This window comes from Streptomyces sp. NPDC050560, assembly GCF_044457285.1.
Classification (GTDB): domain Bacteria; phylum Actinomycetota; class Actinomycetes; order Streptomycetales; family Streptomycetaceae; genus Streptomyces.
The window spans coordinates 56,894-111,747 of sequence record NZ_JBITGT010000009.1; the positions used below are offsets into that span (position 1 = coordinate 56,894).

Consider the following 54,854-nt stretch of genomic DNA (forward strand, 5'->3'; position numbering starts at 1 on the left):
CGTGCACGCGACCGTTCCGCTGGACGAGGCCGCGAGGGCACACGAATGGATCGAGACCCGGAGCAACCGGGGGAAGGTGGTGCTTGTCATCTGACGCGCGCTCATATCCTCACCACGGCCGGGCCGTCCCGGCGGCACGATGGCGGACGGGCCGTCAATTCCTACCAATGCCCGGCGCACGCTTCTTGTGGGGTGCGGCCGGGCGGACGTAGCGTCTGAGGTCTGTACATAGGACGTGGGATGTCCGGATGTTCTGACGTTCCACCTTGACAGGACAGGTCTCCTTCATGCCGTCACCCCTCCGCGCCCGGCTGAGAGCCCTGGGCGCAGTCAGACCCTTGGGCGCTCTCGGCACGGCGTTCGCCGCCCTGGTCGCCGTGGTCGCGCTGCCCGCCACGGGCGGTGCCGCGCCGTCGGCGCCCGACTCCGGGTTCCACCAGCAGGTGCTGTTCCGGGCGGACCAGGACCCGGGGTACACCTGCTTCCGGATTCCGACCGTGGTGAAGACGAAGGCGGGCACGCTCCTCGCCTTCGCCGAGGGCCGCGTCCACGACTGCGGCGACGCGGGCGACATAGACATCGTCGTCAAGCGCTCCGACGACGACGGCCGCACCTGGAGCGGCCTCTCCGTCGTCAACGACGGCGGCGGCGACACCCACGGCAACCCGGTGCCCCTTGTGGACCGCGACACCGGGCGCGTCCTGGTCGCCGAGACCTACAACACCGGCCGCACCGACGGCGCCTCCTGCCCCGTCCCGTGCGACCGCTCCCCGCACCTCCAGTACAGCGACGACGACGGCAGAAGCTGGTCGAAGCCCCGCGACCTCAGCTCCGAGATCATGCCCGCCGCCTGGAACTCCTGGTACGCCACCGGGCCCGTGCACGGCCTCCAGCTCGAACACGGCGACCACAAGGGCCGGCTGGTCTTCGGCGTCAACACCGAGACCTGGGCCGGGGACCGGGTGAGCGCCAACCACGCCGCGCTCATCGTCAGCGACGACGGCGGCGACCACTGGCGCATCGGCGCCTCGGACACCTATCCCATCAGCCCCGACGGAACCTTTCCGCAGAAGCCCTCCGAGATGGCGCTCGCCGAGCGCGCCGACGGCAGCGTCTACGTCAGCGGCCGCGAGCAGGACGGCACCGACCTCGGCCACCGCACGGTCGCGGTCTCGGCCGACGGCGGCGACACCTTCTCGTCCCGCTTCACCGCGGTGCCCGACCTGTACGCGCCGCAGGTCCAGGGCTCCCTGCTGCGCACCGGCAACCGCATGCTGCTGGCCTGCCCCGGCGACCCCGACCGGCGCAGGACCATGATGATCCGCTCCTCCTACGACGGCGGCAGGACCTGGGACAGCGTGGACCGCGGCCGCGTCGTCACCACCGACTGGTCCGGCTACTCCGACATGGTGCAGGCCGACGCGCACACCGTCGGCCTCGTCTACGAGGGCGGCGCGGTGGACGCGCGCGACGAGATCCGCTTCGTGCGCTTCGGCGAGAACTGGCCCGCCGCCCGCCGCGGCCCCGATCCCACCACCGACGACCTCGCCCCCGGCGAGCCCGCGGCGTCCGTACTCGGCGGCGCCGGCACCACCCGCGGCAAGCACGGCAACGCGCTCGCGTTCGACGGGGTCGACGACGCGGTACGGCTGCCGTTCCGCAGGGAACAGGCCCTCGGCGACGAGGACTTCACCGCGTCCCTGTGGTTCCGCTACTCCGCCACGAGCGGGGAGCAGCCCCTGCTGTGGATGGGCGGGGTCGGCACCACCCAGCCCCAGGTCTGGCTGCGCGCCGAACCCGAGAACAACCGGGTGACCGGGCTCATCACGACCAAGGAGGGCGCCTCCGACCCGGCCACCGTCTCGGTGAACAGCACCGGCGCGTACAACGACGGCACGTGGCACCACGCGGCGCTGCGGCGCAGCGGCGGCGCCCTGACCCTGTTCCTCGACAACACCTCGTACAGCGTTCCCGACGTGCCGGGCTCGGTGAGCCGCAACTCCCCGTTCGGGGTGCACATCGGGCAGCGCATGGACAGCCGGGCGTTCTTCAAGGGCGCCATCGACGACGTCCGGGTCTACTCCCGGGGCCTGAGCACCGACGAGGTGCAGGGCCTGAAGGGGAACGGGCCCGCCACGGCCGCCGAGCGGCGGCTCGGGACCCCGGTGATCTGGCTGCCGATGGACGACGTCGACACGCGCGACTGACCGCAGGACACGGCGGCCACCGGTGGTGGACGGCGGCGGGGCGGGGCCGCAGGACGGCTCCCGCCCCGCCGCCGCCTCACGGGCCGGTGCCGACCCCCGGGGCCCCAGCGCCGGGCGTCAACGGGCCGGGGACGAGGCGGTCCTGGCGGCGGTGCCGGCGGGGGACGCCTCCCCGGGCGCCGCCCGGGCCTCCTCCACCGCCTCCGGGTCGCGGGAGCGCCGCTTGGCGATCCAGGCGCACACCATGAGCTGCATCTGGTGGAAGAGCATCAGCGGCAGCGCCGCGAGCGACGCCTGCGCGCCGAACAGCACGCTCGCCATCGGAAGGCCCGACGCGAGCGACTTCTTGGACCCGGCGAACTGGATCGCGATCCGGTCGGCGCGGTCGAAGCCGAGCCGCCGCGATCCGTACCAGGTCAGGGTCAGCATCGCGGCCAGCAGCACCGCCTCGACGGCCAGCAGGAGCAGCAGCCTGGCGACCGTGACCCGGTGCCAGACGCCCTGCACCATGCCCTCGCTGAAGGCCGTGTAGACCACCAGCAGGATCGAGCCCCGGTCCACGAGGCCGAGCACCCTCCGGTTGCGCTGGATGAACGGGCCGACCCAGCGGCGCAGCAACTGCCCCGCCACGAAGGGCACCAGCAGTTGCAGCACGATGTCCAGTACGGCGTCCGCGGAGAACCCGGCGCCGTTCTTGCCCAGCAGCAGCGCCGCGAGCACCGGCGTCAGCACGATCCCGGCGAGCGAGGAGAAGGAGCCCGCGCAGATCGCCGCGGGGACGTTGCCCCTGGCGATGGACGTGAACGCGATCGAGGACTGGATCGTCGAGGGCACGAGCGTCAGGAACAGGAAGCCGTTGTAGAGGTCCGGGGTGAGCACGTGCGGCACCAGCGCCCGGCCCGCCAGGCCGAGCAGCGGGAACACCACGAAGGTGCAGACCAGGACCACCGTATGCAGCCGCCAGTGGGCGAGCCCGGTCAGCGCCTCACGGGTCGAGAGCCGGGCCCCGTAGAGGAAGAAGAGGAGCCCGACGGCCGCGTTGGAGACCCAGGAGGCCACGTCGGCGGCGTCGCCCCGGGCCGGCAGCAGGGCCGCTGTCAGGACCGTGGCCAGGATCGCCACGATGTAGGGGTCGACGGGCATCCAGGACGGCCACGCCAGGCGTTTCGACATCGTTGCAGGTACTCACTGTTCTTGCGGAGGTGCCAGGGGTCTCGGTGGTGCGGGGTCCGGCGGTTCCTCCCCGCACGCGCAAGGCCCGGAACGTCCCCTCTCCATGCTCCTCCACCCCTTCTTGATCGGGAATCCGGCATACGGGACTGACTGCCATCACGAACCGCGATAAGCTCGTTCACATGTACGACCTGGCGCAGCTCCGCACCTTCCTGGCGGTGGCCGGAACGCTCAGCTTCACCCGCGCGGCCCGGCGCCTCGGGCTGCGCCAGTCCACCGTCAGCCAGCATGTGCGCCGTCTCGAAGCGGCGGCGGGGCGGCAGTTGTTCACCCGGGACACCCACTCCGTGGAGCTGACGGAGGACGGCGAGGCGATGCTCGGCTTCGCCCGCCGCATCCTCGACGTTCAGGAGCAGGCCACGGCCTTCTTCACCGGCACCCGGCTGCGCGGCAGGCTGCGGTTCGGGGCGTCGGAGGACTTTGTGCAGACCCGGCTGACGGACATCCTGGAGGCGTTCCGCCACCACCACCCCGAGGTGGACCTCGAACTGACGGTGGAGCTGTCCGGCACGCTCCACGAGCGGCTGGCGGCGGGGCGGCTCGACCTGGTGCTGGCGAAGCGCCGGCCGCGCGACCCCCGGGGCTCCACGGTGTGGCACGACCGGCTCGTGTGGATCGGCGCGGAGCGGCTGCGGCTCGACCCCGCACGCCCGGTGCCGCTGATCGTGTACCCGCCGCCCGGCATCACCAGGGCGCTCGCGCTCGAAGCGCTGGAGCGGCAGGGCAGGACCTGGCGCGTCGCCTGTACGAGCGGCAGCCTGAGCGGCCTGGTCGCGGCGGCCCGCGCCGGGCTCGGTGTGATGGCGCACTCGCGCGGGCTGATCCCGCAGGGCCTGGTGCGGGTGCCGGAGCGCGCGGGTCTTCCGGAGCTGGGCGAGGTGGACTTCGTCCTGCTGCACGACCGGCGCAGGGCGTCCGCCCAGGGCGCGGCCGACGCCCTGGCGTCCGCCATCCTGGCGGCGGGCGACCGGCTCCACGCCGTCCGCTGAACCGCCGGGCAGCGGCGCGGCGCGAAGACGCCCCTCCCCCGGCGCGCCCGCACGCCGCCCCCGCACCCGTAACAGGAAGCTCCGTTTCCGCCCCGTACGGTTACGAACGGTATGGACCATTTCACAGGGCGGCGCCGCACCCCTCCGCCCGCCGCCGCGCGCGGCGGGCGCGGCGCCGGGTGGGAAAGCCGTAGGGATTCCGTGGAGGGCTCGGCGCAATACTTACTCAAGCGTCAGAATTCTGTCCCCGCTCCTCCCTCTTGGCCCCATTTACGCCGCTGACCAGTGTGTTCAGGCCACCTCACGGCATCTGCCGCGCCCCTTATCGGACGGCAACCGGTGGGGTACCGTCACCGCGCCTGAGCAAGCGCCGAGGGAGCACCGTTGCACGAATCGACCAACGCCGACGTGGCCGTGACACCGCCCACGGGCGGCCTCGCCGATGTCGTGTTCGAGCATGCCGAGGACGATCCCCAGCGGGTCGCCTTCGGCCGCAAGGACGCACGGGGCCAGTGGCAGGATGTGACGGCGGGGCAGTTCCGCGACGATGTGCTGGCCCTGGCGAAGGGGCTGCTCGCCGACGGTGTCCGGTTCGGCGACCGGGTCGCGATCATGTCCCGCACCCGCTACGAGTGGACCCTCTTCGACTTCGCGCTGTGGACACTCGGCGCCCAGGTGGTGCCGCTGTACCCGACGTCGTCGGCCGAGCAGGTGCTGTGGATGCTGCACGACGCCGAGGTCACCGCGGTGATGGTGGAGCACGAGGACCACGCCATGACGGTCGGCTCCGTCATCGACAGGCTGCCGCTGCTGCGCCGCCTTTGGCAACTGGACGCGGGCGTCATGGAGGAGCTGCACAAGGCGGGCGCCCGTATCGACGACGAGACGGTGCACCACTACCGCGCCTCGGTCACCCCTGACACGGTGGCGACGGTCATCTACACCTCGGGCACCACGGGCCGCCCCAAGGGCTGTGTCCTCAGCCACGCCAACTTCGCCTTCGAGGCCGACACCATCACCAGCCGCTGGGAGCCGGTGTTCCACACCCGCCGCGGCGACCAGGCCGCGACCCTGCTCTTCCTGCCGCTGTCCCACGTCTTCGGCCGCATGGTGGAGGTCGCGGCGGTGCGCGGCCGGGTCAAGCTCGGACACCAGCCGCAGCTCAGCGCGGCGGCGCTGCTGCCCGACCTGGCCACGTTCAGGCCGACGTTCATCACCGCGGTGCCGTACATCTTCGAGAAGGTGTTCAACGCCGCCCGCCGCACCGCGGAACGCGAGGGCAGGACAGGACCGTTCGACAAGGCCGTGGAGACCGCGGTGCGCTACGCGGACGCGATGGAGGCGAAGGCGTTCGGCACCGGGCCAGGGCCCTCGGCGGCGCTGCGCCTCCAGCACCAGGTCTTCGACAAGCTGGTGTACGCCAAGGTGCGGGCCGCGATGGGCGGCAGGGTGCGGCACTCGATGTCGGGCGGCTCGGGCATGGACCGGCGCCTCGGCCTCTTCTTCGCCGGGGCCGGCATCACCATCTACGAGGGGTACGGCCTGACGGAGTCCACCGCGGCGGCCACCGCCAACCCCCCGGAGCGCACCCGTTTCGGCACGGTGGGCAGGGCGCTGCCCGGCACCGACGTGCGTATCGCCGAGGACGGCGAGGTGTGGCTGCGCGGCGGCCATGTCTTCCAGGGCTACCTGGGCGCCCCGGACGCGACGGCGGGCGCGCTGCGCGGGGACTGGCTGGCCACCGGGGACCTGGGCGCGCTCGACGAGGACGGCTACCTCACCATCACCGGGCGGAAGAAGGAGATCCTGGTGACCTCGGGCGGCAAGAGCGTGTCCCCCGGGCCACTGGAGGAGCGGGTGCGGGAGCATCCGCTGGTCGCGCAGTGCATCGTGGTCGGCAACGACCGCCCGTACGTCGCGGGCCTGGTGACGCTGGACGCGGAGGCGGTGGAGCACTGGCTGATGATGCGCGGCAGGGTGGTGCCGAGCCCGGAGGAGCTGGTGCGCGACCCGGATCTGGAGACCGAGGTGCGGCGCGCGGTGGTGGCCGCGAACACGCTGGTGTCGCAGTCGGAGTCGATACGGACGTTCCGCATCCTGGCGCACCAGTTCACCGAGGAGCACGGGCTGCTGACGCCGTCGCTGAAGCTGAAGCGGCGGGCGATCGAGCACGCGTACGCGCGCGAGGTCGAGGCGCTGTACGGGGCCTGACGCACCGTACGGGGCCCGGCGGGCGCGCCGCCGCCGGACCGCGGGGCAGGGGTGGGCGCGGTCCGGCGGTGGGGGTGTGTCAGTTCACGTCGCGGGGGTGGCCGCCGATCCTGCGGTCCTCGTTGAGGGCGCGGATCGCGGCCATGTCCTCCTCGTCCAGCTCGAAGCCGAAGACGTCGACGTTCTCCCTGATCCTGGACGGGGTCACGGACTTCGGGATGGCGATCTGGCCGAGCTGGACGTGCCAGCGCAGCACGACCTGCGCGGGCGTCCTGCCGTGCTTGTGCGCGATGGCCATGATCGCCGGGACTTCGAGCAGGCCCTTGCCCTGGCCGAGCGGTGACCACGCCTCGGTGGCGATGCCCTGGCGCGCGTGGAACTCGCGGGCCTCGCGCTGCTGGAGGTGGGGGTGCAGCTCGATCTGGTTGACGGCCGGGATCACCGAGGTCTCGTCGAGCAGCCGCTCGATGTGCTCGGGCAGGAAGTTGGAGAGGCCGATGGACTTGGCGCGGCCGTCGGCGTGGATCTTCTCCAGGGCCTTGTAGGTGGCCACGTAGTCGTCGTGCTCCGGCATCGGCCAGTGGATCAGATAGAGGTCGACGTAGTCGAGGCCGAGCTTGGCGAGCGAGGTGTCGAAGGCGCGCAGTGCGGCGTCGTGGCCGTGGTCGGAGTTGGCCAGCTTGGTGGTGACGAAGAGCTGGTCGCGGGGGACGCCCGAGGCGGCGACGGCCCGGCCCGTGCCCTCCTCGTTGGCGTAGGCGGCGGCCGTGTCGATGCTGCGGTAGCCGGCCTCCAGCGCGGTCGCGACCGCGGTCTCGACCTCGTCTTCCGCCATCTGCCACACGCCGAGACCGAGCTGGGGCATCTCGATGCCGTTGTTGAGGATGATCGGGGGGACCTTGCTCACGGGGGCTGTGTCCTTCGTTCGTCGGATCTGATCCTGTCATCCTCAACGATCACCGCCCGGGACGCATTCCATTCGCCCCATCCGGTCACGATCGGGACGCCTCGGGCAGGCTCGGGCGGCCGCGGACGGCGCGCGGGCGGCAGGGGGCGGCGCGGGCGGTCGGTCGGTCGGTCGGTCGGTCGGTCGGTCGGTCGGAAAACACGGTGCGCGCGGCGGGGTCCTGGGGCCAGGATGGCGGGGTGATCGACGACGCGCTGGTGGAGCGCTTCATGGCGGACGGGTTCGTGGCGCTGCGGGGCGCCGTCCCCGCGGACACCGCCGCGCAGTGCGCGGAGCTGCTGTGGCGGGAGACCGGCTGCGCTCCCGACGACCCGGGCACCTGGACGCGGCCGGTGCACTGGGTGGGCGGGATGGCGCAGCCCCCGTTCGCCGCCGCCGTGAACGCGCCCGTGCTGCACGAGGCGTTCGACGCCCTGGTCGGCCGGGGCCGCTGGGTCCCGCGCGACTCGCTCGGCAGCTTTCCGCTGCGCTTCCCGCACCCCGAGGAGCCGGACGACGCGGGCTGGCACATCGAGGGCAGCTTCCTGCCCCCGGGCGCCTCGCGGTACCGCGCGAACGTGAAGACCTCGGGGCGGGCGCTGCTGATGCTGTTCCTCTTCAGCGAGGTCCACGAGGAGGACGCGCCCACCCGTGTCAGGGTCGGCTCCCATCTGGACATACCGCCGGTGCTCGCGCCGAGCGGGGACGCCGGGGTCTCGGTGCTGAAGGCGCACCGCGAGATCGAGGAGGCGTCGCGGGAGCGGCCCGTGGTGTACGCGACGGGCGCGCCTGGCGACGTCTTCCTCTGCCATCCGTTCCTGGTGCACGCGGCGCAGCCGCACCACGGCAGCCGCCCCCGTTTCATGGCGCAGCCCCCGCTCCACCCGGCCGTCCCCTGCGAACTCGACAGGGCGGACGGGGACTACTCGCCGGTGGAGCGCGCGATCAGGCGGGGGCTCGGCAGCGGGGGCTGAGGCCGCGTCCGCGGCCGACGCCCCGGCGGCGGCTCAGCCGCGGGGGCCCTCGCGGCCGGTGTCGCCGTCCGGGCGGTCCTCGTCCACGATCTCCGCATCCACCACGTCCTCCTGGGCGCCTTCGCCTTCCTGCCCCTCGGCGCCCGGCTCCCCCGCCGCGCCGCCCTGCCCTTCGCCCGCGCCGGTGTCCTGGGAGCGCTTGGCGTACATGGCCTGGCCCATCTTCTGGCTGACGGTGGCCAGCTTCTCCACGGAGGTGCGCAGCCGCTCCGTGTCGGGCTCGCCCTCGCCCGCGAGCTGCTGCTTCACCTCGTCGACGGCGCCCTGGACCTCGGCGCGCGTGTCCTCGGGCAGGCCCGAGGTGTCGGCGGGGTTGTCGGCGAGGAACTTCTCGGTCTGGTAGACGAGCTGTTCCGCCTGGTTGCGGGTCTCGGCGGCCTCGCGGCGCCTGCGGTCGTCCTCCGCGTACCGCTCGGCGTCGCGGACCATGCGGTCGATGTCGTCCTTGGGCAGCGCGGAGCCGCCGGTGACGGTCATCTTCTGCTCGCTGCCCGTGGCCAGGTCCTTGGCGTAGACGTGCATGATGCCGTTGGCGTCGATGTCGAAGGTGACCTCGATCTGCGGCACCCCGCGCGGGGACGGCGGCAGTCCCGTGAGGTCGAAGACGCCGAGCTTCTTGTTGTAGGCGGCGATCTCGCGCTCGCCCTGGAAGACCTGGATGCCGACGGAGGGCTGGTTGTCGTCGGCGGTGGTGAAGATCTCGGAGCGCTTGGTGGGGATGGTGGTGTTGCGCTCGATGAGCTTGGTCATGATGCCGCCCTTGGTCTCGATGCCGAGGGACAGCGGGGTGACGTCGAGCAGCAGCACGTCCTTGACGTCGCCGCGGATCACCCCGGCCTGGAGGGCGGCGCCGACGGCGACGACCTCGTCGGGGTTGACGCCCTTGTGCGGGTCCTTGCCGGTCAGCTCCCGTACGAGGGCGGTCACGGCGGGCATCCGGGTGGAGCCGCCGACGAGGATGACGTGGTCGACGGCGGACAGCTCCACCCCGGCGTCCTCGACGGCCTGGTGGAAGGGCTTCTTGCAACGGTCGAGCAGGTCGGAGGTGAGGTCCTGGAACTGGGCGCGGGTGAGCTTCTCGTCCAGGTGCAGCGGACCCTCGGCCGAGGCGGTGATGTAGGGCAGGTTGACGGTGGTCTCGGTGGACGAGGACAGCTCGATCTTGGCCTTCTCGGCCGCCTCACGGAGGCGCTGGACCGCCATCTTGTCCTGGCCGAGGTCGATGCCGTGTGCGTTCTTGAACTGCCTGGTCAGATACTCGACGATGCGCTGGTCCCAGTCGTCGCCGCCGAGCTGGGTGTCGCCGTTGGTGGCCTTCACCTCGATCACACCGTCGCCGATCTCCAGCAGCGACACGTCGAAGGTGCCGCCGCCGAGGTCGAAGACGAGCACGGTCTGCTCGTCGCCGCGTTCGAGGCCGTACGCGAGGGCCGCGGCGGTGGGCTCGTTGATGATCCGCAGCACCTTGAGGCCCGCGATCTCCCCGGCCTCCTTGGTGGCCTGCCGCTGGTGGTCGTCGAAGTAGGCGGGGACGGTGATCACCGCGTCGGTGACGTCCTCGCCGAGATACGCCTCGGTGTCCCTGCGCAGCTTCTGGAGCACCCGGGCCGACAGTTCCTGGGCGGTGTAGCGGGTGCCGTCGACCGAGCCCTCCGCGGGGAAGCGCCAGTCGGCCTCGCCCATGTGGCGCTTCATGGAGCGGGCGGTGCGGTCCACGTTGGTGACGGCCTGCCGCTTGGCGACCTCGCCGACGAGTACGTCGCCGTTCTTGCCGAAGGCGATCACGGACGGGGTGGTCCTGGCACCCTCCGCGTTGGCCACGACGGTGGGCTCACCGCCTTCGAGGACCGCGACCACCGAGTTTGTCGTGCCGAGATCGATCCCGACCGCGCGTGCCATGTCGAACCCCTTTCCGCCGCCCCCGGAACTCCCGATTCACGCGGCGGGTACCCCGTGCGTGGGTGGGCATACGGGGCGAGGGGGGCGCGGTGGCGCCCCCCTCGCGGCACCCGGGACCGGTGCCTGCCGTGACCGCGGCGGGGCCGGGGTCAGGCGAGCTTGGCGGTGAGGGTGATGGTGGTGCCGGTCAGGGCCTGGCTGACCGGGCAGTTCTTCTTGGCGTCCTCGGCGGCGGCGGTGAAGCCGGCCGCGTCGAGGCCGGGGACCTGGCCCTCGACGGTGAGGTGGATGCCGGTGATGCCGGTGCCGGGCTGGAAGGTCACGTCGGCGGAGGTGGTGAGCCTGGCCGGCGGGTTGCCCGCCTTGGTGAGGCCGTTGGACAGGGCCATCGAGAAGCAGCTCGAGTGGGCCGCGGCGATCAGTTCCTCGGGGCTGGTCTTCCCGTTCGCCTGCTCGGCGCGGGAGGGCCAGGACACGGCCTGCTCGCCGATGCCGGAGGAGTCGAAGGTCACCACACCCGTGCCCTCGGTGAGGTTGCCTTCCCAGACGGTGTGTGCGGTGCGTGTCGTTGCCACGGTGTATGCCCTTTCGGCTGTTCGGCTGTTCGGCTGAGGACGGCGGGCCGTCGGGGACATCCGATCACATCGAGGGGCCGGGGGTCGACGCGTGCCCCCGCGATCCGCGCGCGCGGACGGTGTGATCCCCCACAGGGCGTCAGGACACCCGGAACACCGGCCCCTTCGGGGTGAACGGCAGCCTGCCGCCGGGTGGCAGCAGGTAGGCGTGCTCGGTGCGCACGCGCAGCGCGTCGCAGTAGCCGTCGGTGATGATCAGCAGCGGGGCGGTGGCCGGGAAGTCCTCGGCGCGGCGCAGCAGGTCGACCGCGGGCTGGAGCACCGTACCGCCGCGTCCGCGGACCCTGACCCGGCCCGCGATCTCGGTCACCGGGACGTATCCGGCGTCGTAGGGCGCGGCGTCGCAGAACACCACGCGGGCGGCCGGGACCTCGCGCGCGGTGGCGTACGAGGCGATGGCGCCGAGGGCCTTGCCGAGCAGGACGCGGCCCATGGAGCCCGAGGTGTCGAGGACCACGCCGAAGGTGCAGCGAGCGGCCTCCTCGGGCGGGTGGTAGCGCCCGGCGCGCGGGATGTCGGGGGTGGCCGCCTGGCGCCGCGCGGGGCGGGAGTAGCTGCGTACCGGCTCGGGGCGGGGCACGAACTCCTCGAACCAGCGGGCGAGCCTGGCGTCCCAGGGCAGCGGCGGGTGGCTGAGGGCGCGGATCTCGTCGACGAGTCCTGAGGGCAGCAGACCGCGCTCCTGGCGGCCGTGCATCTCGAAGCCGTTCACCAGGGCGCGCCGGTAGAAGTCGTCGAGGTCGACGTAGTCGCGGGGAGCGCGGGCGAGGGGCGCTCCGAGCACGTCGCCGAGGCCCTTGCCGCGCAGGGTGGCCAGGCGGCGCATCCGGCGCAGGTCGGAGGTGATGCGGTCGTAGACCTCCTCGGCGGAGAGGTCGGCGAGGCCGGGGTCGTGCAGCAGGCCCTCCGGCATGTCGCCGACGTCCATCTGCCGCAGCCAGCCGTTGATGACGTAGTCGGCGGCGACATTGAAGAGGTAGGGGTCGCGGGCGCCGCAGCGGTCGCCGTGGCGCAGGGCGGCGTGCAGCATCTCGTGGGCGAGGATGAAGCGCCACTCCTCGCGGCTGAAGCGCTTGAGGGGGTTGACGTAGATCTCGCCCGCGTCGGGGCTGACCGCGGCGATGGAGATGTCGCTCCGCCTGGCGAGTTCCGCGTCGGCGACCAGGGTCATGCCCGCGGCGATGCCGCCGAGCAGCGGGTAGGAGGAGACGAACCAGCTCAGCGCCTCCTGCCAGGGCCGCTGCTCCAGGGGCGCCGCGGTGAGGCTGAGGCGGCGCCCGCCGGCCATGTCCATGGCGGCGGAGACGGTCCTGGTCAGCTCCCGGGCGAAGGCGAGCTGCCAGTCGGGGGGCTTGTGGCCCGTCAAGACCTGCCAGGGCACGAGGACCTGGTCGGGTGCGCCGCCCCCGGTGCCGCAGTGCGCGTAGGCGCCGGGGATGCCGTCCCTGCGCCACTGCCCGGCGATCTTCTCCTCGTCGCCGTCGGGGTAGGTGGCGGGCAGGTCCTCGGGGGTGTCGCCGACGGCGAAGCCGGTCAGGAAGCGGTTGACGACGGCGCAGCGGGCGGCGGTGTCGAAGGCGTCGGGCTGGGCGCGGGCGCCCGTGGCGGCGCGTACGTGGCCGAAGCCGAGGTGGATCACGCAGTGGGCGAGCGCCCAGGCCCAGGCGGCGGGGGTGGCGTAGCGGGTGGGGTGGGCGTGCAGGACGCCGTTGGAGTCGACGACGACCAGGCCGCGCTCTGGGGCGTGGGCGCAGTCCGGTGAGCGGCAGGTGCGTACGTCGAGGGCGCCGAGCGCCGGGTTCGACGCCATGATGCGGAAGCCGGCCTCGAACGCCTCCTTGGCGGGGTCCTTCTTCTCCTTCTTGCCGTCCCTGCCCTTGCCGCCCTTGCCGCCCTTGCCGCCCCTGCCGCCGCCGCTCATTTGCGGGCCTCGACGAGCCGGGGCATGTCGCGGGCGGCCTCCACCAGGAACCAGGCGGGGAGCACCGGGTTGCCGTCGGCGTCGTCGGCGATGACGGTCTGGGCGACCTCGACGGAGATCTCGGCGAGCTGCACGAGGAGCGCCTTGGCCCGGTACACGGACTGCCGTGCGCTCGCCGACACGTGCTCCTTGCTGGCGGGCAGCGTCTTCATGAGGCGTCCGCGGAAGGCGTCGGCGAGGTAGTACAGCAGGTCGCGGTCCTCCAGGCGGCGGGGCCACGAGGCGTCGCCCTTGACGATGGCCTCCAGGCCGTGGGCGTGGCGGACGATCTTGACATAGCCGCAGAAGGCGACGGCGTGCGCGGGGGTGAGGGTGCCGTGCGCGACGACCGAGAGGGTGTCCTCGTCGAGGGCGGGCCCGAAGGAGTGCAGGGCGTCGGAGAGCATGTGCCAGGAGCGGGGCGTGGAGAAGGGCTCCTCGGTCTTGGGGGCCTTGGACCAGAGGTGGTCGGGCCGGTCGGTGAGGTGGTCCACGATCCAGGGGTGGATGCCGTGCTCGCCCGCCCACACCAGCCAGTCCGCGGACGAGGCCCGCAGGTGGACGTGGGTGAGCCTGTTGATGAGCGCGGACGCCAGCGGGCGCGCGAGGGCGTTGTCGGTGGCCCTGTTGCCCGCGCCGATGACGATGGAGCCCTTCGGCAGCTCGTAGTTGCCGATGCGGCGGTCGAGGATCAGCGAGTAGAACGCCTTCTGCACGTCGGGCGTCGCGGCGTTCAGCTCGTCGAGGAAGAGGCAGTACGGCTCGTCGCGGGCGATGGCCTCGGGCGGGCAGAAGACCGATCTGCCGTCCCTGATCTGCGGCACCCCGATCAGGTCCTCGGGGGCGAGCTGCGTGCCGAGGAGGCTGACGCACTCCAGGCCGAGCGACTCCGCGAAGTCCCGCACCAGCGAGGACTTCCCGATGCCGGGGGCGCCCCAGAGGAAGACGGGGCGGACGGTGGCGAGGCCGAGGAGAAGCTCGGGTACCCGGGACGGGGTGACGGTGACGGCCGCCTCCAACGGTGCTCCTTCCGGTTGCCCGGCGCCCCGGCGTGCCCGCGGCGCCGCACCCAGTGTCCGGTGCGGGCGTTCCTTGCGCACCGGGTTTTCCGTGGAGACGGCCCGGCGGGGGGAGCCGGTTCCGGTGGGCGCCGGATCAGGGGGCGGTGCGCCCCGGGCGTTCGGACAGCGGGCGGCGCGGGGCAGGGGCCGCGGCGGCGGGGGCGAGCCAGGAGGCGAGGACGGTGTGGAGTTCCGCGGCGCCCACGGGCTCGGCGCCGTCGACGAGGGGCGGCGGGAGGGTGTGCGGGGAGATCACGAAGGGGTGGGACTGGGCGCCGCCGAGGCCGCCGTGGGAGCCGATCTGCTCCTCGAAGGCCAGCACCTCGTCCTCCTCGGGCCCGTACCAGGAGTTGACCATGATGTCGGGAGTGTTGCGGTAGCCGTGGGTGCGGCGCACCGCGTCGGCGGCCCCGGGCCCGAAGTCGGCGAGCGGGCCCTCGCCGTCGGTGAGGCGGCCCACCGGTACGGCGGCGCCGTGCGCGCCGAGCACCACGCCGCCGTGCTCCTCGTCGGCGACGAGGAGGAACCCGATGCCGGGGTGGTTGGCGAGGGTGGACAGCAGTGCGGGGTGGCGGTCGTCGATCTCCTGGCGGGTCATGCGGTGCGGCACGTCGGGGAACGACACAAGGCCGAGGTTGCCCGAGGCCAGCACCACGGGGTCGCTGTGCCGGTGGCGCCGGGCGGCGTGCTCCTCGACGGGGCGGCCGAGGGCGGCGCGTGCGGCGTTGCGGGCCTCGGCGCCGCTGTGGGTGCGCTGGGCGCGGCGCGGCACCGGCAGGCCGGCGCCCGCGCGCACCAGGTCGGTGAGGGTGAGCCCGTAGCGGCCGTGGAAGGTCTCGCCGTGGCTCTGGCCGTGGTCGGAGAGGACGACGATGCGGTACGGGCGCTCGGCGTGCTCGGCGACCCGGGCGATCAGCGCGAGGGAGCGGTCGAGGCGGGCGAGCACCCGCGCGGCGTCGCGGCTGCGCGGCCCGGAGTGGTGGGCCACCTCGTCGTAGCCGACGAGGTCGGCGTAGATGGCGGTGCGCCCTGTGAGCATGTCGCCGAGGACGGCGGCGACCACGACGTCGCGCTCGACGACGGTGGCGAAGGCGCGGATCAGCGGGTAGAGCCCGCCCCTGCCGACCCGGGGCCGCTCGCGGCGCAGTCGTGCCCGGGTGCCCTGGCCCAGCTCCCTGCCGACCTCGGCGACGAAGGAGAGGGCGGTGCGCACCGCGTTCGCGGGGTCGGCGAAGTAGGCGAAGTAGCCCGCGCGCGAGCGGTTGCCGCGGCCCCTGCGGGCGGCGACGGAGAGCACGAGGGCGAGCTGGTCGGCGCCGCCGCTGAAGAGGTTGCCGCGGCTCGCGCCGTCCCGTGCGAGCAGGCCGCCGTGCCCGGTGCGGGCGATGGCGCGGCGCTGGAGTTCCTGGGCGCTGCTGGGCCGGTTGCAGACCATGACGACGCCGGTGTCCTTCTCGTACCAGCGGAAGGCGGGGATGTCGTCGGTGCTGCCGTGCAGGATGCCGAGCTGGCTGGCGCCTGTCTGGCTCGACCAGCCGGTGCGCCAGCGGGTGACGCGGTGGCTGCCGCCGGGCGCGAGCCAGCCCGCGACGGTCGGCATCCGGCCCGCGCCGACGGCGTCGAGGAGCACGTCGTGGCCGACGCCGTCGAGCTGGATGAACACCGTGCCCGCCGCCTTGGGCGCGGGCCGCGCGCCGCGGGTGCGGCGGCGGGTGAGCCGGTGCAGGCGTCTGCGGTACGCCTCGTCGTCGCGGACGGCGAGGGTGCCGCCGGTGGCGGAGGCGACCGCGGACATCACCGCGGCCACCACCACCGCGGTCTCCCAGGCGGCGTCGCCGCGGCCCGAGGGGTTGAGTCTGAGGGCGAGCAGCAGCAGGGAGCCGTTGAGGAAGAAGACGAGGGCACCGAGCACCAGCGCGGGCACCAGCAGGAGGGCGCGCACCAGCAGCGGCCACACCAGCGCGGACAGCAGTCCGAAGCCCCCGGCGCCGAGCGCGGCGGTGACGGCGACGCGGGTGGCGCTGTCGCCGTCGGCGGACTCGATACGGAAGTCGGGCAGCACTCCCGCGAGGACGAGCATGGTGACGGTGGACACCGCCCACACGACGATCACCCGTAGCAGCGCGCGCCCCGTGCTGCGCCACCCTCCCCTGCTCACGCCGTGCTCACCTCGCGTCGGGCCCGCCGTCGTGCGGGCGGGCGCGGCTCAAGCGTAACGGGGGCGGGACAGGGGTGGCATCTGACGGCGTCCGCGGGTGCCGTGCGCCGCGGCCCGCCCCGGGCGGGTTCCGGAGAGTGCCGGATCGGGGCCGTCTGTGGCTGCCGCGCGGCGGTGTTCGCCTCAGGTGCCGTCGTATCCGGCGGTGGGCATGGAGAGCCTGCGGTGCACCACGGCCTTGGCGCCCGGCGAGTAGCGCGGCTCGGGGAGGTCGGCCGTCGCGAGCGCGATGCCGCGCCGGTCGCACTCGGCGGCGAAGACGGCCACGGACGCCAGGGCGCGTTCGAGCACGCGGGGTCCTGCGGCGAGGAAGAGGTCGACGCGGCCCGCGTCCGCGTCCTCCCAGAGGGCGCGGTGGTCGCAGCGCAGCGCGTTGACCACGAGGACGCTCGTGATGACGTGGCCGCGCCCCGCGGCCCAGTGCCGGCACATCGCGAGCTGGTTGCGGGTGTCCACGAGGAAGGGGTCGGCGTCCAGTTCCTCCAGGGGGGTCAGGCTGGTGATCGCGGTGACCCGTAACCCCCCGGGGCCTTCCGCGCCCGGCGCGCCGCCGTCCTCGTCCCCGGCCGCGTCCCTGGCCCTGTCGGGCATGTCCCGCTCACCTCGCTCACCGCGCCCCGCCTGAGAGTTCTCCGGGCACGAAGCGTAGCGCTGCCCGTAGGCTCGTGTGCAGTCGAGAACCCGGCGGTGCCGGGGCGGAGGGCGTGGGAGAGGCGTTGGAGATCACCTGGTGGGGGCATGCCACCTGTACGGTCGAGGACGCGGGGGTGCGGGTGCTGACCGATCCGCTGTTCACCCGGCGCCTTGCGCATCTGCGGCGGCGCGGGGGCGCGCTGCCGCCGCCGGAGGCCGCGGTGGCCGACCTCGCCGTGATCTCGCATCTGCACGCGGACCATCTGCATCTGGCGTCCCTCGCCCGGCTGGCGCCCGGTACCCGGGTGCTGGTGCCGCGCGGGGCGCCCGGCATCGTACGGGGGCTGCGGCGGCTCGCGGTCACGGAGATGGCGCCGGGCGACGAGACCGAGGTGGGCGACCTGCGGGTGCGGGCGGTGCCGGCGCGGCACGACGGGCGGCGGCTGCCGGTGGGCTCGCGCGGCGCCCCGGCGCTCGGCTATGTGCTGACCGGTGCTGCGCGCACCTACTTCGCCGGGGACACTGGGCTTTTCGACGGGATGGCGGAGGCGGTGGGGCCGGTGGACGTGGCGCTGCTCCCGGTCGGCGGCTGGGGTCCCCATCTGGGCGCGGAGCACCTCGATCCGGTACGGGCCGCGGAGGCGCTGGCGCGGCTCGGCGCGGGCAGCGCGGTGCCGGTGCACTACGGCACGTACTGGCCGATCGGGATGGACGCGGTGCGGCCGCACGAGTTCCACGCGCCGGGGCGCGAATTCGCCAGGATCGCCGGGGTGCGCGCCCCCGGGGCCACCGTGCACCTGCTGGCGCACGGGGAGAGCGTGCGGCCGCGGGTGGCGCGGTGATGTCCGCGGTGGCGGCGGCGCTGTCGGCGAACGTGGCGCCGGAGTCGGCCCAGCAGGCGGTGGGCTACCCCTCGCTGTTCCTGCTGGTGCTGATCGGGGCGCTGGTGCCGGTGGTGCCGACGGGGGCGCTGGTGTCGTCGGCGGCGGTGGTGGCATGGCACAGGACGCCGTCGTCGCCCTTCGGGCTGCTGCTGGTGTTCGCGACGGCCGCCGCCGCGGCGTTCTCCGGGGATGTGGCGCTGTACTGGCTGGGGCGGCGCGGCATGGGCTCGAAGAACGGCTCGCGCTGGCTGGAGGCGATACGGCGGCGGGCGCCGGAGGAGCGTCTTGCGCAGGCCCAGCGGCGCCTTGCGGAGCACGAGGTGACGGTGCTGGTGCTGTCGCGACTGGTCCCGGCGGGGCGGATACCGGTGATGCTGGCGTGTCTGCTGGCCAGGATGCCGCTGCGGGGCTTCGTGCGGGGGAATGTGCCCGCGTGTGTGGCGTGGGCGGTGACGTACCAGCTCATCGGGGTGCTGGGGGGCGCGGTGTTCGCCGAGCCCTGGCAGGGGGTGGCGCTCGCGGTGGCGCTGACGGTGCTGGTGAGCGCCGCGCCCTCGGTGTGGCGGAGGGTGTCGGGGCGCCCGCGGAGGGAGCGTGCGCGGTCGGCCGGGCGCACGGAGGCGGAACGCACGGGGTGAGCACGCGGGGTGAGCGCGCGGGGCGCCCCGTGGTGCGCTCCGGGGCGCGCCCGGTGTGTACGGCGTGTGTGGCGCGTGGAGAGTGTGGGGCGCGGTGCCCGCGCGTCCCGGCGGCGGCCGGACGCGCGGGCCAGGGGCCGGTTCGTCAGCCGTTCGGGAACTTCTTCTCCAGGCCGAGTTCGGCCGCCTTGGCGCAGTCGACGACCACGTTGAAGTAGTTCTTGACGGACTTCTTTCCGTTTACCAAGGGGTTGGGGCCGAAGCCGCGGCTGGGCAGCTCCCTGGTCTTGGTGACCGCGTTGTCGAACTCGGAGTGGTTGGACAGGAGCACGGTGGCTCCGGCGGAGGTCGCGGCCTTGCGCATGGTGCGGGCCGAGTCGATGTAGGTGCGGTAGTTGGCGAGGCCCGGGTCGGGCTTGTCGTTCTGGAAGCCGAGGGCGGTGCCGCCGGAGTAGGCGACGGTGTGCGGGGTGCCGTGGTCGGTGACCTGGAAGAGGAACGACAGGGTGCCGGGGGTGTGTCCCGGGGTGGGCACGATCCTGAGGGTGGTGCCGCCGAGCCGCAGCCTGGTCTCCTTGGTGACCCTGATGCCGGTGCGCGGGTCGGGCGTCTGCCCCTTGAACGTCTTGGGGTGGGCCGCGATCGCGTCCCAGTCGGCCGCGCCCATCACCACCCGGGCGCCGTGGCTGGCCTCCTGGACCACCTGGACGCCGCCGACGTGGTCGGCGTGGGCGTGGGAGATGACGATGTACTTGATGTCCCGCGGGTCGAACCCGAACCGCTTCATCCCGTCCAGGATCAGCGTCTTGGCGCTGTACTGGTAGCCGGAGTCGATCAGGATCAGTCCCGCGCCGGTCTTGAGTATCCAGGCACTGTGGACGGAGCCCCCGACGAAGTAGAGGTTGTCGAAGACCTGGGCGGAGTCGGCGTACCAGGTGGACTTGGCGGGCGCCTTGGAGGGGTCGTCGATGTACGGGGGCGTGGCGTCCTCGCCGCTCGGCGCGCCGTTGGTCGGCGGGAGGAAGCAGAGGCGGTTGAGGGTGCCGAGGTGTTCGAGTCCCGCCGCGGTCTTGGCGGCCTGCTGGGCGGCGAGTATCTCGGCGTCGTAGTCCCTGGCGGCGGGCTCGGCAGCGCCCCCGGACTGGGCGAAGACCGGGGACACGGCGAAGCCGCCGCCCGCGAGGACGGCGGCCGAGGCCAGGATCGCGAGCCGTGATCTGGTGCGGTTTCTCATGCGGGTGCTCCGAGGATGGCGTAGACGATGCGGTCGATGAGGCCGTCACACCCGGCGCGGCCGGTTCGCGGCGCGCTCCGGGGTGGTCGCTCTGGTCGGCATCGGCGGCGCGTCGGCATCGGGCGCGCGGGGCGCGCGGGCACGTCGGCGCGTCGGAACGGTCAACTCAGTCGATACAGCCGATGCAGATTCCACTGGCCGGTATTGAACTCCCGGATAGTGGAAGACTGCGCCGGGTCGGAGGGTGTGTCAAGGGTCACAGAGGACCCTGGTGCACGAATCGCCCGCCGACGCCGACCTGACCCCGTGACGGGTGGTGCGGGAGGTGCCGAGGGGGCGGGAGTGGCCCGGGGACGGGTCCCGTAGAGCGCCCGCGCGGCCCGGGGTTACGGCAGCGCGAGCCGGGCGAGGGCCGGTTCCAGGCCGCCGGCGGGCAGGGTGAGCCGGGCGCGCAGCGCGCCGAGCGGGTCGCCGAAGCGGTGGCCGCCCGCGGCCGGCACCTCCGCGTGGCGGGACAGGAACTCCTCAAGTTCCTGGGCGTCCCGCACGCCGTGCGCGGCGAGCACGGGCCGCAGTGGGTCCATGTCGACATACAGACACCGCCCGGCGGCGGGCGGGAGCGCCAGCGCGCCCGCGGCCCGTACCAGCGTGTACGCGCGCACCGCGAGGCGCGCGTAGAGCCGGGCGGAGGCGGCGACCCAGTCGGCGACCGGGGCGGGCTCGCCGAGCGCGAGGGCGGCGGCCGCCGCCGAAGGACCGGTCAGCAGCCCCCCGCTCGCCATGAGCACGTCGAGCACCCCGGCCCGCAGGTCCCGTCCGGGCCCGGTGTCGGGGAAGCGGGCCACCGCGGCGGGCCAGGACGGCGGCAGCAGCGCCCCGGCGAGGTCGGCGAGCACGGTGACCCGGTCGGGCGCCATCTCGGCGGGGCTCACCAGCACGGTCGCGGTGCCCGGGTGCACCAGGTCCCGCAGGCTCTCGTCGCTGACCAGGCCGAGCCCGGCCTCGGCGGCCGCCTCCACCGTCGCGTGCAGCAGTTCGGGCGGCGGCACGGTGCCGGTGGGGTCGTCGGCGACCGACAGCACGAGCAGCCGGGGGTCGCCGCCCTCGCCGCGCACCCTGCGCACCGTTTCGAGCAGCGCGTACGGGTCGGGCACCCCGCCGCAGTCCACGGGCGCGGGCACCGTGAACACGCGGTGGCCGAGCAGCCCCGCCTGCGGCGCCCACCAGGCGGGGCGCGGCCCGGGCAGCAGCAGGTCGCCGCCGACCGCGGCGAGCAGCGCCAGCAGCAGTACGGCACCGGAGGGCGCCGCCACCACCGCCTCGGGGGACACGGCCAGGCCCCGGCGCGCCCAGTAGCCCGCGGCGGCCTCCCGCAGCGGGGCGCCGCCGCCGGCCGGCTCCGCCGCGGTGCGCCGCGCGCCGTCCGCGCAGGCGGCCGTGAGCGGGCCGGGCGGTGCCAGCACGGGCGCCGGGGTGCCGGGACCGTAGCGCAGCGGGCCGCGTCCCGTGGCGCGGGCGGCGCTCATCCGCCGCTCGCGGGGCTCGGCGGGGGCACGGCGCCCGGGGCGAGGGAGGCGAGCCGGTTCTCCAGGCCGTGGCCCCGGCTCTCGACGACCCGCGCGGCGACGTCGGCGAGCTTGCGGTTGGTGCCCTGGGAGATACGGCGCAGCACCGCGAAGGCGTCGTCGGCGTCGCACCCGAGCACGTACATCACGATGCCGCACGCCTGGTCGATGACGGGCCTTGAGCGCAGTGCGGCGCTCATCTGGTCGAGTTCGGCGAGGGCGCCGCGGTAGGCGCGGTCGCGCGCGAGCCCCGCGGCGGCCAGTTCGCCGAGGGCGCGCGCCGACGCGTACCCGGCGGCGGCGAAGGCGCCGGGGCGGAAGCCGTAGAGGCTGAGCGTGACCGTGAGGGAGCCCTGCCGGAAGGGCAGGGTGACGTGGGAGCGCAGGCCCGCGTCGAGCGCCACGGCCCGGAACGCGGGCCAGCGCTCCTCACGCAGCAGGTCGGCCGAGTCGACCGGGTCGCCGGAGGCGGTCGCCGCCGGTATCGGGCCCTCGCCCTCGCGCAACTGCACGCCCACGAGGGCCGACAGGTCCGGATGGGTGACACCGGCCTGGCGCCCGGCGGCGGTGTCGGAGACGGTGGTGCTGGCGCCGCAGCAGCCGGCCGTGCAGAACGCGGCCTTCTCGGCCAGCTCGGAGAGGCGGCGCACGGCGAGCGCGGGTTCCTGCGCCGGGGGGCTCGCCCCGGGGCCTGGTGTCATCTCCCGCCTCCTCAACCGAACGACTTCCCCTCCATATCACCCGAAAACGGTGCGAAGGGTTAAGTTCGACGCATGGCACACATCGACGAGTCCGGCGAGGAACTGGCGGACTTCGTGCACCGGCTCGCGGAGCTGAAGAACGCCCGCGCGGTGGCCGAGAGCGAGCTGCCCGCCGTGCTCGACGCGGCCCTCTTCGAACTCGATCATGTGGCGGACCGGCTGTGGCCGCTGTACGAGCGGCTGGCCGCGGCGGGCGGGGAGAGCGCCCGGGTGCCGACCGAGGACAGCCTTGAGCGGCAGTTGCTGCACGCGCTGTTCCAGCGGTTCCCGCTGGGGGTGGTGCTGCTCGACCGGGAGTCGGTGGTACGGCGGATGAACTTCACCGCCACCGGGGTCACCGGGGTGCGCGCCGGCTATGCCACCGGGCGCGCCTTCACCGGGTTCCTGGTGCAGGCCGACCGGGCCGCCTTCAGGTCCCAGACGGCGGCGGTGGGCAGGGGCGAGGGCGACCGCAGCCTGGTGGTGCGGCTCCAGCGGGACCCGGGGGCCCGGGTGCGGGCCACCCTGACGGCGCTGCGGCCGAGCCATGAGCCGCGGATCGTGGTGCTCGGGGTGCTCCAGCCCGCCGACGGCCCGACGCCGCCACCGCCCGCTCCCCCGGGCCGCGTCCCCGACCTCGCGGAGGCCACCCGGCACGCGGCCCTGATGGACCTGCTGGACGAGGTCACCACCACCGTGCTGACCTGCCCGCCGCGCGAGGTGCTCGCACGCACGGCCCGGGTGCTCCACGAGCGCTTCGCCGACTGGGTGGTCGCCGACGCGGGCGCCGCCCAACTGCGCAGGACGGCGGTGTACGGGCCGCAGGACGCAGGCACCCTGGCGGAGTCCCTGGCCAAGCAGGACCCGGCGGGCTGCCCGCTGGTGGTGGAGGCGGCGCGCGGCGGTTCGATGGCGCTCCAGGTGCGCCCCGAGGACCCGGAGGCGTTTGGGCGCGACCCGTCGGGCGAGCCCGTGCTCGTACGGGCCAACGTGACCTCGCTGGTGTGTGTACCGCTCACCGACGCCAGGGACGGTGCGGTGCAGGGCGTGCTGACGCTGCTGCGCACCGGCCCCAGGGCGGCGTTCTCGCTGGCGGAGGCGCAGGCGGTGGACATGATGGCGGGGCATCTGGCGCTCGCGCTGCGCGGCGGACGGGTGCGCGGCGGCTGAGCGCACGGGGCCGGGCGGGGCGGGCATGGTGGCGGGCCGGTGTCAGGCGGGCTGCGGTACGCCCCTGTCGTGCAGGATGTCCTCGCGCAGCCGGCCGCAGCTCCGGGAGATCAGCCGGGACACGTGCATCTGCGATATGCCCAGTTGCTCGGCTATCCGGCTCTGCGTCATGTCGCCGAAGAAGCGCATGTAGAGGATGGCACGCTCGCGCTCCGGCAGGGCGCGCAGCCGTGGCTTGACGGCCTCGCGGTCGACGACGACGTCGAGTGCGGGGTCGGCGGAGCCGAGTGCGTCGCGCAGCGCGTAGCCGTCCTCGCTGCCGGGCAGCTCCGCGTCGAGGGAGAGCGCGGTGAAGCTGTCGAGGGCTTCGAGGCCGATGCGCGCGTCCTCCTCGCTCATCTGCGCCCGCTCGGCGATCTCGGAGACGCTGGGCAGCTGTCCCGAGACGGACTGGGTGAGGTCCTGGCAGGCGAACCGGACGCGGTTGCGCAGGTCCTGCACCCTGCGGGGCACGTGCAGAGTCCACATGTGGTCCCTGAAGTGCCGTTTGATCTCACCGGTGATGGTGGGGACCGCATAGCTCTCGAAGGCGCAGCCGCGCGCCGGGTCGTAGCGGTCCACCGCCTTGACCAGGCCGAGTGCGGCGACCTGTCGCAGGTCCTCGTAGGACTCGCCCCGGCCGCGGAAGCGGCCCGCGAGGCGGTCGGCCATGGGCAGCCACGCCTCGACGATCTCGTCCCTGAGCACGTCGCGCTCGGGGCAGGGGGGCATGCCGATCAGGCGGTCGAAGTCTTCGGAGGTGTCGGGGGCGTCGTCGTGCGGATGCTGCTTCGCTCGGGTGTCGATGCGCATGATGTGTCGCTACTCCCTCGGGGAGGATGCCGATCGACGGACCTCGTGGGAGCACGCGGGCGAGGTGGACACACCCCGGGTGCGGATGCCGCTCCCACGGATGTGCCTCCTGTCCGAAGCACAGAATTCGCTTGCCCTCAGGTGCGGGCCTCAAACATTTCGCGGTCCTCGGCCTGCTCCGCCACCTGGTGCGGCGTGGCGGTGGCGGCCTCGGGTTCTTCCGCCGGGATCGGCAGCATCAACTCCTCGTACCGGCCGAGGGCCAGCATGACCACCAACATGAGGACTGGCATGAGCACGGCGAGTATCGCCATGGCCCTTCCCTCCGGGATGTCGGGGAGTGGTGCGATTCGGGTGTCCCGGGGAGACCGTCACAAACCGGCCTCCTCATATGAACGTAAGGACTTCCGGCGGCTTCCGCGACTCGGCGCGGTCCTGTGCCGTCCCGCCGCAGGTCGGCGGCGCGCGGGACGGCGGCCCCCGCGGCCCCGGGATCGGGCGGCGCGGGGACGTGTCGGTGGTTGCCCATCGGGTACGCGGTCCCCGTCTCTCCGATGGACGATGGAGGAACACGATGCAACGAGGCAGTGACCGGCTCAGCGTGCACAGGGACGACGAGATGAAGGCCGAGCTGCGGGGGCTGCTCAACTCGGGGCGGCCGACCAGGACCGAGGAGTGGCACGACCCCGAGCCGACCGCGGACGACGACCCGGAGCTGGCGGGCGGCCCCGTGATCCCGGGCCCCGGTTCCCGGGGCTCGGTGCCCGAGCTGCGCTACGAACTCGCCCGCCACCTGGGGCGGGCCCCCTTCCCCGCGGGCCGTGACCGGCTGCGGGTGGCGCTGCGTCAGCAGCACGCCCCGGACGGCCTCGTCGACCTGATGGACGAGCTGCCGCGGGGCACGACCTACCACACCGCCCGTGAGCTTGCGGAGGCGCTGCTGAGCGCGGGCGGGGAACCCTAGGCCATGTCGTTTGACACGACCTAGACACACCCGAACATCCCGAAGGCGCCCGGTCGCGGCGGCGGACCGGGTCCGTGACACGGCGCGGCCCCGCGGGCGGGCGCCGCGGAAAGGGTCCTGAGCATGGCCGAGTTGGTGAGGGACGTGATGGCGCGGGGCGCGGTGTGCGTACCGCCTGACGCCTCGCTCGTCGAGGCCGCGCAGCTCATGCGGGCCCAGGAGACGGGCGAGGTGATGGTGGCGACCGGGGGCCGGGTACTCGGGGTGCTCACGGACCGCGACATCACCCTGCGCGCCGTCGCGGACGGTGTGGACCCGCTGATGGTGAGCGCCCGTTCGGTGTGCACCCCGGAGCCGGTGACGGTGGCCCCGGACACCACGGCGGCCAGGGCCGCGGCGCTGATGCGCGAGCACGCGGTGCGGCGGCTGCCGGTCGTCGACGACGGGCTGCTCGTCGGGGTGGTCGGCAGGAGCGACCTGGCCCCGCGCGACGCGCCCGGCCGCCGGGGGCCCGCGGGTGCGCGCGCCGCGAGGACGGCGGACGACGCCGCCGTGCCCGCGGGCCGCCGGACCTCCTCCCCCGACGCCCAGCGGGCCTGAGGGCCGCGCCGCGGCAGCCGTACGACCCGCCGCCACACACCCCGTAGAAGAACCGGACAAGGCCAGGGAGAACACAAGAAAGGACGTGGACCCATGCGTATCGCGTTTCTCGTGGCGCCCGAGGGCGTCGAGCAGGTGGAGCTGACCGACCCCTGGGACGCCGTGCTCGACGGCGGTGACGAGCCGGTGCTCGTCTCCACCTCGCCCGGTGAGATCCAGGCGTTCGACCACCTCGACAAGGCCGACACCTTCCCGGTGGGCGAGGTGGTCGGGGACACCTCGGCAGAATCCTTCGACGCGCTGGTGCTGCCGGGCGGTGTCGCCAACCCCGACTTCCTGCGCACCGACCGGGCCGCGGTGTCGTTCGTCAGGGACTTCTTCTCCCGCGGCGCCCCGGTCGCCGCGATCTGCCACGCGCCGTGGACGCTCGTCGAGGCGGACGTGGTGCGCGGCAGGACCCTGACGTCGTGGCCGAGCCTGCGCACCGACATCACCAACGCGGGCGGCACCTGGGTCGACGAGCAGGTCCAGGTCTGCGACGCGGGCCCCAACGTGCTGGTGACCAGCCGCAAGCCGGACGATCTGAAGGCGTTCGACGAGGCGCTGCGCACCGAGTTCGCCAAGGGCCGCAAGGCGTCGTGAGCCGCCACACGGTGTGAGGGCCCTGTGAGGGGCCTTGCCCTCGCCGGGCCACCCGGCGGGGGCGCCCGGTCACGGCTTCCCGGCCGGAGGCCGGGGGTGGGATCAGGGCTTCCTGCCGAGCAGGCAGAGCAGCTTGGTCTGCACACCCGCGCCGGGCGGGGGCTCGGCGGGCGGTCCGAAGAGGCCGCTCGCCTCCAGCTCGGCCGCGTACGGGGTGACCTCGCGTACCGAGAACGCCACCAGGTCGTCGGGCAGCCGCTCGTCGGCGCCGACGGCGCGTGACAGGTCCCAACTGTGCACCACCAGGTCGGCGATCATCTGGGAGCAGTAGGCGGTGGCCGAGGTGTCGCCGTACGACAGGTGGACCGTGCGGCCGAGCGCACCGCGCTCGGCGAACGCCTCGCGTGCGGCCTCGGCCGCGGTGTCCCAGGAGCGCACGGGCTCCGGGCCCAGCATGTCCCCGTCGAAGATGCGCCCCACGGAACCGGTGGTGGCGCCGTCGCGGACGAGCGGGGGCACCCACAACTGCTCGGCGGTGAGATGGTTGACCAGGTCGTGAATGCTCCAGTCGGTGCAGGGCGTGCCGTGCTCCCACTGCTCGGGCGTGATGCGGTGCACCCGGTCGGTGAACAGGTCGAGCGCCGCGGCGTGCCGGGCCAGCAGCGGGTTCCTGTGGTCGACTGCCATGGTTCGGTTCCTCCCGTGGCCTCGGCGGGGCCGCTCAGGCGGGGCCCGCCGCCTCGCGTTCCCTCGCCCCCGCCCGCGTCCTGCCGCCGGCCACGGGGCGGCGCGGATGGCGGCGCAGGTACTCGCCTTCCAGCTCGGCCATGCGCTCGTTGTGGGCGCGCAGCGCGTCGTTGGAGCCGTGCAGCAGCGTGTCATGGCGGGTGCGGTGGATGGCCTCCAGCTCCTTCATGAGCTGCTGGTCGTCCAGGCGCCCCGGATCGACTCCTGTCATGTGGCACCCACTTCCCGTCGCCGTCCTCGGCTGTTCGTCGCTGTACGTCGCTGTTCTTCTGCGGCCGTCGCTGTACGTCGCCGGTCGCGTCCTGCCCGGTCGTGTCGGGGTCATATGGCCGGGTACCCGCCCTGGACGAAGTACCCCGCAGTAGTACGTACGACGCTCCGGAGGCAGCCATGGATCTCGCCTTTCTCCAGCCACTGTACGAACGTTCCGGACCCTGGGCCTCCGTGTACGCCGACACCTCACGGCACAGCGAGTCCACCGCGGAGGAGCGGTCCCTCGCGGCGTCCGACGTGCACAGGCAGCTCATGGAGCAGGGCGCGGACCAGGCGACAGCGGCGGCGGTGCGCGAGGCGATGGACGACCTGCGGGGCTCGGGCGAGCCGCACGGCAGGGCCCTGTTCGCGGCGGGCGGCGACGTGGTGCTCGACCCGTCGCTGGCGAGCGCGCCGCCGGGCACCACGGGGCAATGGGTGCAGTGGTCGGTGCTGCCGCACACCGCGCCGCTGCTCGACCTCGCGGGCGAGGACCCGCTGTGCCTGGTGGCGGTCGTGGACCGGCGCGGCGCCGAGTTCGAGCTGCGGGGCGCCCGGGGCGCCGCCACCGCGGGCTCGGTGTCGGGCAGGCAGTGGCCGATGCACCGTACGAGCACGGCCGACTGGTCGGAGCGGCACTTCCAGCTCCGGGTGGAGAACACCTGGGAGCACAACGCGGGCGAGATCGCCGCGGCGATCGCCCGGCTGTACGAGGACAGCGGCGCCGACCTGGTGGTGCTGGTCGGTGACGACCGCGAGCGGCGCACCGTCCACGACCGGCTGCCGCAGGGGGCCAGGGAGGCGGCGGTGGAGGCGCTGCACGGCTCCGGCACCCGGCAGCTCGACGAGGAGATCGAGCGGCTGCGCGCGCAGTTCGTGCACGAGGAGGCCGCGGCGGAGCTGGAGCGCTTCCTCGCGGCCCGCGCGGGCGACCGGGGCGCCGCCGAGGGGGTGCCCGCGCTGGTGGCGGCGGCCCGCGAGCACCGTATCGACGAGCTGCTCGTCAGGCCGGAGGCGGGCGATCCGCACCGCAAGGTGTGGGTGGGCGAGGAACCCGACCAGCTCGCGGTGCGGCGCACCGAGAGCGGCCCGCTCGGCGAGCCGCGGCCGGAGCCGTGCCGCGCGGACGACGCCCTGGTCAGGTCCGCGGCGGTGACCGGCGCCCGAGCGCTCTCCGTGACCTCGGCGGGCCCGGGCGAGGAGCCCGCGGGCGGCCTCGGGGCGGTCCTGCGCTGGTAGGGGCGGGGCGCCCGACCCGAGAAGACGCGGAGCCAGGAGCACGGAGCCCCGGGGGCTTCACGGGGCGCGGGGCTCCGCCCGCCGCGCGCCGCCCGCGCGGGTGCGGCGCCGCCCGCCCGCGCCGGGTGCGGCAGGACCCCCGTATGCTACCCACCGGTAATAAGTATGCGCGGCGCAAGGAGGCCCCCGTGTCCCGGTTCTTCCGCTCCCCGAAGCCCCTGGCCGGGCTGCTGGCCGCGGCCGGTGTGACCCACCTGGCGAAGCCGCGCCCGTACGACGCGATCGTGCCGCGGGCGCTGCCCGGGAGCCCGCGGGCCTGGACCAACGCCAGTGCCGCCGTGGAACTCGCCCTCGCGGCGGCCCTCCTGGCGCCCCGCACTCGCCCAGCCGCGGCGCGGGCCGCCGCCCTGTTCTTCTGCGCGGTCTTCCCTGCGAACGTGAAGATGGCCGTCGACTGGCGGGGGCGCTCCACCGGGGAGCGCGCCATCGCCTTCGGGCGGCTTCCGCTCCAGGTGCCGCTGGTGCTGTGGGCGAGGGCCGTCGCCGGGGAGGCCACCGCGCCCAGCGGCTGACCGGCCCCGGGGCCCGCACGGGGCCGGCGGGAGTCGGAGGGGGCGCGTCAGCGGGCGCGTACCACCCGGCCCTCGTCCCAGACCGCCTCCGGGACCTCCCTGACCCGGCCGTCGGCCCCGAAGACCAGGAAGCGGTCGAAGGAGCGGGCGAACCAGCGGTCGTGGGTGACGGCGAGCACCGTGCCGTCGAAGCTCTCCAGGCCCTCTTGCAGCGCCTCGGCCGACTCCAGGTCGAGGTTGTCGGTCGGCTCGTCGAGCAGCAGGGCGGTGACGCCGCGCAGTTCGAGCAGCAGGATCTGGAACCTGGCCTGCTGGCCCCCGGAGAGCCGGTCGAAGGGCTGCTCCGCCTGGCCGGTCAGCTCGTAGCGCCGCAGCCGGGACATGGCGGCGCCGCGGTCCTTCGCATGCTCGCGCCAGAGGATGTCGAGCAGGGGGCGGCCCAGCAGCTCCGGATGGGCGTGGGTCTGCGCGAAGTGGCCTGGCACCACGCGGGCGCCGAGCTTCCAGGCGCCGGTGTGGCCGACCTCGCCGCCCGCGAGCAGCCGCAGGAAGTGCGACTTGCCCGAGCCGTTGGAACCGAGGACCGCGACCCGCTCGCCGTAGAAGACCTCCAGGTCGAACGGCTTCATCAGGCCGGTCAGCTCAAGCCCCTCGCAGGTCACCGCCCGTACCCCGGTGCGCCCGCCGCGCAGCCGCATCCTGATGTCCTGCTCGCGCGGCGGCTCGGGCGGCGGGCCCGCCTCCTCGAACTTGCGCAGCCTGGTCTGGGCCGCGTGGTAGCGGGAGGCCAGCTCCGCGCTGTTCTCCGCGGCCTGGCGCAGGTTCAGCACCAGCTTCTTGAGCTGCTTGTGCTTCTCGTCCCAGCGCCTGCGCAGCTCCTCGAAGCGGGCGAAGCGCTCCCTGCGCGCCTCGTGGTACGTGGCGAAGCCGCCGCCGTGCACCCAGGCGTCGGCGCCCGCGGGGCCCGGCTCGACGCTGACGATACGGTCGGCGGCGCGGGCCAGCAGCTCCCGGTCGTGGGAGACGAAGAGCACCGTCTTGCGGGTCTCCCGCAGCCGCTCCTCAAGCCAGCGCTTGCCGGGTACGTCGAGGTAGTTGTCGGGCTCGTCGAGGAGCAGCACCTCGTCGGGCCCGCGCAGCAGCGCCTCCAGCACGAGCCGCTTCTGCTCGCCGCCGCTCAGGCTGTTCACCGGGCGCCACTGGGCGCGCTCGTACGGGACGCCGAGGGCGGCGGTGGTGCAGATGTCCCACAGGGTCTCGGCCTCGTAGCCCCCGGCCTCGCCCCAGTCGGCGAGCGCGGTGGCGTAGCGCATCTGGGCGGCCTCGTCGTCGACGGTCATGACCGCCTCCTCGGCGGCGTCGACGGCCGCGGCGGCGGTGCGCACCCGGGGCTGCGCCACGGACACCAGCAGGTCGCGCACCGTGGACCCGTCCCGTACCGACCCGATGAACTGGGGCATGACGCCGAGGCCGCCGCTCGACGTGACGCTGCCGCCGTGCGGCCTCAGCTCGCCGGACAGCAGCCGCAGCAGGGTGGTCTTGCCCGCGCCGTTGGGCCCGACGAGGGCCACCGCCGCGCCGTCGCCCACCCGGAAGGAGACGTCACCGAGCAGTGCCCGCCCGTCCGGCAGCAGGTACTCCAGGTGCGCGGCCTCCAGATGTCCCATGGGCACGCATTGTGACCGGTGCGGGCCGCGAGGCCAAGTCGTTTTCGCCGCGGGGGTCCCGACCCGCCGTGCGAGAGGGTGAGCGGGGCCGCGCGGACTCGGCCGGACCGGTGTGTTCGGCGGTGGGATGGGTGACGGACGGGGGGTTCGGGGTATCGGGGTGGGATGTGTCGTGAAGCCGATGTTCCGTACGAATCACCTGCGGTGGCCCGGCTGGCCGCCTGCGACCTGCGGCTCTTCGAGGCGGTGGCGCGGCGGCACTGGCCCACGGGCGACCTGCTGCTGCCCCGGGTGAGCCGCTGGGCCAACCACGGGGTGCTGTGGTTCTCGGTGGCGGGCGGCCTCGCCGTCACCGGCTCCCCCAGGGCGAGACGCGCCGCGGCCCGGGGCGTGGCCTCGCTTGCGCTCGCCTCCGCCGCCATCAACACGGTGGGCAAGCGGTCGGTGCGCAGGCCCCGGCCGGTGCTGGACGCCGTACCCCTGGTGCGGCGGCTGAAGCGGCAGCCGCTGACGACATCGTTCCCGTCGGGGCACGCGGCGTCCGCGGCCGCGTTCGCCGCCGGGGTGACGCTGGAGGCGCCCTCCTGGGGTGCGGCGGTGGTGCCGCTCGCGGGGGCCGTGGGGCTCTCCCGGGTCTACACGGGGGTGCACTACCCGAGCGACGTGGCGGTGGGCGCGGTGCTCGGGGTGGCCGCCGCGCTTCTCACCCGCAGGGTGGTGGCGTCGTTGGAGGCGGCGGACCGGAAGCGCACTCCTCGACGGCGCGAGCGCCAAACCGCCCCCGAGGAAGAGGGAGTCGAGCCGCGCCCCTGACCGGACGCCGCCACCGCACTGTCCATATTCCGATACGGGGGTCTCATTATCTGGGGCGGCGGGCGTACGGTGCGTGGGCACCCCAGCCGGTGCCCGGCCGCCCCGCGGGCGCTGTGTCACCCGCGCCAGGCCGGCCGTTCGATCCGGGAGGAACGGCCATGCCGAAGGAGACCGCCGTGTACACGCACGGCCACCACGAGTCCGTCCTGCGCGCCCACACCTGGCGCACCGCGGCCAACTCGGCCGCGTACCTGCTCGGATCGCTGCGGCCGCACATGCGCGTCCTCGACGTCGGCTGCGGCCCCGGCACCATCACGGCCGACCTCGCGGAGCTGGTCCCCGACGGGCACGTGACCGGCATCGACAGCACCGAGGACATCCTCGCCAAGGCGCGCGCCACCGCCGCGGAACGCGGCCTGGCCAACGTCGACTTCGTAGCGGGCGACGTGCACGCGCTCGACCACCCGGACGACACCTTCTGCGTGGTCCACGCCCACCAGGTGCTCCAGCACGTCGGCGACCCGGTGCAGGCGCTGCGGGAGATGCGCCGGGTCTGCAAACCGGGCGGCTACGTGGCCGTGCGGGACGCGGACTACTCCGCCATGACCTGGTACCCGCGCTCCCCGGGCATGGACGCCTGGCGCGACCTCTACCGCCGGGTGGCCCGCGCCAACGGGGGCGAGCCGGACGCCGGGCCCCGCCTCAAGTCCTGGGCGATGGCGGCCGGTTTCACCGACATCACCACCACCGCGAGCACCTGGTGCTTCAGCAGCGAAGAGGAGCGCGCCTGGTGGAGCGCCCTGTGGGCGGACCGCACCACGGCCTCCTCCTACGCAGGGCGCGCCGTCGGCGGCGGCCACGCCACCCGCGCCGACCTGGAATCCGTCGCCGCGGCCTGGCGCGCGTGGGGAGCGGCGCCCGACGGCTGGCTCGGCATCCTGCACGGGGAGATCCTCTGCCGCAAGTAGCCGCGTCCCGGCGGATGTCGGACCCTGTCGGCCCCGCCGTCGGCCCGGCGCGGGTGTCGGCCCCGCCGCCGTCAGCCCAGCTTCTCCAGGCGGCGGCGTGCCGGGCCGAGTGAGCGGCCCCGGGTGGCCGCGCCCGACCACGGCTTCGTACGGGCCTGCTCGACCGCGTTCTCCATCGTCCAGGTGCGGGAGTCGACCCGGGGGTCGTCCAACTGCTCCCAGGTGAGCGGCGCGGCCACCGCGGCGCCCGGCTTGGCGCGGACCGTGTACGGGGCCACCGCGGTCTGGGCGTAGCCGTTGCGCTGGATGTCCAGGTAGAGCCTGCCGCCGCGCTCGTTCCTGCGCACCGCCGTGGTGAGCCGGTCGGGGTGTGCGGCGGCCAGCGCGTCGGCCGCGGCCCGCGCGAAGTCCCGTACGGTGTCGAAGTCCGCGTGCCCGTCCAGCGGTGTCAGCACGTGCACACCGCGGGAGCCCGTGGTCATCGCCACCGCGGGCAGTCCGAGGCGGTCGAGGAAGTCGCGTACGAGGCGGGCGGCGTCGCGCACCGGTGCGAAGTCGTGCTCCGGCGGGTCGAGGTCGAACACCAGGTGGTCGGGGTGGTCGGGCCTGGCGGCGCGGGACTGCCAGCGGTGCAGGGTCACACACGCCTGGCCCGCCAGGTAGAGCAGCGTCGGGGTGTCCTGGCAGAGGGTGTGGGTGACCGTGCCGCCCTCCTTGGAGAGGGTGCGGCGGGCGATCCAGGCCGGGTAGTGGTCCGGGGTGTTCTTCTGCATGAAGCGCTGCCCCGCGATCCCGTCGGGGCAGCGCTCCAGCATCAGCGGCCGGTCCCGCAGCCGCGGCAGCAGGAAGGGCGCGACGGCCCGGTAGTACTCGGCCAGGTCCTGCTTGGTCCAGCCGTCGCCCGGGCCGTCCCCGGGGAAGAGCACCTTGTCCGGCCTCGGCAGCTCCACGTCGCGCCGGGTGGTCTCCAGGGTGCGGGTGGGCCGGCTCGCCATGGCGCCCCTCCTTCCTCCCGTCCGCGCCCGTCGGACGGGCTTCCTGTCCGTCGTGGCGTTCGGACGGGCTTGCCGTACCCGCCCGTCAGATGAGACGGCGCGCCGTCTCCACGATCGCCGCCGCGTCGATCTCCGCCGCCCGCAGCATCTCCGCGGGGGAGCCGGAGCCCGGCATGATGCGCACGGCGAGGCGGGCGAAGCGCGGGCAGTCCCGGCCGTCGGCGAACGCGTCGAGCACGGCGTCGCCGATGCCGCCCTCCTCGTGGTGGTCCTCCACGGTGAGCAGGCAGCCGGTCTCGTCGGCGGCGCGGCGCAGGGTCTCGCGGTCCACGGGCTTCACCGAGTAGAGGTCGACGACGCGCACCGCGACGCCCTCCTCGGCGAGGGTGTCGGCGGCGGCCAGCGCCTCGGGCACCGTCACGCCCGCGGCCACCACCGTGAGCCGGTCGTCGGGCCCGGACCTGAGCACCTTGCTGCCGCCGACGGGGAACGCCTCGTCGGGCCCGTAGAGCACCGGGCTCTCCCCGCGCGAGGTGCGCAGGTAGCCGATGCCCCGGCGGTCGGCCAGCTCGGCGACGAGGCGGGCGGTCTGGTTGGCGTCGCAGGGGTAGAGGACCGTGCTGCCGTGCACCGCGCGGAACATCGCCAGGTCTTCGAGGCCCATCTGCGAGGGGCCGTCCTCGCCGATGGCGACGCCCGCGTGGGAGCCGCAGAGGTTGATGTCGCTGCCGCTGACCGCGGCCATCCGCACGAAGTCGTGGGCGCGGGTGAGAAACGCCGCGAAGGACGTCGCGAACGGCACCCAGCCGCGCGCCGCGAGGCCCACCGCGTTCGCCACCATCTGCTGCTCCGCGATGTAGCACTCGAAGTACCGCTCCGGGTGCTCCTTCGCGAAGAATCCGGCGCGGGTGGAGTCGCCCACCTCGCCGTCGAGCGCGACGACGTCGCCGCGTGCCGTGCCGAGCGCGGTCAGCGCCTCGCCGAACGCGTTGCGGGTGGCGACCTCGTCGCCCCGCTCGTAGCGCGGCAGTTCGACGGTGGCGCGGTGCGGGGTGTGGCTGCGGCGCACCGCGGGCGGCGCGGGCGGCGTGACATGGATGTCCTCGCGGCGCCCGCCCAGCTCCTCGATGGCCTCGTCGGCGTCGGGCAGCGGCTTGCCGTGCTTGCCCTCCTTGTCCTCGACGGCGGCCACTCCCCTGCCCTTGAACGTGCGGGCCAGGATGACCGTGGGCACGCCGGTGGTGGACGCGGCCTCGTCGAAGGCGCTGTCGATGTCCTCCAGGTCGTGGCCGTCGACCTTGACGGTGTGCCAGCCGAAGGCGTGGAAGCGGCGGGCGTAGGCGTCCAGGTCGTGGCCGTGGCGGGTGGGCCCGCGCTGCCCGAGCCTGTTGATGTCGGCGATCAGGGTGAGGTTGTCCAGGTGCTCGAAGCCGGCCTGTTCCGCGGCCTCCCAGACCGACCCCTCGGCCAGCTCGCTGTCCCCGCACACCGCCCACACCCGGTAGTCCCCGAACTCCAGGCGCTTGCCGGACAGCGCGATGCCGACCGCCACGGGGAAACCCTGCCCGAGCGAGCCCGTCGCGGTCTCCACCCAGGGCAGCCGCTGCGGTGTGGGATGGCCTTCGAGGCGGCTGCCGAACTTGCGGAAGGTCAGCAGCTCCGGGTCGCTGATCGCGCCCACCGCCTTCAGCGTGGAGTACAGCAGCGGGGAGGCGTGCCCCTTGGAGAGCACGAAGCGGTCGTTGCCCGGGTGCTCGGGCCGGTCGACGTCGTAGCGGAAGTGACGCGCCATCAGCACGGCCATCAGGTCGGCCGCCGACATCGACGAGGTGGGGTGCCCGGAGCCCGCGGCGTCGGCGGCGCGCACGCTGTCCACCCTGAGCTGCCGTGCCAGCTCGGCCATCTCGCGCGTGCTCAGCGTCCTGGCCCGGTCGGTGGTGGTGCTCATGTCAGTCGTCCTCCCTCGGGTGTCCCGGCACCCGCGCCAGCTCGGGCGAGGCCGATTCCAGTGGTACGGAGCCGGAGCGGACCAGGCCGAGCTGGACGCCCTGGCGCGGCAGTGCCGCCTCCAGCAGCCAGTCGGCCGCGACCCGCACCCGGTTGTCCGGCATCGCCGCAAGGTGGTATCCGCGGGTCACGGCGCCCGCGAGGGGCCCGGAGAGGGCGAGTCCGAACGGGTTGGCGGCGCCCTGGACGCCGCCGAGGTCCACGGTGAAGCCCAGGTCGCGGTGGCGGTAGGGGACCCTGGTGCCGTGGCCGAGCGAGGCGGCGACGTTGGTGCCCGCCGTCCTGCCCTGCCGCCAGGCGTGCTGCGCCGTCATCGGGGCCGACTTGCCCGGGTGCTGCGGGTCGGGCACGGCGGCGGCGTCCCCGCAGGCGAATACCTCGGGGTGGCCCGGCACGTTGAGGTACTCGTCGACGACGAGGCGGCCCCGGTCGAGCGGCCGGTCGAGGCCGTCCACCACCGGGTCGGGGCGCACCCCGACACACCAGATCAGCGTCTTGGTGGGCACCGACTCGCCGGTGTCGAGCAGCACGCCCTCCTTGGTGGCCTCCTTGACGGACGTCTTCGTGCGGACGTCCACGCCGCGCTCGCGCAGCACCCGGTCGGCGGTCCGCGACAGGCGCTCGTCCAGCTCGGGCAGCAGCCGGTCGGCGATGTCGAGGAGCATCCAGCGCGGCTTCATGCCGGAGCTGAGCGGGTGCCTGCGCACCAGGGCCTCGGTGAGGAGCTGGCCCTGGGCGGCGACCTCGGTGCCGGTGTACCCGGCGCCGACCACCACGAAGGTGCAGCGGGCCCGACAGGTCTCGGGGTCGCTCTCGGCGGTCGCCAGCTCGATCTGGCGGGTCACCTTGTCGCGCAGGTACAGCGCCTCCGGCACCCCGCGGAAGCCGTGCGCGTACTCGGCGACGCCGGGGATCGGCAGCAGCTTGTTGACGCTGCCGACGGCCAGCACGAGCCGGTCGTACGTGAGCCGCCCGCTGCCGCCCTCCGGGTCCCGGTAGTGGACGGTGCGGGCGGCGAGGTCCACGTGCTGTGACTCGCCGAGCACGAGGCGCACGTGCGGCAGGGTGCCGGAGAGCGACACGGTGACCCTGCGGGGCTCAAGCACCCCGGCCGCGACCTGGGGCAGCAGGGGCAGGTACAGAAAGTAGTCGGTCGGGTTCAGCAGGGTGATGTCCGCCTTGCCGCGGCTGAGCTTGCTCAGCGTCCGGGCGGTGCGGTAACCGGCGAATCCGGCTCCGACGATCAGGATGCGGGATCGGCTCACGTTGCGCTCCCTGGCATGGCGACACGGGACGGCCCGCACCGGGCCGCGGACCTTCCGCGTAACCGCGCTGCGGGTGGCCAAACATGCGGGGCCCTCCGGTGGGGTGCCGCGGGGCCGGGAGCGGCCGTCGGCGCCGCCGCCACGGACGCCCCTCATGAGACGTGAGCCCGCGGGCCAGGGGCCGCCTCAGTTCCGCTGGTCGTAGAAGGGCCTGAGCCGGTGGGCTCTGCGGCAGGGCGAGCATGCCCAGCGCCCGCCGGCGTCCAGGCTCGACATGCCGGTGACCGTCACCAGTTCGGTGCCGGGGGCGTAGCCCTCGTGCCAGTGGCACCACCCGACACCGCTCGCGGCGGCCCGCCGCTGGCCGTGGCGGGTCAACGCCCGCACCGCTTCCGGGGCACACAGACGCTCCGGTTCCATCGGGGGCACGATCCAGTACGGCGTCTGTCCTGAGGGCTGGGTGACGGTCGGCGCAGGCGTGTTCATGTGATGCTCGGGTTCCAGGCACCGTACATACGCGACCGTGTTGTGCCAGGACTTGGCGGTGTCCGTGGGCACGAGGGGGTAGTAGCGGGCACGCGACGGGTCGTGGAGCACGGGCCCGCCCAGGCGCTCACCGAGCCGTGCGCGGACGGCGTTGGGGTCGGCGGTTCCGACGGCGGCGTGCACGATCAGCGCGGGCAGCCGCACCGCGGTGAACACCACCCCACAGGGGAGCGCGGCCAGCCCGCCCGGCCGTTCCCATGCCTGGTGTACTTCGGTGGGCTGCGGGTGCGCGGAGGCAAGCCAGTCGGCGGCGGGCATGTCCAACTCCTTGGCGTCTTTGGGGTGGTGGGGGTTACCGCCCGGCGCGTGAGTATCCGAGCGGGCCGTCGCCCTCGCCCCGTGTGTGAGCCACAGGTTGGGACGAGGGGATCAGGGATCAGATGTGCTGTTCGGTGACGGACCTCAAACCCTTCGCGCTGCGGCAGTCCTGGCAGGCGTACAGGCTGACGCCTGGCCCGCTCATCTGCTCGATAACACCCACCAGTTCGGTGCCGTGCGCGTAGCCGTGATGCCAGTCGCACCAGCGCACCCCCGCCGCCCGCTCCTGCCCAAGCCGCGCCAACTCCTCCACGGCCATCGGGTCGCACAGGTGACCGGGCCCCTCGACCGGCACCGCCCAGTACCCGTTCACGCCGGAGGGACGGACGGCGGCCGGACTGGGGATGCCGAGGTAGTACTCGGGCCCGAGGCATTCCGCCCACGGCAGCGGCCAGCCCTTCGCGGCACCGGCCGCCACGAGGGGGTAGTAGCGTCGGTTCCCCGGGTCGTGGATCACCGGACCGTGCAGCGCACCGGCGAGGGCGGCACACAGGGCGTCGAGATCGTCGAGGCCGACAGCGGCTTGCACGATCGCCTCGGGCAGCCGCACCGCCGTATACGGCCCGGCGCACGGCAACGCCGCCACGCCGTACGGGTGCTCCCACGCCTCGTACACCTCGGCCGGACGCGGGTGGGCGGAAGCCAGCCAGGCAGCAGCGGAGCGGCTGCGGTCCGCAGACACGGACACACGGTCCCACATGGGGCTCATCTGGGGTCCCCCTCATCTCCTGATGTGGTCACACAAAGAAGATGACGGCTGTACCGAGAGTCGCGCGGCGTCCGATGAGGCGTCAAAGCGACGGCACGCAGGGCGTCATTCCGGTGTCATTTCGTCTTGGGTCCGGCTACCGTGACCTCATGGCAACGCCGAACAGCGCGCTCCGGGCAGCCCGTATGGGCCTGCTCATGTCGCAGGACGACTTCGCCCGCGCGGTCCGCGACGCGGGAACCCGCGCCGGACAGCCCAACGACGCCAGCAAGCGCCTGGTGCAGCGCTGGGAATCAGGCACAACCGGCGCTCCCCGGCCCGTCTACGCACGAGCCCTCGAAGCAGTCACCGGCCTCCCCATAGAAGCCCTCGGGTTCACCACCCCGGTCCCCCTCGCGCATGTCCACGAAGACGGGCGCGGCGGCCACGACGTGGACCCCTACCCCGCGCCGACGACCACCAGCAGTACGCAGCCCGGGCGGCAGGAACCCCACGGCAACCACTCCGGAGTCTGGCTCAGCCGGTACGAGTACTTCAGTTCAGGACGCGACGCCGCCTTCGCCGGGCAGCACTTCGTGGTGCTACTCCAGCACGCCGGCCGAATCACGGTACGCAGCCTGCCGCGCTCGGCCGACAGCCGTCTCGCGGTGGACCTCGACCTGGACGGGCACGTGGCCACGGGTACCTGGACCGAGCAGACCGCCACCGAGGGCTACTACCGCGGGGCCCGGTACCACGGCGCAATCCAGCTCCTCGTCGAGCCCACCGGGCGCCGCATGTCCGGGAAGTGGATCGGCTTCGGCAAGGAGTTCGACGTGAACACCGGCCCCTGGGAGCTGATCTTCCAGGACGCCTCCACGACCAAGGCCACCCTCGACCACTACAACCGGGCCCCTGAGTGACCTCCAGATCCGGACATGACGGAGCGCCCCCGGGGCGGTGAGGGCGGCGGGGGGACGTGTCGGGTCAGGGGTGGCGTCGGGCTACGGCCGAGTGCCACTCCCTCGTCCAGTCAAGAGGAGAACCGTGACCACTATCGCCGTGACCGGCCACATGGACCTGACCGACACCACCGTTCCTCTCGTCCGGCGTGGGCTGAGGGAAGTGCTGACGCCTTATTCCGCCGATACCGGTCTCGTTGGCGTCTCCTGTATCGCGCAAGGCGCAGACTCGCTTTTCGCTCAGGCTGTACTGGACATCGGAGGACGCCTGATCGCGCTCATCCCATCCCGGGACTACAGGCAGAGCCAGGTGAAGCCGGACCACGCAGGGGTCTTCGACAGACTCACCGATGCCGCCACGGAAGTGGTCGTCCTTGAGCACGAGACGGCGAATCGGGCGGCCTACGAGGACGCGAACCGCATTCTGCTCCAGCGTGCCGACCGGCTCGTGGCCGTCTGGGACGGTAAGCCGCCCTCGGGCAAGGGAGGCGGCACGGCAGACACGGTGGCCGAGGCGCGTGCGGCAGGGCTGCCCATCGACGTGATCTGGCCGAGCGGTGCGGAGCGTCGAGGCCGGCCCCCACTCCGGACATGACGAAAGGGCCTTGCCCACTCCGTGGAGGGGCGAGAAGGGGAGGGGTCTGCTCCCGCGTGACCAAGCAGATGGACCGTGCCATCATGGTGGCGCTGCGGGACAGATGGGAGGGGGCGGGCGCGCCGTAACGGCGGGTGGTCGGCTTCCGGCCGTTTTCCGCTCAACCGCAGTCGTACACGGGAACCGCAGGTCAGAAGGATAGGGGCGGCTCAGCTTTGGAAATTCTGGGAACCACGCTGCGCATCTGCGTCGAGGACCTGGAGGCCACCGTGCCGTTCTACGAGCGGCTCGCCGGCACTCGGGCGCTCCGCTTCGAGCGCGGCGGGGTACAAGTCGCGGCGGTCGGCTGTTTTCTCCTGATGAGCGGCCCCCAGCAGGAGTTGGACGTGCTGCGCAAGGTCGCGGCGACCATAGCCGTGGAGGACGTGGAGGACACCCGTAACGTCCTCGTCGCGGCCGGTGCCCGGGTGCTCGCGGGACCGCTGCCCTCCCCCGCGGGGCGCAACCTGATCGCGATGCACCCGGACGGTTCCGTCTTCGAGTACGCGGACCGGCACGCGGTCGTCTGAGCCGCCCCCCGCCCTCGTGTACGGCGGCGCGTCCACCGGTGCGCTGGGGCGCGCCGCAGCGTGTCAGTCCCGCGCCATCTCCGCGGTCATCGCCCAGCGCTCGTGGTCCCGCCAGGCGCCGTCGATGTGCAGGAAGCCGGGCGAGTAGCCCTCAAGGCGGAAGCCGAGGCCGCGGGCGAGCGCGACGGAGGCGGTGTTGGCCGGCTGCGCGTTGATCTCCAGGCGGTGCAGCCCGAGGCGGTCGAAGGCGTGCCGCACCACGAGCCGCACCGCCTCGCCGGTCAGGCCCTGGCGCGCGGCGTGCGCGAAGGCGCCGTAGGAGAGGGTGCCGCTGCGGGCGGCGCCGCCGATCACGTTGCTGATGTTGACGAACCCCGCGATGCCCCCGGTCTCCAGCGCGCACACCAGGAAGCCGTGCCGTGCCGGGTCGTCGTTGAGGGCGCGGGCGTAGCGGGCGTAGGCGTCGGCGGTGGTCGGCGGGAACAGCCACGGGTGGTGCAGCGCGGTGCTCTGCGCGGCCCGGGTGGTGAACTCCTCCATGTCCCCGGGGGTGAAGGGCCGCAGCCCCACCCGGGGCCCGGTCAGCGCGTAGAAGTTGTCGATCTGCCGCATCGGGCCACCGTACGCCGCGCCGCCCGCCCGGCGCCCGGTCACCGCAGCGCGGGCTCCGCGAGTCGCAGCACGGGGGTGTCGCCCGTCGCGTCGAGGACGGCGGCGGCGCCGAGCGGCACGGTGCGCGGATCGGGGCCGTGGCCGAAACCCGCGTCGGTGACCAGCGGTACGCCGAGGCCGCCGAGCCGGTCGAGGAAGAGCGCGTCCAGTTCGTCCGGGTCGCCGCAGTCCCGCCAGGAGCCGAGGAGCACCCCGGTGGCGCCGTCGAACCAGCCGGAGCGCAGGAGTTGGGTGAGGTAGCGGTCGATACGGTACGGCTCCTCCTCCACGTCCTCCAGAAGTACGAGGCCGCCCGCCGCCGACCGGCGCCCGGTGGGGGTGGCGAGGTCGGAGGCGAGCAGCGAGAGGCAGCCGCCGAGGGTGACGCCCCGCGCGGTGCCCGGGAGCAGGGTGCGCCCGCCCGCGAGGGTGCGCGCGGTGTCGGGCTCGAAGAGGGTCCTGTGCAGTGAGCGCCGCGCCGCCGGGCTGGCGAGGAAGCCGTCGGTGGCGACCACGGGCCCGTGCAGGGTGGCGAAGCCGAGCCGGGTGGCGAACGCCTCGTGGAGCGCGGTGATGTCGCTGAAGCCGACGAACGCCTTGGGGCCCGCGGCGCGCAGCGCGTCCCAGTCGAGGAGGTCGGCCATGCGCTGGGCGCCGTAGCCGCCGCGGGCGCAGAACACGGCCGCCACCCCGGGGTCGCACCAGGCGCGCCGCAGGTCGGCGGCGCGGTCGTGGTCGGTGCCCGCGAGGTGGCGCAGGTGGGTGTCCGCGGTGTGCTCCCCGGCGACGGGGTCGAGCCCCCACTCCCGCAGCGCCGCGAGGCCCGCCGCGAGCCGCGGCGGGGGGACGGGCCCGCTGGGCGCGACGACGGCGACCCGGTCGCCGGGCGCGAGCCGCGCCGGGCGCGCCAGGGGGGCGAGCGGTGCCGTCACTCGGTCAGCTCCAGGGGCGTGATGCCGGGCGCCTCGAAGCCGAAGACCTGTGCGTACAGGGAGAGTTCGGCCTCCACGGCGCGGATCATGGTGTCGGCGCGGCGGAAGCCGTGGCCCTCGCCCTCAAAGGCGAGATAGGCGTGCGGGACACCCCGGCCGCGCATCTGTTCGAGGAAGCGTTCACACTGGCTCGGCGGGCAGATGACGTCGTCGAGGCCCTGGAGCAGCAGGAAGGGGGCCCTGACCCGGTCGGCGTGCGCGGCGGGCGAGCGCTCGCGGTAGCGCTCGGGCACCTCGGCCGACGGGCCCACCAGGGACTCCAGGTAGCGGGACTCGAAGTCGTGGGTCTCGCCCGGGCCCCAGCTCGTGAGGTCGAGGATGGGGAAGCTGATGGTGCCGCAGGCGTAGGTGTCGGTGCCGGCGAGCGAGGCGGCGCTCGTCCAGCCGCCCGCGCTGCCGCCGCGGATCGCGAGGCGGCGCGGGTCGGCGCTGCCCTCGTCGGCGAGGGCGAGGGCGACGGCGGCGCAGTCCTCGACGTCCACGACGCCCCACTGTTCGCGCAGCCGGTCGCGGTAGGCGCGGCCGTAGCCGGTGGAGCCGCCGTAGTTGACCTCGGCGACGCCGATGCCGCGGGAGGTGAAGTAGGCGACCTCCACGTCGAGGACGAGCGGGGTGCGGCTGGTGGGGCCGCCGTGCGCCCAGATCACGTACGGCGGCAGCTCCCCCTCAGGACCGGTGTGGGCCGGGTGGTGCGGCGGGTAGACGTGGGCGTGGATCTCGCGGCCGTCGGGTCCGTGGAAGACCCGGGTCGCGGGCGCCGGGTAGTAGGCGGGGTCGACGGGGTCCCAGTGGTGGGCGCCGATGACGGCGGCCGTACGGGTGTCGGTGTCGACCTCGACGACCTGGAAGCCGGTGTGCGCCGCCGCGGCGACGGCGACGACCCGGCCGCCGCCCGCGTCGAGCGGGGAGGCCCACTCGGTCCAGGGCGCCTCGGCGTCGGTGAGGCTCCCGGTGGCGGGGTCGAGGAAGCCGAGGCGGGTGCTGCCGACGCCGTGGATGACGGCGATCCGGCCGTCGTCGAGGGGCGTGAACCAGCGGTCCCCGATGCGCCACAGCGGCCCGGCGAACTCCTCGTCGCGGGGGCAGAGCGCGGTGGCGGTGCCGTCGGGCTCGCGCCGGTAGAGGTTCCACCAGCCGCTGCGGTCGCCCGCGAACAGCAGCCGCCCCCGTGGGTCCCAGTCGACCTGGGAGACGGACTCCCCCGAGCCGCCCTCGACGGTGACGGGCTCCCCGAACACACCGTCGGGACCGACCTCGGCGAGCTGCACCTCGGTGCCGTCCCAGGGCATCGCGGGGTGGTCCCAGGCGAGCCAGGCAGCGCGGGTGCCGTCGGGCGAGAGCCGGGGGCCCGTGACGAACCTGCGCGCGTCGCCGGTCAGCTCCCGTACCGCGGCGCGGTCCTCGGCCGCCGAGCCGTCGAGGGGCACCGCGGCGAGCACCCGGCGCAGATCGCCGGGGGCGGGCCCGGTGAACTCCTCCAGGACGCACCAGACTTCGCCGAGCCCCCGGTGGATCTGGGGGTCGGCCCAGCGCAGTCCGCCGCCGACCGTGGAGAGCGGGGTGAGGGGGCGGGGCGCGGCGCCGGGGGCGTCCGGCTCGTAGGCGTAGAGGCGCTGGTCGGGGAAGTGCACGAACACCACGAGCGGGCCCTCGTCGCGCGCCGCGGCGGCCCAGGGGCGGCCGCCGTACTCGATGACGCGGCTGCGTGTGTTCCACGGCTCCGGCAGCACCGGCTCGGGGGCGGCGCCGGGGCGCAGCCGCATCAGGGCGCGGCGGCCGCCCTCGGCGGGGCGGGGCTCGGTCCACCAGGTCTCGGTGCCGACGCGGCCCGGGTACTCGGGGCGGCCGTCGTGCGAGGCGGCGAGGCGGGCGTCGATCGGGGACGGCCAGGACCCGTACGGCAGGGGGGTGGTCATGCGGCTCCTTAGGCGGTGCGCAGGAAGCGGTCGAGGACGCGGACGCCGAAGTGCAGGGCCTCGACGGGGACCCGCTCGTCGACGCCGTGGAACATGGCCTGGTAGTCGTAGCCGCGCGGCAGCCTCAGCGGCGAGAAGCCGTACCCGGCGATGCCGAGGCGGGAGAACTGCTTGGCGTCGGTGCCGCCCGACATGCAGTACGGCACCACGTGCCCCTCGGGCGCGAACTCCTCGACGGCGGCGCGCATCCGGGCGAAGACCGGGGCGTCGACCGCGGCGAAGGGAGCGACCTCGTGGTGCTGGAACTCCCACTCCACGTCGGGCCCGGTGAGCCGGTCCATGGTGGCGCGGAACTCCTCCTCCGCGCCCGGCACATAGCGGCCATCGACGTGCGCCACCGCCCGTCCCGGGATCACGTTCACCTTGTAACCGGCGTCCAGCATCGTGGGGTTGGAGCTGTTGCGCACGGTGGGGGCCACCAGCTCGGCCGCCTCGCCGAGGCCCTTGAGGAGGGTGTCGACGTCGAACCCAGGCGCGTCGAGGTCGGCGGGGACGCCGTACAGCTCGGCGAGTGCGGCGAGGGCGGCGCGCACGGTGGGGGTGAGCCTGAGCGGCCACTCGTGGTCGCCGATGCGGGCGACGGCGGCGGCGAGGCTCGTGACGGCGTTCTCCCTGTTGACCTTGGAGCCGTGGCCCGCGCGGCCCCTGGCGGTGAGCCTGAGCCACGCGGTGCCGCGCTCGCCCGCCGCGATCGGGTACAGCTCGCGGCCGTCGGCGTGGAAGGTGAAGGCGCCGGACTCGCCGACGGCCTCGGTGCAGCCCTCGAAGAGGGCGGCGTGGGTGTCGGCGAGGAATCCCGAGCCGTCCTCGGCGCTCGCCTCCTCGTCGGCGGTGAAGGCGATCACGATGTCCCTGCGGGGCCGTACACCCGCGCGGGCCCAGTGCCGCGCCACGGCGAGGACCATCGCGTCGGTGTTCTTCATGTCGACGGCGCCGCGGCCCCAGACCACACCGTCCCTGACCTCGCCGGAGAGCGGGTGCACGCGCCACTCCCCGGCGTCGGCGGGCACCACGTCGAGGTGGCCGTGGACCAGCAGCGCGGGGGCCGAGGGCTCCGTGCCCTCGATCCTGGCGACGACGTTGGTACGGCCAGGGGTGCGCTCCAGCAGCTCGGGGGCGAGACCGGCGTCGGCGAGGCGCTCGGCGGCGTACTCGGCCGCGGGGCGCTCCCGGCAGTCGCCGCCGCCCCCGTTGGTGGTGTCGATCGCGATCAGCTCGGACGTGAACCGCACGACCTCGTCGAGTGCCAGGGCGTCGGGTCCTGGACCCGCGGGGGCTCCGGTGTGCTCAGCCATACTGTTCCTCCACGGCGGACGACACCAGCGTGGTGACCGCCTTGAACGTGCGGATTCCCTCGTACATGGTGTCGCTGGTGTACGCGACGCGGCGCTCGCCGGTGCGCTCCACCGAGGGCACCACCGCCGCCGCCATCGACAGGTGCGCGGCGTCGAACTCCAGCTCCACGGTGAAGGGGCCGCCGTCGACGGGCTCGTGGCGGACGGCGAGCGGTGCGGCGCCGGCGGCGGCGGCCCTGATGTCGGCGGCGGTGCGGGTGGGGGTGCGGCAGACGGCCGCGTAGCGCGAGACGTGGTCCTTGACGGCGACCTTCGGCGCCCCGGGCGCGTAGCCGAGGGCGTCCTCGCAGGCGAGGTCGTCGCCGGTGACGAGGACGACGGGGACGCCGAACTCGGCCACCACATGGGAGTTCAGCAGGCCCTCGCTGGCCCGGTCGCCGTTGATCCAGACGCCCGTGATCGAGTTCGCCAGATAGGTGTGCGCGAGGACGCCCTCCATACCGGCCCCGGTGTGGTAGCCGACGAAGGCGATGCCGTCGACGTCCCCGTGCTGGACGCCCTCGACCATGGAGAGGTCCTTGTGGCGCCCGGTGAGCATCTGCACCCGCTCGTCCAGGTTCTCCAGCAGCAGGTTGCGCATCGTCCAGTGCGCCTCGTTGACCACCACCTCGTCGGCGCCGCCGTCGAGGAAGCCGAGGGCGGCGGCGTTGACGTCGGAGGTGAAGAGCGACCGGCAGCGCTCCCACTGCGGGGTGCCGGGCAGCACGTCGGCGGGCCAGGTCACCCCCGTGGCGCCCTCCATGTCGGCACTGATGAGGATCTTCATACGAGGGTCCGCACCTCCACGTTCAGAGAGCCCAGGCGACTCAGGGACAACAAATATTGACATCTTTCCCGGTGGTATACAGCAAGGCCCCCGCCGCGGCCGAGGGTGTTTCGGACAGGGCGGGGGCGGATGCCGGGCGGGGCGCCGCGGGGTGTGCGGGGCGCCCCGGGCGTGGGGTGTGGGCAAGGTGTGCGGCGCTCCGTCGCCGGTCAGTCGCGCACGGCGGGGGCCGCCTTGCCGGTCACGATGGCGCGGAGGGTGTCGAGCGGCAGCTTCGGCTCGCCCGCGGCGGTGAGGAGGCCGTTGGTCTCCTGCGCGGTGTCCATGAACTGGGTGTAGCAGAAGCCCGCCACCAGGGGACTGTCGTGGAGGGCGCCGAAGAGTTCGTCGAGGAGCTTGGCGTACTGCGCGGCGGAGCCGGTCTGCGTGTAGAAGAAGTCCCCCGCGTCGCTGTCGAGCGCGAGGCCGCCGAACTCCGTGATCATCAGGGGCGCGTCCCCGGCCGCGAACCGCTCGCGCTGCGCGTCGGTCAGGACGAGCCTGCGGCCCTGCGGCCCCGGGCCCGCGAGCAGCGCGCCGAAGGCGGCGGCGTCGCGGTAGTGGCCGCGCAGCACGCCGGGGTCGCCCGCGTAGTCGTGGACGCCGAGGATGTCGCTGTCGGTGTGCTCCCAGCCCTCGTTGGACAGGACGGGCCTGGTCGGGTCGGCGGCGCGGGTGAGGTGGGCGAGGGCCTGCGAGAAGTGCCGCTGGGCGGGGTCGCGGGCGATGTCGGAGACGCCCCAGCTCTCGTTGACGGGCACCCAGGTCACGACCGAGGGGTGGCTGCGGTCGCGGCGCACCAGGTCGAGCCACTCCCGGGTCAGCAGCTCCACCGCGTCGGTGCCGTACTCGTACGCCGCGCCCGTCTCGCCCCACACCAGCAGGCCGAGCCGGTCGGCCCAGTAGAGGAACCTGGGGTCCTCGGCCTTCTGGTGGAGGCGTACCGCGTTGAAGCCCATGGCCTTGATCGTCTCGACCTCGCCGCGCAGCTCCGCCGAGCCGCGCGAAGCGAGCTGGGTGTCCTGCCGGTAGCCCTGGTTCAGCACCGAACGAACGTAGTACGGGCGGTCGTTGAGCAGGAAGCTGCCGCGGCCGACGCCCGCGCTGCGCAGCCCGAGGTAGCTGTCCACGGTGTCGAGGGGGGCGCGCGGCGCCCCGGTGGCGGCGCCGTCCCCGGGCGCCTCGCGCAGCGTGACGCGCGCGTCGACGAGGGTCGGGGACTCGGGGCGCCACCACAGGTCCTCGCGGTCGATGCCGCCGCGCAGCGCGGGTATCGGCACGTCGAGGCGGACCCGGCGCCCGGTGGTGACGGCGGCGGTGCGGGCGAGCACGCGCTCGCCGAGCCGCAGTTCCACGTCGACCGCGAGCGGCGCGGTGAGCGGCCGGGCGAGGACCACCTCGGCGACGGCGCCGTACGTGGGGTCGGCGCGCCAGGCGAGGTCGGCGATGTGCTGGGCGGGCACCGCCTCGGTCCACACCGGCTGCCAGATGCCGGTGGTGCGCTCGTACCAGACCGCGTGCGGGCGCTCCTGCCAGTCCTGCTTGCCGCGCGGCACGGAGAGGTCGGCGGGGTCGTCCTCGGCGCGTACGACGAGGGTGTGCTCGGCGGCGTCCCGGCGCAGGGCGTCGGTGACGTCGGCGGTGAACGGGCTCTGGCCGCCCACGTGCGCGGCGACGAGGCGGCCGTCGAGCCAGACCCTGGCGCGGTGGTCGACCGCCCCGAAGTGCACGAGCGAGCGGTCGCCGGGCGCCGCGTCCCCGGGCACGAGGGCGTCGTGCGGCACCCGCAGCCGGTACCAGACGACCCGGTGCGGCGCGGTGTCGCCGATGCCGGAGGCGGGCGACTCCGGCGGGAACGGCACCACGATGCGGCGGTCGAAGCCGCCGGTGGCCCCGGGCTCGAACCAGCCGTCGCGCTCCCCCGTGTCCGCGTCGTCGTACCCGAACTCCCAGTCGCCGTCCAGGCTCCGCCACCACGCGCGGCGCAGCATCGGCCTCGGGTATGTACCGTCGAGATCGCTCGCGTTCACGGTTTCCTCCTCTGGCCGCCCGGCACACGTTCCGTACAATCGAAGTCCGCTCATCATGAATGATCTTTTGCATCGATGCAATGCCGTGCCGGGCGGTCCGGGGCGGCCCCGATCCTGTGGTGTGCGGGCCGGTGAAGACCAGAGGAGCACCAGCGGTGGCCAGCAGAGTACGGATGCGGGACGTGGCCGAGCACGCGGGCGTCTCGGTGCGCACCGTGTCCAACGTGGTCAGCGGATACGCGCACGTCAGCCCGGAGACCAGGGCGCGGGTGCAGCGCTCGCTCGACGAGCTGGGCTACCGCATGGACTACCTGGCGCGCGGCCTGCGCTCGGGCCGCACCGGGTTCGTCGCGCTGGCCGTGCCGTTCCTCGCGGAGCCGTACTTCGCGGAGCTGGCCCAGGCGGTCATCGGGGCGGCGGCGCGGCGCGGTGTCACGGTGCTGGTGGAGTCCACCGCGGGCGACAGCGAGGCGGAGCGGCGCATCCTGGCGGGCGGCCTCACCAACGTGGCGGACGGGGTGCTGTTCAGCGCGCTCACCGTGCCCGCGTCCGACGTGGACGCCACGGCGCCGGACTTTCCGCTGGTCATGCTGGGCGAGCACGATGTCGGCGACCACTTCCCGCGGGTCGGCATCGACAACGTGGCAGCGGCACTCACCGCCGTGGAGCACCTGCTCGAACAGGGGTGCAGGCGCATCGTGGCGCTCGGCCTCAACGAGAGCGAGAACGGCCGCCAGCGCGCCGAGGGCTACCGCCTGGCGCTGTCGGCTGCGGGGGTGCGGCGGGTGAACTGGCTGGTGGTGCCGGTACGCGACTGGACGCGTGACCAGGGCCACGCGGCGGTGCGCCATCTGCTCGACGGCAGCGGGCCGCTGCCCGACGCCGTGTTCGCGTTCAACGACGCACTGGCGGTGGGCGCCCTGCGGGCGCTGAACGCCTCCGGGGTACGGGTGCCCGAGGACGTCGCGCTGGCCAGTATCGACAACGTCCCCGAGGCCGCGTACACCCATCCCCCGCTCACCTCGGTCGCCCCCGACCTCGACGTGATCGCGGAGCGCGCGCTGAGCCTGCTCGACGAGCAGCAGGCGCCCCGCGGGGGCCGCGGCGCGGGCCGGGCGGCGGGCCCCGCGGGGCGGGAGCCGGCCCGGAGCGCGGACGGCGCGGCGCAGACCGGGACCGGGCGCGCGGCGACACCCCGGGAGGCGACACCGTTCCGGCTGGTCGTACGGGAGTCGTCGCTACGGCGCGGGGGCGCGGGGCGCGGGGGCGTGGAGCGCGCGGAGTAGCCGGGCGGGGCGGGGCCGCCCACTCCGTGTGCCGGGTCTTGGAGCGGCGGCGATCGGCCGTTGACCGCACCCCCACGGCCCACCGCCCGAGCCGAGGAGCGAGCCGACGACCGACCGCCGCCTGAGCCACCGCCTAAGCCACCACCCGAGCCACCACCCGACCATCCCCCGAGCCACCTCCCGACCATCCCCCGAGCCGCTGACCAGGCCGTCGGCCCGGCGGCTCGGCAAAGCGTCGACCCGCCTATTGCATCGTTGAAAAGCATGTGTCACTCTCTCGGCCAGCCACTGTGCGCTCCGGCGTCCCGGGCCCGTACCCGGCGGTGTGTCACGGCGCGCAGCCGCGCGCCGCGGGCGCCGCCGTGGCGGCCGCCCGGCGGGGGCGCACATCGATGCGGCGTCGCACACGGGGCGGCGAGGCGACGGGACGGGGGGACTCTCATGGGCACAGCGGTGACGCGCCGGGGCCTGCTGGCCCTGGGGGCCGGGCTCGCCTCGGCCGGTGCGCTGTCGGCGTGCTCCTCCCCGCTGGCCTCCGGTCTCGCGGGCACCCAGCCGAACACCGCCGACGTCATCTTCTGGAACCTGTTCACGGGCGGCGACGGCGCCAACATGACGCTGATGGAGGACGCGTTCCGCAGGGAGCACCGCGGCACCAGCGTCGAGGCCACCATCCTGACCTGGGGCAATCCGTACTACACCAAGCTCGCGCTGGCCACCGCGAGCCGCACCCCGCCGGACGTCGCCATCACCCACCTCTCCCGGCTGCCGCTGCTGGCCGCCTCGGGGCTGCTGGAACCCGTCGAGGACACGGGGGTGGGCGAACTCGGCGTCACCGAGGACCGGTTCACGCCCGCGGCCTGGCGGAAGGCCACCGTCGACGGCACGGTGTACGCGGTACCGCTCGACACCCACCCCTTCGTCCTCTACTACAACGTCGACATGGCGAAGAAGGCCGGGCTGCTGAACGCCGCGGGCGACGGCCTGAAGCCCATGGCGGGCAAGGCCGCGTTCACGGACGCGCTGCGCGCGATGAAGGAGGCCACCGGCAGGTACGGGGCCGTGATGGCGACCACCGCGGACCCCTCCACCGCCTGGCGGTGCTTCAGCATGGTCTACTCGGGGCTCGCCGGGCCCATGGTCGCCGACTCGGGGACCGAAGTGGCCGTGGACGACGACGCCATGCGGGAGTCGTTCGCGTTCCTCCAGGGGCTCACGGGCCCAGGGCTGATGCCGGGGAACGTGACGGGCTCGGGCGCCAACGCGCTGTTCGCCACCGGCAAGGCCGGGTTCCTCTTCGACGGGGAGTGGCAGATACCGTCCTACCGCGAGGTCAAGGGCCTGCGGTTCAACGTGGTGCCGTTCCCCGCGCTGCTGGGCGACAAGCCGGTCGCGTACGCCGACTCGCACGCGCTGGTGTTCCCGCACAACCCGCGGCGCTCCGACGGGCGCACCGCGACCGCGGCCCGGTTCGTGAAGGGCCTGCTGGACCACAGCGACATCTGGGCGCACGGCGGCCATGTCCCGGCGTGGCTGCCGACCCAGCGCAGCAAGGCGTTTCTCGACCAGTCCCCGCAGCGCAACTACGTACGCGCCGCGTTCGACGCGCGCTACGACCCCAGCGCCTGGTACACGGGCGCGGGCTCCGACTTCCAGACCACCGTCGGCGCGACGGTCATCGAGGCCCTCGCGGGGCGGCTGCGCCCCGGGGCCGCCGTCGCCGCGGTCCGCGCCGACCTGCGGCGCTTCACCACCGCCCGGCCTCCGGTCACGATGAAGTAGGAGGGTGTCCCATGACGACCGTCGCCCCCGTGCTCGACGCCGCAGCGGCGGCGTCAGGGCCCACGGAACGCGGCCGTACGCCGCGCGCCGACCGCCGGGCGGGGCTGCTGCTCAGCGCGCCCTTCATGGTCGTGTACCTGGTGTTCCTCGTCGGGCCGCTGCTGGTGGGCATCGTCCTGAGCTTCTTCAACACGACCACCGTCAAGGACGGCCTCGGCGACTGGGTGGGGGTGTCGAACTACTCGACGGTGCTGCGGGACGCGCAGTTCTGGTCGGCGATGTGGCACTCGGTGCTCTTCACCCTGATCACCACCCCGCTGCTCGTGGTGCTCGCGCTGCTCGGCGCGATCCTGGCGTCCCGGATACCGCGCGGGCGGGTGTTCTACCGGCTGGCGTTCTTCGCCCCGTACGTGGTGCCCTCGTCGGTGGTGGCGCTGGTCTTCCTGTGGATGTACACCCCCGAGGTGGGGCTGCTGCCGAAGCTGTTCGGCGCGGTCGGCCTCACCCCGCCCGACTTCCTCGGGACCACCTCGGGCGGCTGGACCGCGGTGGTCCTGATGACCCTGTGGTGGACGTTCGGCTTCAACTTCGTGCTGTACACCGCCGCGCTCCAGGACATCCCCCGGGACGTGTACGAGGCGGCGGCCATCGACGGGGCGGGCCCCTGGCAGCAGATCACACGGATCACGGTGCCGCTGCTGCACCGCACCACGAGCCTGGTGCTGATCCTCCAGATCCTGGCGTCGCTGAAGGTGTTCGACCAGATCTACCTGCTCCTCCAGGGCGGCCCCGACCAGTCGACGCGGCCGGTGATCGAGTACATCTACGACACCGGTTTCACCTCGTACCGCGGCGGTTACGGCGCCGCGGCCACCCTGGTCTATTTCGTCATCATCGTCGCGGTGTCGGCGGCCTGGTACGCGCTGCGCCGCGTGACAGGCGGCGGCGCCCGTGCGGCGGCCTGAGCGGAGGACACCTTGGCCACCATCTCCGAGGCGCCGCGCGCCGGTTCCCGCGGCGTGCCGGCGGTCGACAGCGCGAAGCTCTTCAACCGCCTCTGCGCGGTGTGCGTCACCCTGTTCGCGCTGATCTGGCTGGTGCCGTTCGGCTGGGCGCTCATCACCTCGCTGCGCGAGGACGGCGCGATCACCAAGGACCCGATGTCGCCGTTCGCGGGCGGCTGGTCGTTCCACGCGTACTCCTACGCCTGGGACAACTACCCGCTGGGGTACTGGTACCTGAACAGCCTGGTGATCTCGGCGCTCGCGGTGGTGTTCACCGTGGCGCTGTGCTCGATGGCCGGGTTCGCGCTCGCCCATCTGCGGTTTCCCGGGCGGGGGGCGGCGGTGGCGCTGGCGTCGGCGGGCCTCATGCTGCCGACGGAGGCGCTGGTGCTGCCGCAGTTCATCGAGTACCGGTCGATGCACCTGCTCGGCACGTACTGGGCGCTGGTGCTGCCGTCGGTGGCGGCGCCGGTGTCGGTCTTCGTGTTCCAGGCGTTCTTCCGCGGCATCCCGAGGGCGCTGATCGAGGCGGCCCGTATCGACGGCGCGAGCTGGTGGCGGGTGTACCGCACGGTGTGCATGCCGATCTGCCGCCCGGCGGTCGCGACGGTGTCGATCCTCACGTTCATCACCTCCTGGAACGCCTTCCTCTGGCCCCTGCTGTCACTGAGCCAGACCAAGTCCCAGACGATTCCGGTGGGTCTGGCGTCGCTGGTGAGCAACAGCAACATCCAGTACGCGGAGGTGATGGCCTCGTCGGTGCTGGGGTTCCTGCCGCTGATCGCGGTGTTCCTGGTGTTCCAGCGCAGGATCACGGAGGGCATCGCGACCACCGGCATCAAGTAGCCGCGCCTCGCGGGGACTTGTCAGGCGCCGCGGGCACGGGCGGCGAACCGGTCCGCGAACGCGACGACGAGGGCGCGCAGTTCGTCCGGGCGCTCGACCATGAACGGCAGGTCGAGCGCGGCGAGTACCGGCGGCAGCCAGTCGAGCCGCTCCACCCGCAGCTCGGCCCTGACCCACGGCGGGGTGCCGTCCGGCTCCCGCGCACCCGGCTCCTCTTCCAACACGGCTACGCTCGCGGGCAGTTGGGCACGAATCCGCTCGACGGTCCCCCGTACCCGCAGGGTCACCCGGTGCCGGTACGCGGCGGTGGCGAAGCCCTCAAGCAGCCGCCGCGCCCGGTCGGTGTCCGGCGGCGCCTCGAAAGAGCCGGGCCGGGTCCTGGCGTCGGCGACGCGGTCGAGCCTGAACGTGCGTTCCGCGCCGCTGCGGGAGTCGGCGCCGGTGGCGTACCAGCGGCCCGCGTGGGCGACGATGCCGTACGGGTGCAGGACGCGTTCGCTCTGCCCGCCGTCGCGGTCGGTATAGCGGATCGCGACAGGACGCCGGTGGCGCACCGCGTCGGCGAGCGTGAGCAGCACCCCGGGGTCGGGTGCGTGCGCGGTGCGGGGCGGTTCTGTGAACGCCAGGGAGTCGAGGAGGGCGTCGAGCCGGTGGGCGAGGTGCCGTGGCAGCACGCGCCGTATCTTGGCCGCCGCGGTCTCGCCCGCGGTGGGCAGCGCCGCGGCCGGCCCGGCGACGAGGCCGAGAAGCACCGCGAGGGCCTCGTCGTCGCCGAGCATGAGCGGGGGCAGCCGGTAGCCGGGGGCGAGCCGGTAGCCGCCGTAGCGGCCGCGCACCGACTCCACGGGCACCCCGAGGTCGACGAGGTGGTCCGCGTAGCGGCGCACGGTGCGCCCGCCGACGCCGAGCCGGTCGGCGAGTTCCGCGACGGTGCGGGTGCCGCCCGACTGGAGGAGTTCCAGGAGCGTCAGCACACGCCCTGTCGGTCGAGACATGCGGACAGCGTAGGCCGCATAGGGGACCGTTTCTGTCCGCTATCTCTCCTAGCCTGCACAGCGCACGACCCGTTCACCGGCAAAGGAGACCGCATCATGGACCTTGTTTCGATCCGCGTCATCACGGGAGACGTCGCGCGCCTCGTCGCGTTCTACGAGCGGGCGCTCGGGGTGGCGGCGGACCGGGCCTCGGAGGACTTCGCCGAGCTGCGGACGCCGGGCGGCACCCTCGCCATCGGCAGCACGAAAACGGTGCGGATGTTCGCGCCCGGCGCCGCGCGCCCGGCCGCGAACCAGAGCGTGATCGTCGAGTTCCTGGTGGACGACGTGGACCTCGCACACCGGCGCCTGGCGGACTTCGTCACCGATGTCGTCGGCGGCCCCGCCACGATGCCCTGGGGCAACAGGTCGCTCCTCTTCCGCGACCCGGACGGCAACCTGGTGAACTTCTTCACACCGGTCGCCGAGGCCGCCGCGGCCCGGCACGCGGCCGGGCGGCGGGCATGAGAAGCCCCCTCGCGCGAAGGGGGTGCGTCCCAGAGATCAGATCGGCGCGGGTGACAAGGTGCTCTACCGGGTTGAGCTACGCCGGGCCAGGGCCCGGCGACGGGATT

General features: G+C 73.8%; 50 protein-coding genes, 1 tRNA gene and 1 pseudogene (2 of these 52 running past the window's edge). 23 read left to right on the forward strand and 29 right to left on the reverse strand.

Annotated features, from left to right (window positions below; translation table 11 throughout):
• Window positions 1-94 carry the final stretch of a zinc-binding alcohol dehydrogenase family protein gene (locus ACIBIW_RS21495; RefSeq protein WP_399338520.1) on the forward strand. Its footprint begins 824 nt before the window's first position, so the window shows 94 of its 918 coding nt (coding positions 825-918); its start codon lies off the left edge, out of view; it ends in the stop codon at window positions 92-94.
• 193 nt (window positions 95-287) lie between these two features.
• Window positions 288-2,207 carry an exo-alpha-sialidase gene (locus ACIBIW_RS21500; RefSeq protein WP_399338521.1) on the forward strand — a complete coding sequence of 640 codons (1,920 nt, stop codon included), beginning with the start codon at window positions 288-290 and terminating at the stop codon, window positions 2,205-2,207.
• Between the two features lie 117 nt (window positions 2,208-2,324).
• On the opposite strand, the gene ACIBIW_RS21505 is transcribed toward ACIBIW_RS21500, so the two are convergent.
• Window positions 2,325-3,380: a bile acid:sodium symporter family protein gene (locus ACIBIW_RS21505; RefSeq protein ID WP_399338523.1), complete on the reverse strand. Its 1,056-nt coding sequence runs from the start codon at window positions 3,378-3,380 to the stop codon at window positions 2,325-2,327.
• A gap of 182 nt (window positions 3,381-3,562) precedes the next feature.
• On the opposite strand from ACIBIW_RS21505, the gene ACIBIW_RS21510 reads away from it, so the two are divergent.
• Both ACIBIW_RS21510 and ACIBIW_RS21515 read left to right on the forward strand, forming a co-directional pair.
• The gene (locus tag ACIBIW_RS21510; RefSeq protein ID WP_399338525.1) at window positions 3,563-4,429 is read left to right on the forward strand and encodes a LysR substrate-binding domain-containing protein; all 867 of its coding nucleotides are present in this window, start codon (window positions 3,563-3,565) and stop codon (window positions 4,427-4,429) included.
• Window positions 4,430-4,813: 384 nt separating this feature from the next.
• Window positions 4,814-6,640, forward strand: a complete 1,827-nt coding sequence (locus tag ACIBIW_RS21515) for an AMP-dependent synthetase/ligase (RefSeq protein WP_399338527.1) — start codon at window positions 4,814-4,816, stop codon at window positions 6,638-6,640.
• Between the two features lie 79 nt (window positions 6,641-6,719).
• On the opposite strand, the gene ACIBIW_RS21520 is transcribed toward ACIBIW_RS21515, so the two are convergent.
• Entirely contained in the window at window positions 6,720-7,547 is an 828-nt protein-coding gene (locus ACIBIW_RS21520; protein WP_399338529.1) for an aldo/keto reductase, read from the reverse strand.
• A gap of 242 nt (window positions 7,548-7,789) precedes the next feature.
• Here ACIBIW_RS21520 and ACIBIW_RS21525 point away from each other — a divergent pair, with 242 nt between their 5' ends.
• Window positions 7,790-8,560 carry a phytanoyl-CoA dioxygenase family protein gene (locus ACIBIW_RS21525; RefSeq protein WP_399338876.1) on the forward strand — a complete coding sequence of 257 codons (771 nt, stop codon included), beginning with the start codon at window positions 7,790-7,792 and terminating at the stop codon, window positions 8,558-8,560.
• 33 nt (window positions 8,561-8,593) lie between these two features.
• Here ACIBIW_RS21525 and dnaK read toward each other — a convergent pair whose 3' ends face one another.
• From dnaK to ACIBIW_RS21555, 6 genes are all read right to left on the reverse strand, one after another.
• Window positions 8,594-10,519: a molecular chaperone DnaK gene (gene dnaK / locus ACIBIW_RS21530; RefSeq protein ID WP_399338531.1), complete on the reverse strand. Its 1,926-nt coding sequence runs from the start codon at window positions 10,517-10,519 to the stop codon at window positions 8,594-8,596.
• Between the two features lie 149 nt (window positions 10,520-10,668).
• Complete coding sequence (locus ACIBIW_RS21535) at window positions 10,669-11,094, reverse strand: OsmC family protein (RefSeq protein WP_399338533.1); 426 nt, start codon at window positions 11,092-11,094, stop codon at window positions 10,669-10,671.
• A 139-nt stretch (window positions 11,095-11,233) separates the two neighbouring features.
• Window positions 11,234-13,075 (reverse strand): hypothetical protein, encoded by a 1,842-nt coding sequence (locus ACIBIW_RS21540; RefSeq protein WP_399338535.1) that lies wholly within the window; start codon window positions 13,073-13,075, stop codon window positions 11,234-11,236.
• Window positions 13,072-14,133, reverse strand: a complete 1,062-nt coding sequence (locus tag ACIBIW_RS21545) for an ATP-binding protein (protein ID WP_399338537.1) — start codon at window positions 14,131-14,133, stop codon at window positions 13,072-13,074. Before ACIBIW_RS21545 ends, ACIBIW_RS21540 begins: the two co-directional genes overlap by 4 nt.
• 136 nt (window positions 14,134-14,269) lie before the next feature.
• Window positions 14,270-16,255 carry an alkaline phosphatase family protein gene (locus ACIBIW_RS21550; protein WP_399338877.1) on the reverse strand — a complete coding sequence of 662 codons (1,986 nt, stop codon included), beginning with the start codon at window positions 16,253-16,255 and terminating at the stop codon, window positions 14,270-14,272.
• Between the two features lie 261 nt (window positions 16,256-16,516).
• Window positions 16,517-16,984 carry a hypothetical protein gene (locus ACIBIW_RS21555; protein WP_399338539.1) on the reverse strand — a complete coding sequence of 156 codons (468 nt, stop codon included), beginning with the start codon at window positions 16,982-16,984 and terminating at the stop codon, window positions 16,517-16,519.
• Between the two features lie 125 nt (window positions 16,985-17,109).
• Between ACIBIW_RS21555 and ACIBIW_RS21560 the strand changes: the two genes are divergently transcribed.
• Together ACIBIW_RS21560 and ACIBIW_RS21565 are read left to right on the forward strand one after the other, a co-directional pair.
• Window positions 17,110-17,868 (forward strand): MBL fold metallo-hydrolase, encoded by a 759-nt coding sequence (locus tag ACIBIW_RS21560; protein ID WP_399338878.1) that lies wholly within the window; start codon window positions 17,110-17,112, stop codon window positions 17,866-17,868.
• A complete protein-coding gene (locus ACIBIW_RS21565; RefSeq protein WP_399338541.1) occupies window positions 17,868-18,548 on the forward strand; it encodes a DedA family protein in 681 nt (226 codons plus the stop codon). The genes ACIBIW_RS21560 and ACIBIW_RS21565 overlap by 1 nt, the downstream gene beginning before the upstream one ends.
• 145 nt (window positions 18,549-18,693) lie before the next feature.
• Here the strand turns inward: ACIBIW_RS21565 and ACIBIW_RS21570 are convergent, their stop codons facing one another.
• The 3 genes from ACIBIW_RS21570 to ACIBIW_RS21580 form a co-directional block, all read right to left on the reverse strand.
• Window positions 18,694-19,782 (reverse strand): MBL fold metallo-hydrolase, encoded by a 1,089-nt coding sequence (locus ACIBIW_RS21570; RefSeq protein ID WP_399338543.1) that lies wholly within the window; start codon window positions 19,780-19,782, stop codon window positions 18,694-18,696.
• Between the two features lie 386 nt (window positions 19,783-20,168).
• The gene (locus tag ACIBIW_RS21575; protein ID WP_399338545.1) at window positions 20,169-21,308 is read right to left on the reverse strand and encodes a pyridoxal phosphate-dependent aminotransferase; all 1,140 of its coding nucleotides are present in this window, start codon (window positions 21,306-21,308) and stop codon (window positions 20,169-20,171) included.
• Complete coding sequence (locus ACIBIW_RS21580) at window positions 21,305-22,048, reverse strand: ANTAR domain-containing response regulator (RefSeq protein WP_399338547.1); 744 nt, start codon at window positions 22,046-22,048, stop codon at window positions 21,305-21,307. Before ACIBIW_RS21580 ends, ACIBIW_RS21575 begins: the two co-directional genes overlap by 4 nt.
• Window positions 22,049-22,120: 72 nt before the next feature.
• Here ACIBIW_RS21580 and ACIBIW_RS21585 point away from each other — a divergent pair, with 72 nt between their 5' ends.
• Window positions 22,121-23,257, forward strand: coding sequence for a GAF domain-containing protein (locus tag ACIBIW_RS21585; RefSeq protein ID WP_399338549.1), 1,137 nt, complete (start codon window positions 22,121-22,123; stop codon window positions 23,255-23,257).
• 42 nt (window positions 23,258-23,299) lie between these two features.
• Here the strand turns inward: ACIBIW_RS21585 and ACIBIW_RS21590 are convergent, their stop codons facing one another.
• Window positions 23,300-24,109 carry an RNA polymerase sigma factor SigF gene (locus ACIBIW_RS21590; RefSeq protein WP_399338551.1) on the reverse strand — a complete coding sequence of 270 codons (810 nt, stop codon included), beginning with the start codon at window positions 24,107-24,109 and terminating at the stop codon, window positions 23,300-23,302.
• 137 nt (window positions 24,110-24,246) lie between these two features.
• Entirely contained in the window at window positions 24,247-24,423 is a 177-nt protein-coding gene (locus tag ACIBIW_RS21595) for a hypothetical protein (RefSeq protein ID WP_399338553.1), read from the reverse strand.
• Window positions 24,424-24,683: 260 nt separating this feature from the next.
• Between ACIBIW_RS21595 and ACIBIW_RS21600 the strand changes: the two genes are divergently transcribed.
• From ACIBIW_RS21600 to ACIBIW_RS21610, 3 genes are all read left to right on the forward strand, one after another.
• The gene (locus tag ACIBIW_RS21600) at window positions 24,684-25,073 is read left to right on the forward strand and encodes a DUF2795 domain-containing protein (RefSeq protein WP_399338555.1); all 390 of its coding nucleotides are present in this window, start codon (window positions 24,684-24,686) and stop codon (window positions 25,071-25,073) included.
• A 123-nt stretch (window positions 25,074-25,196) separates the two neighbouring features.
• Complete coding sequence (locus tag ACIBIW_RS21605; protein WP_399338557.1) at window positions 25,197-25,673, forward strand: CBS domain-containing protein; 477 nt, start codon at window positions 25,197-25,199, stop codon at window positions 25,671-25,673.
• Between the two features lie 93 nt (window positions 25,674-25,766).
• Window positions 25,767-26,315, forward strand: a complete 549-nt coding sequence (locus tag ACIBIW_RS21610; protein WP_399338559.1) for a type 1 glutamine amidotransferase domain-containing protein — start codon at window positions 25,767-25,769, stop codon at window positions 26,313-26,315.
• Between the two features lie 102 nt (window positions 26,316-26,417).
• Here ACIBIW_RS21610 and ACIBIW_RS21615 read toward each other — a convergent pair whose 3' ends face one another.
• The gene (locus ACIBIW_RS21615) at window positions 26,418-27,002 is read right to left on the reverse strand and encodes a TIGR03086 family metal-binding protein (protein ID WP_399338561.1); all 585 of its coding nucleotides are present in this window, start codon (window positions 27,000-27,002) and stop codon (window positions 26,418-26,420) included.
• Between the two features lie 34 nt (window positions 27,003-27,036).
• Window positions 27,037-27,273 carry a DUF6158 family protein gene (locus ACIBIW_RS21620; protein ID WP_399338562.1) on the reverse strand — a complete coding sequence of 79 codons (237 nt, stop codon included), beginning with the start codon at window positions 27,271-27,273 and terminating at the stop codon, window positions 27,037-27,039.
• 179 nt (window positions 27,274-27,452) lie between these two features.
• Here ACIBIW_RS21620 and ACIBIW_RS21625 point away from each other — a divergent pair, with 179 nt between their 5' ends.
• Together ACIBIW_RS21625 and ACIBIW_RS21630 are read left to right on the forward strand one after the other, a co-directional pair.
• Window positions 27,453-28,553, forward strand: coding sequence for a Vms1/Ankzf1 family peptidyl-tRNA hydrolase (locus tag ACIBIW_RS21625; RefSeq protein WP_399338563.1), 1,101 nt, complete (start codon window positions 27,453-27,455; stop codon window positions 28,551-28,553).
• A gap of 188 nt (window positions 28,554-28,741) precedes the next feature.
• Window positions 28,742-29,125: a hypothetical protein gene (locus tag ACIBIW_RS21630; RefSeq protein WP_399338564.1), complete on the forward strand. Its 384-nt coding sequence runs from the start codon at window positions 28,742-28,744 to the stop codon at window positions 29,123-29,125.
• A 47-nt stretch (window positions 29,126-29,172) separates the two neighbouring features.
• On the opposite strand, the gene ACIBIW_RS21635 is transcribed toward ACIBIW_RS21630, so the two are convergent.
• Complete coding sequence (locus ACIBIW_RS21635) at window positions 29,173-30,792, reverse strand: ABC-F family ATP-binding cassette domain-containing protein (protein ID WP_399338565.1); 1,620 nt, start codon at window positions 30,790-30,792, stop codon at window positions 29,173-29,175.
• Between the two features lie 165 nt (window positions 30,793-30,957).
• Between ACIBIW_RS21635 and ACIBIW_RS21640 the strand changes: the two are divergent.
• Together ACIBIW_RS21640 and ACIBIW_RS21645 are read left to right on the forward strand one after the other, a co-directional pair.
• Window positions 30,958-31,590: pseudogene (locus tag ACIBIW_RS21640) on the forward strand (phosphatase PAP2 family protein); the annotation flags it as partial.
• Window positions 31,591-31,763: 173 nt separating this feature from the next.
• Entirely contained in the window at window positions 31,764-32,573 is an 810-nt protein-coding gene (locus ACIBIW_RS21645; protein WP_399338566.1) for a class I SAM-dependent methyltransferase, read from the forward strand.
• 71 nt (window positions 32,574-32,644) lie between these two features.
• Here ACIBIW_RS21645 and ligD read toward each other — a convergent pair whose 3' ends face one another.
• The 5 genes from ligD to ACIBIW_RS21670 all read right to left on the reverse strand — a co-directional run bounded on the left by ligD (window position 32,645) and on the right by ACIBIW_RS21670 (window position 38,386).
• Window positions 32,645-33,568: a non-homologous end-joining DNA ligase gene (gene ligD, locus ACIBIW_RS21650; RefSeq protein WP_399338567.1), complete on the reverse strand. Its 924-nt coding sequence runs from the start codon at window positions 33,566-33,568 to the stop codon at window positions 32,645-32,647.
• An 85-nt stretch (window positions 33,569-33,653) separates the two neighbouring features.
• Window positions 33,654-35,516: a transketolase gene (locus ACIBIW_RS21655; protein WP_399338568.1), complete on the reverse strand. Its 1,863-nt coding sequence runs from the start codon at window positions 35,514-35,516 to the stop codon at window positions 33,654-33,656.
• 1 nt (window position 35,517) lies between these two features.
• Window positions 35,518-36,840 (reverse strand): NAD(P)/FAD-dependent oxidoreductase, encoded by a 1,323-nt coding sequence (locus ACIBIW_RS21660; RefSeq protein ID WP_399338569.1) that lies wholly within the window; start codon window positions 36,838-36,840, stop codon window positions 35,518-35,520.
• Between the two features lie 186 nt (window positions 36,841-37,026).
• Window positions 37,027-37,644: a hypothetical protein gene (locus ACIBIW_RS21665; RefSeq protein WP_399338570.1), complete on the reverse strand. Its 618-nt coding sequence runs from the start codon at window positions 37,642-37,644 to the stop codon at window positions 37,027-37,029.
• Between the two features lie 118 nt (window positions 37,645-37,762).
• On the reverse strand, window positions 37,763-38,386 hold the full coding sequence (locus tag ACIBIW_RS21670) for a hypothetical protein (protein ID WP_399338571.1): 624 nt from the start codon (window positions 38,384-38,386) through the stop codon (window positions 37,763-37,765).
• 176 nt (window positions 38,387-38,562) lie between these two features.
• Between ACIBIW_RS21670 and ACIBIW_RS21675 the strand changes: the two genes are divergently transcribed.
• From ACIBIW_RS21675 to ACIBIW_RS21685, 3 genes are all read left to right on the forward strand, one after another.
• Window positions 38,563-39,315: an XRE family transcriptional regulator gene (locus tag ACIBIW_RS21675; RefSeq protein WP_399338572.1), complete on the forward strand. Its 753-nt coding sequence runs from the start codon at window positions 38,563-38,565 to the stop codon at window positions 39,313-39,315.
• Window positions 39,316-39,439: 124 nt separating this feature from the next.
• The gene (locus tag ACIBIW_RS21680; RefSeq protein ID WP_399338573.1) at window positions 39,440-39,949 is read left to right on the forward strand and encodes a hypothetical protein; all 510 of its coding nucleotides are present in this window, start codon (window positions 39,440-39,442) and stop codon (window positions 39,947-39,949) included.
• A gap of 215 nt (window positions 39,950-40,164) precedes the next feature.
• On the forward strand, window positions 40,165-40,518 hold the full coding sequence (locus tag ACIBIW_RS21685) for a VOC family protein (protein ID WP_399338574.1): 354 nt from the start codon (window positions 40,165-40,167) through the stop codon (window positions 40,516-40,518).
• 63 nt (window positions 40,519-40,581) lie between these two features.
• On the opposite strand, the gene ACIBIW_RS21690 is transcribed toward ACIBIW_RS21685, so the two are convergent.
• From ACIBIW_RS21690 to ACIBIW_RS21715, 6 genes are all read right to left on the reverse strand, one after another.
• Window positions 40,582-41,130: a GNAT family N-acetyltransferase gene (locus ACIBIW_RS21690; protein ID WP_399338575.1), complete on the reverse strand. Its 549-nt coding sequence runs from the start codon at window positions 41,128-41,130 to the stop codon at window positions 40,582-40,584.
• A 38-nt stretch (window positions 41,131-41,168) separates the two neighbouring features.
• Complete coding sequence (locus tag ACIBIW_RS21695; protein WP_399338576.1) at window positions 41,169-42,101, reverse strand: LD-carboxypeptidase; 933 nt, start codon at window positions 42,099-42,101, stop codon at window positions 41,169-41,171.
• Window positions 42,098-44,077 (reverse strand): LpqB family beta-propeller domain-containing protein, encoded by a 1,980-nt coding sequence (locus ACIBIW_RS21700; protein ID WP_399338577.1) that lies wholly within the window; start codon window positions 44,075-44,077, stop codon window positions 42,098-42,100. Before ACIBIW_RS21700 ends, ACIBIW_RS21695 begins: the two co-directional genes overlap by 4 nt.
• Before the next feature lie 8 nt (window positions 44,078-44,085).
• Window positions 44,086-45,432: a M20/M25/M40 family metallo-hydrolase gene (locus ACIBIW_RS21705; RefSeq protein ID WP_399338578.1), complete on the reverse strand. Its 1,347-nt coding sequence runs from the start codon at window positions 45,430-45,432 to the stop codon at window positions 44,086-44,088.
• Window positions 45,425-46,258 carry a M55 family metallopeptidase gene (locus ACIBIW_RS21710; RefSeq protein ID WP_399338579.1) on the reverse strand — a complete coding sequence of 278 codons (834 nt, stop codon included), beginning with the start codon at window positions 46,256-46,258 and terminating at the stop codon, window positions 45,425-45,427. The genes ACIBIW_RS21705 and ACIBIW_RS21710 overlap by 8 nt, the downstream gene beginning before the upstream one ends.
• Before the next feature lie 209 nt (window positions 46,259-46,467).
• Window positions 46,468-48,327 carry a glycoside hydrolase family 2 protein gene (locus ACIBIW_RS21715; protein ID WP_399338580.1) on the reverse strand — a complete coding sequence of 620 codons (1,860 nt, stop codon included), beginning with the start codon at window positions 48,325-48,327 and terminating at the stop codon, window positions 46,468-46,470.
• A gap of 155 nt (window positions 48,328-48,482) precedes the next feature.
• Here ACIBIW_RS21715 and ACIBIW_RS21720 point away from each other — a divergent pair, with 155 nt between their 5' ends.
• The 4 genes from ACIBIW_RS21720 (at window position 48,483) to ACIBIW_RS21735 (ending at window position 53,245) form a co-directional block, all read left to right on the forward strand.
• Entirely contained in the window at window positions 48,483-49,613 is a 1,131-nt protein-coding gene (locus tag ACIBIW_RS21720; protein WP_399338581.1) for a LacI family DNA-binding transcriptional regulator, read from the forward strand.
• A gap of 441 nt (window positions 49,614-50,054) precedes the next feature.
• Entirely contained in the window at window positions 50,055-51,395 is a 1,341-nt protein-coding gene (locus tag ACIBIW_RS21725) for an extracellular solute-binding protein (RefSeq protein WP_399338582.1), read from the forward strand.
• 11 nt (window positions 51,396-51,406) lie between these two features.
• Window positions 51,407-52,360, forward strand: a complete 954-nt coding sequence (locus ACIBIW_RS21730) for a carbohydrate ABC transporter permease (protein ID WP_399338583.1) — start codon at window positions 51,407-51,409, stop codon at window positions 52,358-52,360.
• Window positions 52,361-52,372: 12 nt separating this feature from the next.
• On the forward strand, window positions 52,373-53,245 hold the full coding sequence (locus ACIBIW_RS21735) for a carbohydrate ABC transporter permease (RefSeq protein ID WP_399338584.1): 873 nt from the start codon (window positions 52,373-52,375) through the stop codon (window positions 53,243-53,245).
• Window positions 53,246-53,265: 20 nt separating this feature from the next.
• Here the strand turns inward: ACIBIW_RS21735 and ACIBIW_RS21740 are convergent, their stop codons facing one another.
• Complete coding sequence (locus ACIBIW_RS21740; protein WP_399338585.1) at window positions 53,266-54,240, reverse strand: helix-turn-helix transcriptional regulator; 975 nt, start codon at window positions 54,238-54,240, stop codon at window positions 53,266-53,268.
• 96 nt (window positions 54,241-54,336) lie between these two features.
• On the opposite strand from ACIBIW_RS21740, the gene ACIBIW_RS21745 reads away from it, so the two are divergent.
• On the forward strand, window positions 54,337-54,747 hold the full coding sequence (locus ACIBIW_RS21745; RefSeq protein WP_399338586.1) for a VOC family protein: 411 nt from the start codon (window positions 54,337-54,339) through the stop codon (window positions 54,745-54,747).
• A 91-nt stretch (window positions 54,748-54,838) separates the two neighbouring features.
• Here ACIBIW_RS21745 and ACIBIW_RS21750 read toward each other — a convergent pair.
• A tRNA-Leu gene (locus tag ACIBIW_RS21750) sits at window positions 54,839-54,854 on the reverse strand; it runs 54 nt beyond the window's last position.

Bases quoted from the DNA above. Each gene is read 5' to 3' on its own strand.
- ACIBIW_RS21500 (WP_399338521.1), top strand. From the start codon at position 288: ATGCCGTCACCCCTCCGCGCCCGGCTGAGAGCCCTGGGCGCAGTCAGA.
- ACIBIW_RS21505 (WP_399338523.1), bottom strand. From the start codon at position 3,380: ATGTCGAAACGCCTGGCGTGGCCGTCCTGGATGCCCGTCGACCCCTAC.
- ACIBIW_RS21510 (WP_399338525.1), top strand. From the start codon at position 3,563: ATGTACGACCTGGCGCAGCTCCGCACCTTCCTGGCGGTGGCCGGAACG.
- dnaK (WP_399338531.1), bottom strand. From the start codon at position 10,519: ATGGCACGCGCGGTCGGGATCGATCTCGGCACGACAAACTCGGTGGTC.
- ACIBIW_RS21540 (WP_399338535.1), bottom strand. From the start codon at position 13,075: ATGAGCGGCGGCGGCAGGGGCGGCAAGGGCGGCAAGGGCGGCAAGGGC.
- ACIBIW_RS21550 (WP_399338877.1), bottom strand. From the start codon at position 16,255: ATGCTCGTCCTCGCGGGAGTGCTGCCCGACTTCCGTATCGAGTCCGCC.
- ACIBIW_RS21555 (WP_399338539.1), bottom strand. From the start codon at position 16,984: ATGCCCGACAGGGCCAGGGACGCGGCCGGGGACGAGGACGGCGGCGCG.
- ACIBIW_RS21565 (WP_399338541.1), top strand. From the start codon at position 17,868: ATGTCCGCGGTGGCGGCGGCGCTGTCGGCGAACGTGGCGCCGGAGTCG.
- ACIBIW_RS21570 (WP_399338543.1), bottom strand. From the start codon at position 19,782: ATGAGAAACCGCACCAGATCACGGCTCGCGATCCTGGCCTCGGCCGCC.
- ACIBIW_RS21575 (WP_399338545.1), bottom strand. From the start codon at position 21,308: ATGAGCGCCGCCCGCGCCACGGGACGCGGCCCGCTGCGCTACGGTCCC.
- ACIBIW_RS21580 (WP_399338547.1), bottom strand. From the start codon at position 22,048: ATGACACCAGGCCCCGGGGCGAGCCCCCCGGCGCAGGAACCCGCGCTC.
- ACIBIW_RS21585 (WP_399338549.1), top strand. From the start codon at position 22,121: ATGGCACACATCGACGAGTCCGGCGAGGAACTGGCGGACTTCGTGCAC.
- ACIBIW_RS21590 (WP_399338551.1), bottom strand. From the start codon at position 24,109: ATGCGCATCGACACCCGAGCGAAGCAGCATCCGCACGACGACGCCCCC.
- ACIBIW_RS21595 (WP_399338553.1), bottom strand. From the start codon at position 24,423: ATGGCGATACTCGCCGTGCTCATGCCAGTCCTCATGTTGGTGGTCATG.
- ACIBIW_RS21600 (WP_399338555.1), top strand. From the start codon at position 24,684: ATGCAACGAGGCAGTGACCGGCTCAGCGTGCACAGGGACGACGAGATG.
- ACIBIW_RS21605 (WP_399338557.1), top strand. From the start codon at position 25,197: ATGGCCGAGTTGGTGAGGGACGTGATGGCGCGGGGCGCGGTGTGCGTA.
- ACIBIW_RS21610 (WP_399338559.1), top strand. From the start codon at position 25,767: ATGCGTATCGCGTTTCTCGTGGCGCCCGAGGGCGTCGAGCAGGTGGAG.
- ACIBIW_RS21615 (WP_399338561.1), bottom strand. From the start codon at position 27,002: ATGGCAGTCGACCACAGGAACCCGCTGCTGGCCCGGCACGCCGCGGCG.
- ACIBIW_RS21620 (WP_399338562.1), bottom strand. From the start codon at position 27,273: ATGACAGGAGTCGATCCGGGGCGCCTGGACGACCAGCAGCTCATGAAG.
- ACIBIW_RS21625 (WP_399338563.1), top strand. From the start codon at position 27,453: ATGGATCTCGCCTTTCTCCAGCCACTGTACGAACGTTCCGGACCCTGG.
- ACIBIW_RS21635 (WP_399338565.1), bottom strand. From the start codon at position 30,792: ATGGGACATCTGGAGGCCGCGCACCTGGAGTACCTGCTGCCGGACGGG.
- ACIBIW_RS21645 (WP_399338566.1), top strand. From the start codon at position 31,764: ATGCCGAAGGAGACCGCCGTGTACACGCACGGCCACCACGAGTCCGTC.
- ligD (WP_399338567.1), bottom strand. From the start codon at position 33,568: ATGGCGAGCCGGCCCACCCGCACCCTGGAGACCACCCGGCGCGACGTG.
- ACIBIW_RS21655 (WP_399338568.1), bottom strand. From the start codon at position 35,516: ATGAGCACCACCACCGACCGGGCCAGGACGCTGAGCACGCGCGAGATG.
- ACIBIW_RS21665 (WP_399338570.1), bottom strand. From the start codon at position 37,644: ATGCCCGCCGCCGACTGGCTTGCCTCCGCGCACCCGCAGCCCACCGAA.
- ACIBIW_RS21675 (WP_399338572.1), top strand. From the start codon at position 38,563: ATGGCAACGCCGAACAGCGCGCTCCGGGCAGCCCGTATGGGCCTGCTC.
- ACIBIW_RS21690 (WP_399338575.1), bottom strand. From the start codon at position 41,130: ATGCGGCAGATCGACAACTTCTACGCGCTGACCGGGCCCCGGGTGGGG.
- ACIBIW_RS21700 (WP_399338577.1), bottom strand. From the start codon at position 44,077: ATGACCACCCCCCTGCCGTACGGGTCCTGGCCGTCCCCGATCGACGCC.
- ACIBIW_RS21705 (WP_399338578.1), bottom strand. From the start codon at position 45,432: ATGGCTGAGCACACCGGAGCCCCCGCGGGTCCAGGACCCGACGCCCTG.
- ACIBIW_RS21710 (WP_399338579.1), bottom strand. From the start codon at position 46,258: ATGAAGATCCTCATCAGTGCCGACATGGAGGGCGCCACGGGGGTGACC.
- ACIBIW_RS21725 (WP_399338582.1), top strand. From the start codon at position 50,055: ATGGGCACAGCGGTGACGCGCCGGGGCCTGCTGGCCCTGGGGGCCGGG.
- ACIBIW_RS21730 (WP_399338583.1), top strand. From the start codon at position 51,407: ATGACGACCGTCGCCCCCGTGCTCGACGCCGCAGCGGCGGCGTCAGGG.
- ACIBIW_RS21740 (WP_399338585.1), bottom strand. From the start codon at position 54,240: ATGTCTCGACCGACAGGGCGTGTGCTGACGCTCCTGGAACTCCTCCAG.
- ACIBIW_RS21745 (WP_399338586.1), top strand. From the start codon at position 54,337: ATGGACCTTGTTTCGATCCGCGTCATCACGGGAGACGTCGCGCGCCTC.